Source organism: Pseudomonas sp. IT-196MI5 (assembly GCF_949767415.1).
Lineage (GTDB): Bacteria > Pseudomonadota > Gammaproteobacteria > Pseudomonadales > Pseudomonadaceae > Aquipseudomonas.
On the sequence record NZ_CATKPZ010000012.1, the window covers coordinates 1 to 57,671 of the forward strand.

Here is a 57,671-nt window from a genome sequence, read left to right on the forward strand (position 1 = left end):
AATGGGGGTGGCAGGGACAGCCGATCAGCACGATTGCGCCAAATCGGAACGATCAATCATTCGAACACTGGCAAAAGTCGATTCGTTTCGAGCCTGGTCGAGCGCTGTCAGCGGTCTGGTCGATGACTGCTGTGCAGTTGCAAGCGTTGCCGGTTTGCGACTCATTTCAGAGCCGGAACGCTCGTCGCTCGGTGGAACACCAAAGTACTCGCGATAGCATTTGGAAAAGTGGGGTGTGGACACGAAACCGCATACATACGCCAACTCAATGATCGACAATGATGTTTGCTTGAGCAGTTGTCGCGCTCGAACAAGACGTAACCTCATGTAGTAGCGTGACGGCGTACAGTGCAGGTATTTCTGAAATAGCCGCTCTAGCTGTCGACGTGACAAATCAACGTATTGTGCAAGGTTATCCAGGTCGAGCGGTTCCTCGAGGTTGGCCTCCATCAACGCAACGATCTCCTGCAGCTTGGGCTGGTGAGTTCCCAGCACGTGCTTGAGCGGAACGCGCTGATGGTCCTGTTGGTTGCGTATGCGCTCGTAGACAAACATCTCAGAGATGGCAGCCGATAATTCACGACCATGATCGCGACCGATCAGATGCAACATCATGTCCATAGGGGCCGTTCCGCCGGAGCTAGTGAAGCGGTTTCGGTCAAGGGTGAACAGACTCGAACTGACGCTGACTCGTGGAAAAGCTTCCTGCATGGCGGCCAGAAACTCCCAGTGCACACTGCACTCATAACCGTCGAGCAGCCCGGCCTTGGCCAGTGCCCAACTGCCCGTGCACACGCCTCCCAGCCGTCTGGATTGACGCGCCAGGGCTTGCAGCCAGGTAATGTGCTCGCGGGTAATCACGCTCTGGATTCCAACGCCGCCGCACACGATTACAGTGTCCACCACCAATGGATTGCTCCACGAAGCATCTGGGGTGATCGGCACGCCATCACTGGCCCAGACGGGCTCTCCACCGGGGCTGAACGTATGCCAGCGATACAGCTGTTGTCCCGACAACTGATTGGCCATGCGCAGTGGCTCTACGGCTGACGCCAGGGAAATCAACGTGAATTTGTCCAGCAGCAGAAAACCAACTGATTTTGTAGGGGTACCGTCGGACACGGTGGAGTTCGATGACATCGGGGGTCATGTCCTCACGAAGAGCGATTACGGCCTGAGACACAGGCGCTTGTAATACCCCCAGCCATGGCGCGCGGGGGTATCAGGTTCGGCGCAAATACCTCCCTGGGGTTATCCCACCGACGTCGCCCTTGCATCCCGTGCAGGCTGACGCGATGTCACCAGACCGATAAAGGAAATCGCCAGCGCCAGCCCAATGGTCGAGCTCACTTCGCTACGGTGTTCCGGGGTGATCATCATGACCGCCAACGCTGCGCAAATGAACGCGATCACCAGCCAGGTGAGCCACGGGAACAGCCACATGCGAAAGGCCAGTTCGACATTCTGCCGACGCAGCATCCGGCGCATGCGCAGCTGCGACACCGCAATGGCCAGGTACACCAGCAAGGCAATCGCACCGGAGCTGGCCAGCAGGAAGTCAAACAGCCCGGCGGGCATGAAGTAGCTCCACACGGTGATCGCTGCGCCCAGCACGGTGCTGGCGATGACGGCTGCCCGCGGCACGCCTTCGGAGGAGGTCGCCTTCAGCGCCTTCGGCGCATCGCCACGACGGCCCAGCGAGTACAGCATGCGCGAGGCAATGTAGATCGAGGAGTTCATGCAACTGGCCACGGCGATCAGTACTACGACGTCCACCATGAACTTGGCATGGGGAATGTTCATGATTTCCAGGGCCCGCTGATAAGAACCTACCGAGGCCAACAGCGGATCGTTCCAGGGCACCACGGAGATGACCACGAAAATCGACAACAGGTAGAACACGCCGATGCGCCAAATCACCGAACGCGTGGCTTTGGCAATGTTCTGCGACGGGTTGTCGGATTCGGCGGCGGCGATGGTGACTGCCTCGGTGCCGATGAAGCTGAACATGATGGTGATGAAGGCGCCGACTACCGCCGACAGGCCGTTGGGGGCGAACCCGCCGTGTTCGGCCATCAGTCCGCTCAATCCGCTGACTTCCCGATCGGGCACCCAGCCCATCAGCACGGCAAAACCCACGCCGATGAAACCGATGATCGCCACCACCTTGGCCATGGCGAACCAGAATTCGAATTCACCGTACTTGGAGACACTGAACAGATTGGTGATCACCAACGCAATGATCGACACCAGGGCGAACAGCCAGGCATCGATCTGGGGAAACCACTGGTTCAACACATGGCCGGCGGCCAGTGCTTCGATAGGGATCACCAGCACCCAGAACCACCAGTACAGCCAACCGATGGTAAAGCCCGCCCAACGTCCGATGGCCTGATCGGCATAGGTGGAGAACGAACCGGTGTCCGGGTTGGCCACCGCCATTTCACCGAGCATGCGCATGACCAGAACGACGAGCAAGCCTGAGAACAGATAGGCCAGGAGGACCGCTGGGCCAGCCGCTGCAATGGCATGTCCTGAGCCAACGAACAAACCGGCGCCGATGATACCGGCGATTGACAGCATGGTGACGTGACGAGGCTTGAAGCCCTGCGCCAATTGGCCACTCGAATCCTTGGAGTTCGGGCTAATCATTGTTTTTTTTTTCTCTACTGATCGACATTTAAGCGAATTGATAGGGCAACAGATCATCATCATCATCATTGTTGCCTGCCGGGCTTCCTGAAGGAGGCACCCTTCAAACGCTGCAGTTCTTATCAAACCCATCATCGCGATGTGGTTATCTCGATAAAAAGATGCGCCACCTTACCCGGCTTGTCCGATGATTCAATTACCTGATCACGCCACCTCCGTGTCTGATATCGACACACGAATACATTGTGTTCACGCTTAAAACCAGTCAGTCACTAAGTGGCCAAAGGCAATCATCTCCGGTTCGTTGAGAGTTCCTTTAATAAAGTAGCGTCGATCCTGGTGTTGGCGCCGATGCCGAATACACCCAGTTGCCGAGATGTCACCAACCCAGTCTGATTCCTCACAAACCGTTGCCTGTGCTGGAATTGAGCTGATTTAGAGGTGGGTCGGTCTTGCGTCGGCACGTGGTTCAATTCGGCATCGGCGTCAACAAGGGCGCTTATTTCCACCAATACTCGATCTGAACCCCTACGTTGGAGCCTTGCAAGTCTGTACCAAACGCACCGGTATCAGACAGAGCCGATCCCGGAGATTGCAAGCTGGCGGCGCGTTGCGCAGCCTTGTTCCAGGTAGCGTAGGTGTAATACAGACGAAATTCCGGCCTGTCCCAGAATCCCGGGCCGTTCGGTGACCAAGTCGGCGCGATAGTGTACTTAGTCAGTTTTCGGGTACCGTCTGCGGCTTCAACCTGGTCGCGCCCAACCTCGGTGATCAGCTTGAACTGATCCGTGAACGCATAAATTGGCCGAACACCAATGGATAACCAGTTCTGATCATCACCTCCAGGGCGAGTGTCTTTTTGATAGACCAGTTCAACTTGACCACTGAAAGCATGAGTCAATTGCCAATCGAAAAACTCCACGAGCCGCCAGCTCTTGTTGCTCTCATCCAGCGTGGTATCACCGGTATAGCCCAATGCGGTGCCCGGCCCTCGGCCGTATTGAACAGCGAACTTGTTGACCCCGCCCAGAAACGCGACCTGCTTGTGCTGGGCAACCACCGACCAGCCCTGATGAGCATCCTCACGGCTCGGCTTGTCCAGATAACTGACGCCCAGCTGAACCTCGCCACCGGGATTTGTGTTGAATCCGCTGACGGTCACATCATGCCGGGTAACGAAATCCTTTTGGAAGACGTTGTCCTTGCGTGAGAGCACGTAGCTGTATTTCAGATCTCCCAATGCGACCTGGTCGAACCCAAAGCCCGTTGAGCTTTGGTTCCAGTAGAAGTAGTCGGAAATATTGATGTCGTTTCGGTTGTAGTAACGACGGCCCGCCCAGAAAGAACCGCCATTCAATGCCGGCATCTTGCTCCACTCTGCGTAGAGCTGACTCATCCGCGTATAGCCGTGCTCTCCGTCAAATTTGGGGCTATGGCCATACTCGTTGTTAAACTGTGCCATGCCTTCAACGCTAAGCATTGAGCCGTCGTCCAGTGAAAGCAGATCCTGGCGCAAATCCAGCTCCATATACTGCTCACATTCGTTGCCAAGGCGATATTTGGACTGCGCGCCCGGTAGCTGAAAACACGACTGTGTCCCTCCTTGAGTCGAATCTCCTACTCCGGTTCTGTAGTAACCGCTGAACTCTGTTGAATACGCATTAACGGGCAGAAAACCGGCAGCAAGAGACGCACCCAGAACTGCGCTGAGAGTTTTAACGTTCATTCATGACACCTTTTGTTTTTTATATTTATTGGACAAGGTCAATAATGCGAGCTAGCACGCTAGCTCCACACACAAGTTCCCGAACGGGAAATAAGTTAAATCGAATAGAGAACGCACCGTATCGCCTGAGCCAAAGCATGAGAAAAATCCATGCAGTGCCAGGCGGAGTGACGAGGGTAAGCAAGCGATTACTTAATCAATGAGTTAGTTAGCCCTCCTTAAGTTTTAGCTTTTGGAATGTATTTTCAGGCCATGCACTTGGAAGCCCAAACTACCTTAACCACGATGACGTCCTCGGAAGAAATCTATAAGGCCCTGCGTCGAGGAATCATCTGCCGGTTCCGCGTCATAGCGAGTCAGAAGGTTGTAGACGCTGTTGCCTAGCTCCTTGCCCAGCTCCACGCCCCATTGATCAAACGAATTGACTCCCCAAATGACACCCTGGACAAAGACCTTGTGTTCATAAAGGGCGATCAGCGCCCCAAGGCTATGTGGATTGATGATCTCAAGAGCAACTGTATTGCTTGGCCGGTTGCCGGGGATCACCTTATGCGGCGCCAGTCGTTCAATCTCACTGGATGAAAGACCTTTGGCTTTTAGCTCTGCCTCAGCTTCAGCGCGGTTTTTGCCTCGCATCAGCGCTTGGCTTTGAGACAAGCAATTGGCGTACAGCCATTCCTGATGATCAGCCACTGGGTTGTGGCTGACCACAGGCACAATAAAGTCAGCTGGAATTAGAGGCGTCCCTTGATGCAACAACTGGTGGTAAGCGTGCTGTCCGTTACATCCCACGCCACCCCAGATTACCGGGCCAGTGGTGTAGGAGACTGGCGTGCCGTCATGACGAACACTTTTGCCATTAGACTCCATGTCCATCTGCTGCAGGTGTTTCACGAAGTTGCGCAGATTATGGTCGTAGGGCAAGAACGCATAGCTTTGCGCACCCCAAAAGTTGTGATACCAAACGCCGAGTACCGCTAAAAGAACGGGAAGGTTCTGTTCCAATGGTTCATTCAGGAAATGTTGATCCATAGCGTACGCGCCGGACAGCAGTTCCTTAAAGTTAGCGATGCCAATGGCCAGAGCAATCGGCAGGCCGATTGCCGACCAGAGTGAGTAACGGCCACCGACCCAGTCCCACATAGGAAAAATGTTTGCTTCACGGATGCCGAAATCCAGCGCAGCTTGACGATTACTCGTCACCGCAATGAAGTGGCGATATAGCTTCTCTTCCGTCCCGCCCTTGGCCAGGTACCAGCTTCTACAAGCTTGCGCGTTCTTCAACGTTTCAAGGGTACCGAAGGTTTTGCTGGAGATGATGAACAGCGTTGTTTCTACGTTCAGATCGGCTGTAACCTCGCGGAATTCATTGCCGTCGATGTTAGCCAGGTAATGGCACCGCACCCCATGCCGAGCGAAGGGCGCGAGTGCTTCAGAGACAAGCTCAGGGCCCAGAAATGAGCCACCAATACCAATGTTTACGACATCAGTGATGACCTTATCGTTGTAACCACGCCAAAGATGACTATGGATACGACTCACAACGTCAGTCATCTGCGCCAGGGCACCATGCACATCGCGCATCAAGTTGCGGCCATCGACCATCAAGGGTTCACCCACTGGTCGTCGCAGCGCGGTATGCAGCACAGGACGCCCCTCGGAACAGTTGATTTTTTCTCCACTGAACATGGCATGCGCGGCCTGTTCCACGCCAGCCTCGCGAGCAAGGTTTACAAGCAGTGAGCGCGTCTTGTGAGTGATCAGGTTTTTGGAGTAATCCAGAAACAGCCCGCAGCCCGCCAGGGAGAAGTCTTGAAAGCGTTTACTGTCATCTTGAAAGGCATCGCGCATACTGAAGTTGTCCATGCTCTCACGGTGTTCGAGCAACTTGCGCCATGCCGGCAACGCCGTCACATCACTCGTTTTGTTGTAGTTATTCATGCCCAGTCCCTCTTTGCCAATACGGCCTGCGCCGTCTGAACCAACGATTCTAATGTGGAGGTTTTTTGCTTTCGCGAACGCACAAGTGCCCGGCAGCGATACGCGCTACAGTTTTAGTGACTACCCTTTATCGGACTGCGCCCACCAGATCGGCGCGCTCATGCAAACATGCACGACAAATAAAAACGAGCTACTGATCGTTCAGTTTAAAAGTTACTCAGGCGGCTGGACTTGGAAAAACAATTGCAATAATTCACGTCCGCAACCGCCAGATCATCAGGATAAATGCCTGAGTACTATTATTTGGGAAAGCCGCAAGAGTCTCGCTGAATTAAAGAGGGTTTCAATCGCAGCGTCTGGCGTCGTCCTTCCGGTTGCTTGATACGCTTCAATAGAAGCTTCACAGCCTGTGCTCCAAGTTCCTCGAGAGGTTGCGCCATAACGGTCAGTCGGGGGCTAAAAGCATCCGCCCAATCGAAATCGTCAAAGCCGACCAGCGCGATGTCCTTCGGCACTTCAAGCCCTGTTGCACGCAGGGCCTGCATAGCACCAATGGTCATCAGGTTGTTGGCAGTCATGATGGCGGTCGGCGGCTGCTCCAGCGCCAATAAACGGCGAGTCGCTTCCATGGCCGGCGCAATCGCCGATTCACCACAGCAAACCAATTGCTCATCGTAGGCAATGCCTGCGTCAGCCAAGGCCGCACGGTAACCGTCAATTCGTTCAAGAGAAGAAGACTGGGTCAATCGTCCGGAGACCATCCCGATACGCCGATGTCCAAGTTTAATCAGGTGTGCAATCAACTCTTGAGAGGATTGCTTATTCTCTACCCCCACCTGATCGAAAGACGTCGACAGAAGTCGGTCGATGAGAACCGTGGGTATTTTGTTGGCCTTTAAGTAATTAAATACTCTATTTTCTGGATCATATTCCGAGGCCAGTACAATGCCGTCAACCCGTCTTTCATGCAGCGCTTTGATCGCTTTAAGCTCTTGTTCAGGATCTTTTTGCGTATTGACCAGAATCATCATCAAGCCGCTTTTCGCACAGGCCGCTTCGATGGCACGTACTGTTTCACTGAAGTAATAGTTCGACAGAGTAGCAATCGCTACCCCTATAGCACCTGAAGAGGAGCGTGCCAGAGACCGAGCGAGCGAGTTTCGAATATAGCCCACGGACTCTACAGCCTGATTCACGCTACGAACGGTGTCCGGATGTACTTTGCGAGTACCGTTGAGTACATGGGATACCGTAGACATTGATACGTTTGCGGCCCGCGCGACATCACTCATCTTTGCGCCCACTGTGTACCACTCCTTTCTCACGTGAATTCATGGATAGCGCCGGGACCATGCCCGGCAGTAAGCCATTGTAAAGCTCACGACGAGAAAATGTGTCGCAAGCTCCAGGAATCGGTGCAAGGACAGGCGCGCAATATCGAGGAAGACCCAGCGAGGTGCGCTGCGCACCGATAGCGGGTGAGGCGAGACGATGGAATCCGCTATGCAGCATAGCCGGGCACTCCTTTTTTATTATTTTTACGACCACGTAGCGGACCGTTAACGGGACGCAGGGACGCTGTCGAAAAAAGCATAGCCGAGACGAAAGCGCTTGCGCAAGCGCTTTCCTAAGTCTTTCAATTTCCCTCCAGAGCAAAGGAAAGCGCTTGCGCAAGCGATTTCCTTTGCACTATGTTTGTCGAACAAGAACACCGATGAGAGGTTTCACTGCTTCTCAAATCGGCAGATAAGGAGTCAACCGCTATGCTCAGTACTGGATCTGAAAGTCCTCCTCCTGCTCTATTGGAAATGCGTTCCATCTCCAAGTCATTCAATGGCGTACGCGTGTTGCATGACATCGACCTTAGTATTTTTCCCGGACAAATCCACGCGCTAATGGGCGAAAACGGCGCCGGAAAATCCACTCTGATGAAAATCCTGTCGGGAGCCTATATAGCCGACAGTGGCACTATCCGAATCGATGGATGTGATATTCGAAACTATGGCCTGAACGATGCGAAGTGCCATGGCATTTCAGTTATCTATCAAGAGCTCAGCTTGTGCGCGAATATGAGCGTGGTCGAGAACATCTACCTGGGTAGAGAAATTCGTCGATGTGGGGTTGTAAACCACAAGGCAATGACCGAAGGCGCGCAGGTTGTACTAAAGCGACTTGGCGTCACATTTGATCCACACGCGCTGGTCGGTACATTGTCGATCGCCGACCAACAACTTGTTGAAATCGCCCGCGCCATTCATGCCGATACGCGAATCCTGGTGATGGATGAGCCTACAACGCCGCTGTCTTCAAAAGAGACTGAAAGTCTATTTGCGTTGATTCGCCAGTTACGTGATGACGGTGTCGCAATCATCTATATCAGCCATCGAATGGCTGAAATATACGCTCTGTCCGATTTCGTTTCGGTGCTCCGGGACGGCCGTTACGTGGGTTCGCTGGACCGTGGCACGCTATCGGCTGAAACCCTGGTCCGGATGATGGTGGGTCGCGATGTTTCCGGTTTCTATGCCCATGAGCGTGCTACGTGTTCTTACGAGCAACCGGTACTACGTGTCCGCCACCTTACTGATGGTTTAAAAATTCGAGATTGCAGTTTCGACCTGTATGCCGGCGAAATTCTCGGGATTGCAGGGCTGGTGGGCTCAGGGAGAACAGAACTTGCCCGATTAATTGCAGGTGTCGATGCATACTCGGGTGGACACATTGAACTGGACGGCGAAGTTGTAGCCATACGCTCCCCTCGCGATGCAGGCAATGCAGGTATCGCCTATCTGACAGAAGACCGTAAAGCCTTGGGCCTCTTTCTCGATATGAGTGTCCACGACAATATCAATGTTTGTGTATTGGGAAATGATGCTTCATTGACGGGTTTTGTGGACCGGACGGCTGGAACCGGACGTACCGAACAAGCCATTCAGGCACTCAATATAAAAGCATCTCCAGACATCATTGTCGGCGCGCTGTCTGGAGGCAACCAACAAAAGGTTTTGCTGGCTCGTCTGCTTGAGATGAAGCCCAAAGTGCTGTTCTTGGACGAACCCACCTCGGGTGTCGATATTGGAGCCAAAACAGAAATATATAAAATAATCAATGCATTGGCCGCCTCCGGCGTTTGTGTCGTGATGATTTCAAGTGAACTGCCAGAGATTGTTGGAATCGCTGACCGTGTATTGGTCATGTGTGAAGGGAAACTTGTCGCCGAACTCGGTGGCCGCAGCGGTGTTGATATCACACCCGAAACCATTATCGCGTTTGCCACAGGCAGCGACAGCTTGACTCTAGCCAACGGAGACTTAGTTCAATGACTTCCCCACTGCAACGCAAAGCAGCAAGTGACTTCATCACACCCAATGCGCGGAGCATTGCCGGACCTGGCGCACAGGAGAAAATGCGTCAACTGATGAGGGTAGCGGGCATGCTTCCCGTATTGTTGCTCCTGTGTGTGGGCTTCAGCCTGATGAGCGACAACTTCTTCTCGGCGCAGAACTTCTCGATCATCAGCCAACAAGCCTCTATCAATGTGGTATTGGCATCCGGCCTGACTTTCGTGATTTTGACCGGGGGCATCGACCTTTCAGTGGGTTCGATCCTGGCTGTTTCCGCGGTAGTGGCGCTGTTGATATCGCAAGTTCCCGGATTGTCCTCTCTGGCCATCCCTGCGGGGCTTGGAATCGGCCTGTTGCTCGGGCTCGTCAATGGCGTATTGGTCGCTTTTGGCAAGCTGCCTGCGTTTATAGTCACACTGGGCGGATTGACGGCGATGCGTGGGATCGCACGCCTCATCGGCGAAGACAAAACGGTGTTCAACCCCGACTTGTCATTTGCCTTCATTGGAAACGATACGTTGTTCGGGGTGCCATGGCTGGTTGTCATCGCGCTGGTAGTGGTGACTCTTTCGTGGCTCATTCTTCGTCGGACGGTTTTAGGCGTACAGATTTACGCAGTGGGTGGCAATCCTGAGGCCGCGCGGTTATCGGGAATCAAGGTCTGGAAAGTCCTGCTCTTCGTTTACGCCATATCCGGTTTGCTGGCAGGTGTGGGGGCCATCATGACTTCCGCTCGTTTGATGGCGGCCAACGGTCTGCAAATGGGCCAGTCCTATGAACTCGACGCTATCGCCGCCGTCATCCTGGGTGGCACACGTTTCACCGGCGGCGTCGGCACCATCGTCGGTACGCTGATTGGCGCCCTGATCATCGCGACACTTTCCAACGGTCTGATATTGCTGGGCGTTTCGGATATCTGGCAATACATCATCAAGGGTGTCGTCATCATCGGGGCGGTAGCACTCGATCGTTTTCGGCAGACCGGCGCACGAACCTGAACGCTATAAAACTCCTCTAATACTCCAACAATAAGAGACTGTGCTCATGAAAAAAACAATATTGGCCGCTGCTTGTGCACTCCTGGCATTTAATACCGCTCAGGCGCAAGAATTGAAATCCGTCGGGATAACCGTTGGCTCGCTGGGAAATCCGTATTTCGTAGCGATGGTAAATGGCGCCAAAGCGCAGGCATTGCAGATCAACCCCGCCGCAAAATTCACCTCAGTCTCGGCCGACTACGATTTAAACAAGCAGTTCACCCAGATCGATAACTTCATTTCGTCGGGCGTAAACCTGATTCTTGTCAATGCCGTCGACCCTGTAGCGATTGCACCTGCGATTGCCAAAGCCAGAAAGGCCGGCATAGTAGTTGTGGGGGTTGATGTCATGGTGCAGGGTGCCAACGCCACGGTACAGACAGATAACGTTGAAGCCGGCAAGATGGTCTGTCAGTACATTGCCGAGCAGCTGGGTGGCAAGGGTAACGTTATTATCCAGAATGGTACGCAGACTTCAGCAGTCCTGGATCGCGTCAATGGGTGCAAGAGTGTTTTCGCACAGGCACCCGATATCAAGGTACTGTCCGATAATCAGGATGCCAAAGGCTCTCGCGAAGGTGGCTACAGCGTGATGCAAGGCGACCTGACTCGCTTTGCAAAAATCGACGCGGTGTTCGCTATCAATGATCCCCAAGCCATAGGTGCAGACCTGGCAGCAAAACAACTCAAGCGTAAAGGCATCATTATCGCATCGGTGGATGGGGCTCCCGATATAGAGACCGCACTCAAAAGCGATACACAGATCCAGGCTTCTGCCTCTCAGTCCCCTTGGGGCCAAGCACAACAGGCCGTAACGATGGGTAACGACCTGCTGAATGGAAAATCCCTGGAGAGCACAACGGTACTGCTTCAACCCTCACTCGTAACCCGAGCTAATGTTATGGAGTACAAAGGTTGGCAAGCTGACCAATGACTAATATGCGGTTTAGTCAGGTGGCATAGGCGTATCCAGCCACATCTGGAATGCGGGTAATGGCTGCTGCGAGGTGCTCGCAGTAGCCGAACAACCTGAATTTAATGATCTTCCGGTGGCTCTGGTTAAGTATCAGGCCCATGGATGTGCTTCAGTTATGGGCCTCTTAGAGGTTTGCTCGCTAAGGACTCTGTTGATCCTGTTGTCATTATGAATTCATAAGTGTTGTTCAAGCTCCATGCATCTCGGTATGGGAGCTTGAGCGACGCCTGCTGACGAGAAACCTGGCATGTTTTCCAACGCAAACACAATAGTAAGCATAGAGCTACTTGACTACGTCAAGGCCCTGTCTGGTAATCGAATTGTCGTTGCGCTAGCGGGGCCACCTGGTGCCGGTAAGTCCACCGTCTCGGAGGCCTTGGTAGAGGCCCTTAATAGTATCAAGCCGGGGAGTGCAGCGGTCATTCCCGGGGATGGCTTTCATTACGATGACGCGGTTCTTGGATCCTTGAACCTTTTAGACCGTAAGGGCTCCCCCGATACATTCGATGTGGGTGGCTTCAGGAGTCTGCTGCTGCGGCTTCGTGCGAACAACGAACCAACGGTTGCCGTTCCAGTATTCGATCGTAACCTGGAGATATCCCGTGCCGCAGGTCGATTGGTTTCCTCTGACGTGAAATATCTCATCGTAGAAGGAAACTACCTTCTATTGAATCTTGCCCCATGGTCGTCCTTAAGGGACTGTTTTGACACCACCATTATGCTGCAGGTTGACCGTAAAACCCTGGAGACGCGACTGCTTGATCGATGGCGATCATTCGGGTTCGATGAGTCTACTGCCTATGAAAAAGTTCATTGCAACGACCTTCCGAATGCCGAATTTGTGATTTCGGCCAGCAGTAGAGCTGACTTCACGATCACAGATGAAGAACCTGCTTCTTCTCCTTGAGCGAGAGTGTCGCAGCCGGCGTGGCTGCCTATCAACAGGCCTATTAACGCTATCGACAACGTAGCGAACCATTAAAGAGCAAACGACTATGTATCTGGTATGTGGCGAAGCGCTGTTCGATTTTTTTAGTGAAAACGACCCCGGAGCTCAAGCTTCAAAAATAAACTACAAGGCCATTACCGGCGGTTCACCATTCAACGTCGCCGTCGGGCTGCGGCGCCTGGGTATCGACGTGGCGCTGTTTGCCGGGTTGTCCACCGACTATCTGGGCCGGCGTTTACAGCAAGTATTGCAGGACGAAGGCGTGCGTTTGGATTACCTTCAGGACTTCGACGCACCGACCACCCTTGCCATGGTCGCCGTTGGTGCCGATGGCTCGCCGCATTACAGCTTTCGCGGCGAAGGCTGCGCTGATCGTCAGCTGTTGCCGGGGCATTTGCCTGAGTTGGGCGCTGAGGTGCGAGGGTTGCATATCGGCTCGTTCTCGTTGGTGGTGCAGCCGATTGCCGATACCCTGTTGGCTCTGGTCTGCCGGGAAAGTGGCAAACGCCTGATCAGCCTCGACCCCAACGTGCGACTCAACCCAGAGCCGAATATCGAATTGTGGCGCGAACGTATCGGCGCTCTGGTCGAACATGCCGATCTGGTCAAGGTCAGTGACGAAGACCTGAACCTACTCTACCCCGAGCGTGATCCGCAGAGCGTGATCGAGAGCTGGCTGGAGCACCGCTGCCAACTGGTATTCCTCACCCGTGGCGGTCAGGGCGCGACAGTTTTCAGCCGCCGTCATGGCACTTGGTCGGTGCCTGCCCGTGCCGTGGCGATGGTCGATACCGTAGGCGCCGGCGACACCTTCCAGGCGGCATTGATTGCTTGGCTGACTGAGCAGCAACTGGATTCGGTGGAGGGCTTGCACTGCTTGAGCCGTGAACAGATCGACGCAATGCTCGACTTTGCCGTCAGCGCCGCGGCCCTGACCTGCGGTAAAAACGGGCCGGACTTACCTTTTCGGCATCAGTTGCATTGATATCTGGTCAGGATTGTTTCGTCGGCACTGCACTCTATCCTGATCGCGCCGCCTCCGTGCCGGATATCAACCTGGGAAAACTTTGCACCCGCAGTTGATGCCGGGTTTTGGCAGTCGCGCGCGATCAAGGAAAAACTCACGTCATCGGTGTATCGAATTTCGATGGCGCTCAACTCAAGCAGGCGGTGAACGAGATCGTTTCGCTCCAGCTGCCGTGCTCCGCCTTGTGGTGAAAGGTTGCAATCGACCTGGCTCCACGCAATCACAGCCATTAAAAAAAGCGGCCCTTTGGCACCGATAACATCGTTTCTCGGCGGCGCTGCTTTTCACTATATTGGCCGCCAGATCCGGTGAGTGACTCAACATTCGCCACCCTCAGTGCGAGTAGTCTTTATGAATAAAAAACCAGACAACGCAGGGTTTGTTAATGCCGGTGCGGGAACCCGTGCCGTGTGGGGCGGGGAGCAGGTCAGGCATCCCTACAACGCCACTCAAACGCCCATCGTGGTCAGTGCCGCCTATGGTTATGACGACATCGATGTCTGGTACGACGTTGCGTTGGGCAAGGCGCCCGGCTTTATTTACAGCCGCATGAGCAACCCGACAGTCGAGACCCTCGAGGCAAAGATTTGCGAGTTGGAACTGGCCGAGTCAGCCGTGGCTTTCAGCAGCGGGATGGCAGCGATCAGCAGCGTGCTCTACACCTTCCTGGCCCATGGCGATCGGGTGGTCTCGACCAGGGACAGCTATGGCGGCACCAACAAGATTTTCGAAGAGTTCCTGCCGCGCACCGGTGTGAACGTGACGTTGTGCGAGACGTTCGATCACGAAGAAATCGAACGCGAAATCGCCAAAGGTTGCCAATTGGTGTATCTGGAAACACCAACCAACCCGACGCTGAAAATACTCGATATCGAGCGTCTGGTGGCTGCGGCCAAGCGTGTCGGTGCCATTGTGGTGGCGGATAACACCTTCGCCACGCCATTGAATCAGAACCCGCTGGCGCTGGGTGTGGACGTGGTCATTCACAGTGCCACCAAGTTTCTCAGCGGCCACGGCGACGTGCTTGGCGGCCTGGTGTGCGGTAGTGAATCACTGATGGCCAAGGTGCGTCATTACCGGGAAATCAACGGAGCGACGCTCGACCCGTTCTCCGCCTACATGATCATTCGCGGCATGAAAACCCTGGTGCTGCGCATGCGTCAGCAGCAACGCAGTGCCCGTGCACTGGCCGAGTACCTCTGCGTCGAACCTTTGGTGGAGTCGGTCAATTATCCCGGTTTGCCCGGCCATCCGAATCATGCGGTGGCGTGCGCGCAAATGTCCGGCTTCGGTGCCATCGTCAGCTTTGTCGTGGCGGGCGGCATGGACACGGTCAAGGTGCTCTTGCCACGCCTGCGATTCGCCCACTGCGCGGGCAATCTCGGAGCGGTGGAAACCATCTACGGTCCGGCCCGCACCACCAGCCATGTCGAGAACACGCTGGAGGAACGCCTGGCCCTGGGTATTTCAGAGGGGCTGGTGCGGATCTCTGTCGGCATCGAAGACACCGACGATCTGCTCGACGACCTGAAACAGGCGTTCGCATTTGTCAGGGGCGCGGGCAATGAATCCGTGCAATCAAACACGCAGCTTTCAATCGATGAAAGTTGCACCGAAGTTGCAAACTGAAGCGTTAGCGTTAAACCTCACTGCAAGGATGTGAGTGGGGCGTTCATGAAGTGGAATAATAATAAAACTTAGTGGCGATCTGTTTTTTCTCTGCCCAGTCAGTCATCGCAGACGTTAATTCGCGCCCTAATAACTTTCATGAGAACAATCATGTCCATAAAAGAAGAACAACTTCATTCGCGTTCCGGTTTTAAACAGGAAATGCAGACACGGCATATTGTCATGTTGGCATTAGGCGGCGTCATCGGTACCGGACTGTTTCTCACGTCCGGGTACACGGTCAACCAGGCCGGTCCCTTGGGGGCGGTGATCGCTTACATCATCGGCGCGCTCATGGTTTACATGGTGATGATGTGCCTGGGCGAACTGGCGGTACAGATGCCGGAAACCGGTTCATTCAGTACATATGCCACCCGCTTTCTGGGGCCTGGTACCGGCTATACCGTGGCTTGGCTGTATTGGCTGACCTGGACGGTGGCCATCGGTTCTGAATTCACCGCCGCCGGTATCTTGATGGCGCGTTGGTTCCCGGATACACCGGTATGGATCTGGAGTGCGCTATTTGCCGGCTTGGTGTTTGTGACCAATGTGATTTCGGTGCGCTTGTTCGCTGAGACCGAGTTCTGGTTGTCTCTGGTTAAAGTGGTGACCGTCATCGTGTTTTTGATGATTGGCGGTGGCGCGATTCTTGGTCTGCTGCACATCGATCAGAGCCACAGTATCGGGTTGAGCAACTTCACTCGCGAAGGACTTTTTCCTACCGGCGTCATGCCGATAGCCATGACGTTACTGGCGGTGTCTTTTGCGTTCTCCGGTACTGAGTTGATCGGTATTGCCGCAGGGGAAACCAAGGACCCGCAGCGCAACGTGCCGCGTGCCATTCGCACGACGGTGCTGCGCCTGGCGATCTTTTTCGTGGGGACCATTTTCGTCCTGGCGACGCTGTTACCCCGTGAGCAGGCCGGTCTGGTAGAGAGTCCATTCGTGACGGTGTTCACCTACATCGGGATTCCCTATTCGGCAGACATCATGAACTTCGTGATCATCAGTGCCTTGCTGTCGGCCGCCAACTCCGGTTTGTATGCCGCGTCACGGATGATCTGGACGCTGAGTGACCAGGGTCATCTGCCCAAGCGATTCTCGGCACTGACGCGCATGGGCACGCCGCTCAACGCGATTATCATCAGCATGGCGGGTGGGGCTGCCTCGTTGCTCAGCAGCGTGTTTGCCGCCGACACCATCTATCTGGCGCTGGTGTCGATCTCCGGATTGGCGGTCGTGGTGGTCTGGATGAGCATCGCTGCGAGCCAGATTGCTTTCCGCCGTCACTATGTGGCCAACGGCGGTGACATCCGCGACTTGAAATTCCGTGTCCGGGGTTATCCGTGGGTGCCGTTGGGAGCGCTGGTCTGCTGCAGTCTGGCGTGCGTCGGGATTGCGTTCGATCCGGAGCAGCGAGTGGCGTTGTACTTCGGATTGCCCTTCATCGCCTGGTGCTATTTCGTGTATTACATTACCCGCAAAAGCCGCGAGCGACGCTTGTCGGTTGCCCCCTTGGCACAACCGTCCGACGCGTTCTAGTCAGCGTCGACCGGGATGGGCAAGCGTGCTCGGTGGAGGGGGCGTCCTAGAGGTTCAAGCCATGAAGCAAAAGACGCTACCCCCATTGAACTGGCTGCGGGCATTCGAGGTGTCTGCCCGCTGTTTGAACTTCACCCATGCTGCCGAAGAGCTGTTTTTGACCCAGGGGGCAGTCAGCCAGCAGATCCGCCAACTGGAAAGCCATCTTGGAGTGGCACTGTTCAAGCGCTTGCCCCGTGGCTTGGGGCTGACCGAGGAAGGCCAGGCTTATCTGCCGGTGGTGCAGGATGCGATCACGCGACTGGCAGTGGGAACCAACGAGATTTTTGGCCAGCACAAACGTCGGCCGATCAAGGTGCGTGGCAGCCTGGCGTTCTTCGTGCATTGGCTGGCGCCCAAGCTGGCGGGGTTTAGCCAGGCGCATCCGCATGTCGATATCCGCTACATCAGCAATATCTGGGTCAAGGAACTGGACGGGGAGGATGACATGGAGATTCGCTGGGGCCACGGTCAATGGCCCGGCCTGGTGTCGCAGCGCCTGACCTGGGACACGTTGTTCCCGGTCTGCTCGCCGGACCTGATGGCGAAGTCGCCGCTGACGGTCCCGGCGGACGTGTCGCACCATCCGCTGTTGCATGTTCTGGGTTACGAAGAGGGTTGGGGTTACTGGTTGAACATGGTCGGTGCGGACAGCGTTGACTCCTCGACCGGCATGCAGTTCGACACATTGATCTCCACGTTGCGCATGGCCGAGTTAGGGCAGGGGATCGCCCTGGCGCGGTCCTCGATGGTGGAGGAGATGCTTCAGGACGGACGGTTGGTCGAACCCTTTACCCAGCGTATCGAAGCCAGCGAGTCTTTTTACCTTGTGCGCGGTTCCGGGGCCGAGCAACACCCCGACGCGGTGATGTTTTCCACCTGGCTGGTCGAGCAGGCACATCGTTTCAAATGAATGGCCGGAGCCAACCATGCGTTATGTGAGTACCCGAAATTCGGCCGTGCAGGTCGACTTCGAACAGGTCGTATTGTCTGGCATTGCCGAGGACGGTGGGCTGTTCGTACCGCTTGAACTGCCACTGTTTGAAGCGCAGGACATCGCCAACTGGTCGACCTTGCCCTATGACGAACTGGCCTACAGGGTGATCAGTCCGTTCGTGGGGGAGGCGATCCCCGAGACAGACCTCAAGCGCCTGCTCAAAGAGGCGGGCAGTCAATTCCGCCATCGTTCCCTGGCGCCCTTGCATCAGGTCGATCGTAACGAGTGGGTGCTGGAACTGTTCCACGGGCCGACTCGCTCCTCGAAGGATTTTGCCGCGCAGTTGCAGGCGCGGCTGGTGCCGTATTTTCTGCGCAAGCGCGGGCGTCGCGGGGTGGTGATCGGTGCCACCAACGGCGATACGGGGCTGGCGGCCATCGAGGCGTTCAAGCACTGCGAGGACACCTGCGTGGTGGTGTTTTACCCAGAGAAGGGCGTACCGCTGGACCAACTCCAGCATCTGCAAGCAGCGGCGCACCCAAGGGTTCATCAGTTTGCAGTGAATGGCAGCTTCGACGAGTGCCAGACCATCGTCACCCGGCTGCTCCGACAATGGCCGAATACGCAGCACGAGGCGATCAGTTTCAACTCGAGTAACTGGGTCAGTGTGTTGGCGCAACTGGTGTTTTACTTCCACGCGGTGTTGCAACTGGGGGGTGGCCAACGTCCGATCGGTTTCAGTGTGCCGGCGGCGAGTTTTGCCCAGGTGTATGCCGGCTACATCGCGCAAAAAATGGGTCTGCCGATCACCCAGATGATTGTTGCGACCAACCGGAACGACGCGTTGCATCAGCTGTTTCAGAAGAACCACTACAGCAGGTCACGGGCCAACAAGACGCTTTCGCCTGCCATGGACCTGTCGATCTTTTCCAATCTGGAACGCTTCCTTTGGGAGCTCTACGGGCATGACGACCAGGCGGTGTGTGCGCTGATGGAGGTGTTCGAGTCCAGCGGCGAGATGGTCATCGCCAACGAGTTCTGGCTGCAGGCGCGGATGATCATCGACTCCTACGCGGTCAGTGATGAGCAGACGTTGACGGAAATCACCTCGCTGTATCGCGACACGGGATACGTCATCGACCCGCATACGGCCACCGGCGTGCTGGCCGCCCGGTTGTATCGGCGAAGCCTGGTGGCGCCAATGGTGACTCTGGGGGAAATCTCACCGGTCAAGTCGGCGGCACTGCTTGGCGAGTTGGGCATCAGTGTGGCGGGACCACGACCTGAGGTCGCGACGCAGGGACAGGCGCAGGTTTACCGGATTCAACCGGACGACCTCGATACCATCCATGAGCTGCTCGACGCGCTGTGAGGGCGCGGCAACAGGAGGCCAAGTGAAGCGAATTCTGGACCCCCTCGATGAACACATCATCGCGGAACTACAGCTCAATGCCAGGGCCGCACATGCCGAGCTGGCAGCCAAGGTCAATCTGTCACGCAATGCGGTGCGCCAACGTATAGAAAGACTTGAACGCGACGGGGTCATACAGGGGTATACGGTACGCACGGGGGAGGGACGACAAGCCACTTCGAACATCAACGCGGTGATTTTCGTCTACCGCTACGACCGGATGCGGGGGGCGGAAGTGCTGCAAGCGCTGCGGGCCATTCCGGAAGTCATCCAGTGCGATGTCATGAGCGGTGAATTCGACTTGATGCTGCGAGTGGGCGCTGCGAGTCCGCAGCGGGTGCACAAGGTCTGGACTGAAATTGCCGCGTTGCCCGGAGTGGAAAATACCGTGACCTCCTTTGTGCTGTCGTCTGTCGTGTAGCCCATTTTTCGTACCGCTAAAAGCCAACCGGTGTTGGCTTTTATGCGTGCGTCAGGCATGGCACTCTCACCCGTTTCATCCCAATGTTGCCAGGGCAAAAGCAACCATATCCCCACCGCTTTCGCGAGCAGGCTCGCTCCTACAGTTTTGATCTTCAGTGACCGCCAATCCCACAGGGGTATGTGGTATTGCGGGTTTATGCGACCGGTTCGATTTGATCGAGCACGCGGTTCGCGGTGATTTCGGCGAGCATCACGCTGTTGGAAATGCCCAGCAGGGCATTGCGGTCACCACCCTCCAGATGATCCACCAGTTGATGCACCATCACATCGACCGAGGCCAGGGTCTCGACCAGATAGACCATCAGGGTTTCAGTCGTGACTTCAGGGGCGACGGTAAACAGCGTGCTGATTGTTCTAGGGGTGGCTTTGATGTCGGCGGTCGAGGGGAAGTGGTAAGCGAGGGCACGCTCGGCGGCCCCGTTGAGTTTTTTTGAATCGGGGCTTTCGTAGGGCGAGGCGGGATCGGCGTCTGGCGGGTTTGGTGTGACCTTGAACATATTTCAGTCTCCAACAATTTGGAGCCGTCACCGAATCGCTGCTAAACGAAGGGTGGCAGCTGTGCGCAGGTTAGCAGACCGGGGAGACCTGAAACCGGCGCGCCCGAAGGCGCCCTGCACACAGCTACCATGAAGTGCAGGCATGAAATGACCTGACTGTCTGGAATGCAAATGCGTTTCAAATCACCACGGGCTGCTAAACCCGATCACTGGGAATCAGTGACGCGAATCAAGTTACCGAGGGGCCCCAAGGCGCACAAGCCGGCGGATTCTGGCGTACCTGTAGGCAACGACGCAAGGCGTTGTAGCTTTCATCGAGTAACACTGACAGGCGTTAAACAGGCACTGTTCAAAGGCCAAATCGGTGGCGCGAGCTCGCGCAATAACCTGTAGGAGCGAGCCTGCTCGCGATGGTCGCCAACGATAACGCTGAAAGCCTGACACCCCGCGGCGTTCTCCGGTTTATCGCGAGCAGGCTCGCTCCCACAAGGGGGATGTGGTGGTCAAGATTGGTGCGGATCGAGTAGGCGGATGTAAGTCCGCCTCCTACCCGATTCCGAAGCTCTGCCCTGACACTGGTCAAAACGCCCATAAAATAGAGCAAATTGGCCTATTTCACTGCCCTGTGCCCAGCCCTAACCTAGTGCCCAACAACCCATCACCCGGATCAAGGGCATAACAAAATGACTGAATACAAATTGGCGCTGGTTGGCTTTGGTGGTGTTAACCGGGCATTGGCTCAGCTGATTGCCGAACGTAACGAACAGTGGAAAACCGAACTGGGTTTCACCTTGAAAATCGTCGGTGTGACGGACTTGTTTCTCGGTTCGGTGATTGGCCGCGAAGGGCTGGACGCCAATGCGCTCGCCCAATTGCCGGCAGTCAAAGGTGCATTGGCGCAACTGCCGGGTGGCGACGTCACAGCCCTCAATGAAGCGGTGATCAAGGACTCCGGCGCGGACATTATTGTTGAAGCCACGTTTACCAACCCGGTGGACGGTGAACCGGCGACTTCGTTCTGCCGTTGCGCGCTGGAGGGCGGCCGGCATGTCGTCACCACCAACAAGGGCCCCATCGCCTTGCACGGCGCCGAGCTCAAGGCACTGGCTCGACGCAAGCATGTCGCCTTTGAATACGAAGGCTCGGTCATGAGCGGCACGCCGGTTATTCGCCTGGCCCGGCAGGCGCTGGCAGGCAGCTCCATTGTCGGTTTTGAAGGGATTCTCAACGGCACGTCCAACTTCGTGCTCACCAGCATGGAAAGCGGCCTGGGGTTTGCCGAGGCAGTCAGCAAGGCTCAGGCGCTGGGTTACGCCGAAGCCGATCCGACAGCGGATGTCGAGGGGCATGACGTACGCCTCAAGGTGGTGATCCTGGCGAATGAACTGCTGGACGCAAAGCTGACGGTCAGCGACGTCACGTGCAGCGGCATTTCATCCCTCAGCCTTGGCGACATCGAAAAAGCCCGACAGGACGGCGCTCGCTGGAAGCTGATCGGGTCGGCGATGCGCCATGCCGACGGCTCGATCAGTGCCAGTGTCGAACCGCGGCTGTTGAACAACGACCATCCGCTGGCCAGTGTCGGTGGCGCGACCAACGCGGTGTCGTTTACTTCCGAACTGCTCGGTGCGGTGACGGTTTCGGGGCCGGGAGCCGGGCGTACGGAAACAGCGTTTGCGCTGCTCTCGGACATCATCAGCATCCATCAATCCACTGCCCGCAACCCGGAGTAAACCCTGTGAAATTATCGCGCCTGGTTCTGGATATCGTAGAGCCGCCCATTGAAGTCTTTAACGCCTATGACGGCTCCGTCATCGGTAGCGTAACGAATGTCTGTGCGTCGCAAGTTCCGCAGTTGTTGGAGACGGGACGCAGTGGTGCACGAGCGTGCGCGGCGTTAGCGCGTCATCGTCGGGCTCGCATTCTTGAGCAAGCCGCAATCAACATCGAACGTGATGCCGGCGTGTTTGCCAGGCTGATCGTCGACGAGGCGGGGAAGACCCTCAAACAGGCGGAAAAGGAGGTCAAACGCTGCGTCAACACCCTCAAGCTGTCGGCCGAGGAGGCCAGGCGCAATGCCGGGGAGGTGGTGCCTTTCGACGCGTATGAAGGTTCCGAATCGCGTCAGGGCTGGTTTTCCCGTGAGCCTCTGGGGCTGATCGTTGCGATCACGCCGTACAACGATCCGTTGAACCTGGTGGCGCACAAACTCGGTCCGGCCATTGCGGGCGGTAACGCGGTGATTCTCAAACCCTCCGAGCTCGCGCCCTTGTCGGCCATTAAACTGGTGTCTTATCTGGTCGCGGCAGGCTTGCCTGAATCCGTGGTCACGGTCGCCACCGGCGGCGCGGAACTGGGCAAGGCGTTGGTCGCCGCCCGTGAGGTGCGGATGATTTCCTTCACCGGCGGTTTCGTCACCGCAGAGCAGATCGCCCGCACGGCCGGGTTGAAGAAACTCGCCATGGACCTGGGCGGCAATGCGCCGGTCATCGTCATGGGCGACTGCAACCTTGAGGCCGCTGTCGAGAGTTGCGTGTCCGGAGCCTTTTGGGCGGCGGGGCAGAACTGCGTAGGCACCCAGCGTTTGCTGATTCAGGCGTCGATATATGAAGCGTTCCGAGAGCGATTCGTCAGCCAGGCCCGTGCGCTTGTGGTCGGCGATCCATTGCTGGCCGACACCGATATCGGCCCCATGATTACTGCGCAAGCCGCGCAGAATGCCGAGCAAGTGGTGAACGAGGCCTTGCAAGAGGGCGCCACGTTGCTCTGCGGCCATCGGCGTGCAGGATCGTGCTACGCCGCCACCGTGTTGGAAAACGTCGATCACGCCAGTCGACTCTGGCGCAATGAGGTCTTCGCTCCGGTGGTGGTATTGCAGCTTTTCGAAACCTTCGATGAAGCCATCGCGTTGGCCAATGAACCCGAATACAGCCTGCATGCCGGGATCTTCACCAATGATCTGGCAACCGCGATGAGCGCCGCACGGAGGATCGAAGCCGGGGGCGTGATGATCAACGACTCCTCCGACTACCGCTTCGATGCGATGCCGTTTGGCGGCTCCAAGTACGGTAGCCTGGGCCGGGAAGGGGTGCGTTTTGCCTACGAGGAAATGACCCAACCCAAGGTGGTGTGCCTTAACACGTTGGGTTAGTCGATTCGCGGCCACGAGCGAAATCAGGTTACTAGCTTCAAACAATGGCGATTCAGTGATCAAACACTTCACGAATCGTGACGTATTGGAATTTCTTCGGCCCCAGAACGCCTTTGGTAAATGAAAACTGGAGGCAGCCAAATGGATCTAGTCGCCCAGCTTGGCCCAGAATTCTTCGGCAGAGGGGCTGATTGGGGCCGTGGGACGCGTGAGATGAATCTCCAAGGGAATATCCCAGCTTTCGTCGAGCGCCCTGACAAGCCGACCGTCAGCCATTTCTTGTTCTGTCAGGCTTTTGGGTAACCACGCAACTCCCTTGCTTTCCAAGGCCATGGACATCAGCACTGCTGCAAGGTGGCTACTAAAAAGAGGCTTGAGGTTAAGGTAGTCTTCCTTGCCGTGGAGTCGGTGAGCGACGATGCGGCCTAGACCCGATTCGTGGGTGTATGCCAAGTAGGGCAGTGTTTCTGGTGAGGTACCAAAATTGGCAGAGGCACTCGCCAATGGCACGAGTACATCCTCTCCAACTTTCTTCCCAATGAACTGATCAGGGGCTAGCAAGGGGGGGACGTCAGGATGGCGATGGCAAAGCAGGAACTGAACCTGGCCGTGAATCAGCATCTGCTCACAAACAGCCATGCTATCTGAGTGCAGTCGTACAGCATCTATCGGGGCGCCATTTTCCGTATTTCTCAGCCATCTCGGGAAGAAGGTGAATGACAGGGAGTGGGTGGCTGCGAATTGCAGCGTTTTGGCGGCCATCCCAGCCACCTCCTGTGCCTCTGTGCGCATCCTGTACAAGCGTCGTGCAGCCTCCTGAGCACTGGGCAAAATCTGCCTTCCAGCCTCGGTCAGAGTTGCTCCCTGAGGCGTTCGCACAAACAACTCCACGCCCATCCAATTCTCCAGTGAACGGACTCTGCGGCTGAAGGCCGGCTGAGTGACGTGGCGCGCTTCAGCGGCACGAACAAAGCTGCCGTATTCCGCAAGCGCTGAAAAATCTTCAAGCCAGACGAGTTCCAAGGGCAATGCCTCCTGTGCATAGGGCGCGGCATTAATAGCATTGGGCGGGTGTCATCGCAAAGCATAACGTGGGGGCCACCAACAACAAGAGGAACCCGTCATGCGTATCGTAGACATCCGTGAAAAAACCGTCTCTATCGCTTCTCCAATCGCCAATGCCTACATCGATTTTTCGAAAATGACCTGCTCGGTTGTCGCTGTCGTCACGGATGTAATTCGCGACGGTAAACCTGTCATCGGTTACGGTTTCAACTCCAATGGTCGCTATGGCCAAGGCGCTCTGATGCGTGATCGCTTCCTGGCGCGTATCACGGAAGCTGATCCAGATACACTCGTTGATCATGAGAACAACAACCTGGATCCGTTCGCCATCTGGAAAACCCTGATGACCAACGAAAAACCAGGTGGCCACGGCGAGCGGTCAGTCGCGGTTGGCACCATCGACATGGCTGTGTGGGATGCCGTTGCCAAGATTGAAGGCAAGCCCCTGTATCGCCTGCTGGCCGACCGTTACCGTGGCGGCGTGGCAGATGACAAGGTTTGGGTCTACGCCGCGGGGGGCTATTACTACCCTGGCAAAGACCAGACCAAGCTCAAAGCAGAAATGCAGAGCTATCTGGATCGTGGCTACGACGTCGTCAAGATGAAGATCGGTGCGGTTCCTCTGGACGAAGATATCCGTCGCATCGAAGCGGTACTTGAAGTGGTCGGTGATGGTCGTCGACTGGCTGTCGATGCCAATGGCCGCTTCGATCTGAAGACAGGTATTGCGTACGCTGAGGCCATCAAAAAGTACAACCTCTTCTGGTACGAAGAAGTTGGCGATCCGCTGGACTATGAACTGCAGGCTGAGCTTGCAAACCACTATGAACTGCCCATGGCTACTGGTGAAAACCTGTTCTCCCATCAGGATGCTCGTAACCTGCTACGCCACGGTGGTATGCGCCCTGATCGCGATTACCTTCAGTTCGACTGCGCCCTGTCATACGGACTCGTCGAGTACATGCGTACCCTGAAGGTGATGGAAGAAATGGGTTGGTCTTCCCGCCGCGTAGTTCCGCATGGTGGCCACCAGATGTCCCTGAATATCGCAGCGGGCCTGCACCTGGGCGGTAACGAATCGTACCCGGACGTGTTCCAGCCTTTCGGCGGTTTCGCTGACGGGATTCGTGTGGAAAACGGCTATGTCGGTCTGCCGGATATTCCAGGTGTCGGCTTCGAAGCCAAGTCAGCCTTGTACGCAGTGATGCGTGAGCTGGGCGAAGGCTGATAGCCCTCGAACTGCGGTCTTTTTCAAGAGGCCGCAGTTATCAGGCGTCACCCACTGACGTTACGCCACATGCCCATCACAAAAATAAAATGAGGTGCTTCCGTGGAAATCTCCAAGACCCGCTGGTACAGCCAGCTGTATGTGCAGGTGCTGATCGGTATCGTAATCGGTGCAGCGATTGGTCACTTCGAACCGCAATTCGGAGCCAAGCTTCAACCTTTTGCAGACGGCTTTATCAGACTCATCAAAATGCTGTTGGCCCCTATTATTTTTGGCACCGTGGTTGTCGGTATCGCCAAGATGGGCAGCATCAAAGAGGTAGGGAGAATTGGCGTTAAATCGCTGCTCTACTTCGAGATTCTTTCAACCATCGCCCTGGTCATCGGCCTTGTTGTGGTTAACGTCGTAAAGCCAGGCGTTGGGATGAACATCAATGTTGACGCACTGGATGGCAGTGCCATCGCCAAGTACAGCCAAGCTGCCAGTGAGCAGGGTGGCACCGTCGATTTTTTCATGAACATCATCCCTCAAACTTTTGTCGGCGCGTTTTCGAATGGCGTCATGCTCCAGGTCATCCTGCTTTCGGTCTTGATGGGGGTTGCCCTGGTTCAAATGGGGGAAACCAGCAAACCGCTGATCAATACGATCGACCTGTTCCTGCAAGGGCTGTTCAAAATCGTGGCAATGGTCATGCGGCTGGCTCCACTTGGTGCCGGTGCCGGTATGGCATTCACTATCGGCAAGTACGGGATCGGTACGCTACTGTCGCTCGGCCAGTTGCTGATTGCGCTCTACGTCACCACCCTGATCTTCATTGTGGTGGTGCTTGGAACGGTTGCCCGATGGTCAGGAATGCCTTTATTACAGTTTCTCCGGTACTTCAAGGACGAGATTCTCATCACGCTCGGAACCTGCTCGACTGAGGCTGTGCTTCCGCGAATGATGGTGAAACTTGAAAAGCTGGGCTGCAAGAAGTCGGTGGTTGGCATGGTGCTGCCAACTGGATACACCTTCAATGCGGATGGCACCTGCATTTACCTCACCATGGCGGCGATTTTTATCGCACAGGCAACCAATACGCCGCTGACGTTTATGGATCAGATGATTCTGTTGGGTGTTTTCCTGCTGACGTCGAAAGGCTCGGCTGGTGTGGCGGGTGCCGGGTTCATAACCCTTGCGGCAACACTTACAACCATCCACTCCATTCCGTTGGTAGGCCTTGTCCTGCTCTTGGGCATCGACAGGTTCCTCAATGAAGCGCGAGCAGTTACCAACCTGATTGGCAACGGTATCGGCACCATCGCCATTGCCAAGTGGGACAACTCGTTCGATGTAGAAGCCTGTGAGCGTGAAATCGCCGCGATGAAAAACGCAAAGGCGGAGCGTAGAGCGTTAGCAATGCAAAAGTAATCAACATCGCTTACCCGGTCATTCCTCTTCGGATAGGGCGCAATGACCGGTAGCTATTCGATGCCTCGTTCACATAGAACCATTCAAGCGAAGTTCTCAGTTGAATTGCGATGGAGCCGAAAAAATGATTGAGCGATCCCATCACGAACTACGTAAGGCGTTCGGTGATTTGCTTCATGGAACAGTCTGTAAATTTGCCGCATCCGTGTTCGATCCGATCTCCGTTCGAATGGCTTCTGACCTTGGTTTTGAGGTCGCTATCCAGGGTGGATCCGTCGCCTCGCTTCAAGTGCTTGGTGCCCCTGACATCTCGCTGCTCACTCTCGATGAATATGCAGAGCAAGTTTCCAGGGTTGGTCGCGCCAGCCAAATCCCAATCATTGGGGACGCTGACCATGGATTCGGAAATGCGCTCAATGTGATGCGAACAGTCACCGAGCTGCAGAAGGCCGGTGTTGCCGCGCTTACGCTAGAAGACACCCACCTACCGGCCAAGTACGACGAGCAATCGAACGTGCTCATCAGTATGGAGGAGGCCGCGAGCAAGATTTACGCTGCACGATTTGCCCGGTCAGATGATGCACTTAGCATCATCGCCAGGACGAATGTGGCCGTTACCACTTTGGAAGATTCCGTTGCACGCACCAAGGCCTATCAAAAAGCTGGAGCCGACGCGATTTGCCTCGTCGGAGTAAAGGATTTCCAACACTTGGAGGCGCACACCTCGCATCTTTCAGTGCCAATCATGCTGATTAATTATGGAAACCCTGCACTGAGCGATGTTGAGAAGCTGAGCGCAGCCAATGTGCGGATCGTGGTCAATGGGCATGCCCCATTTTTGGCTGCGATCAAAGCAAGTTACGAGGCATTGCGCGAGCAGAGCGGATTCAAAGGCGCAGAGCTATCCCTTCCAGAGCTGCTTTCAAAGTACACACTCTCGGACAATTACCGAGAGTGGGCAAAGACCTACTTGAAGTCAGAACACGATTCGAATTGAGCTTGAAACTGGTGAAATAAAGCGTCATGAAAAAGACAGTCCTGGCCTTCAGCCGCGTCTCACCCAGCCTGCTTGTAGTGGTCAACTAATCCCGGACACGACGTTAAGTTTTTCTTCGGCCCGAGCCGGTACCGGTGCTCGTCATCGACAAAGGCCTGCCGACAGCGGGTCTGCTAGCCCACGTCTTGATGACCAGGTTCGCCGACCATCTGCCGTTGCATCGCCAAGACGGTTTACCCGGATGACGATGAAAGCAGTGCTGCATTTAACAGGCATCTCTGCCGACCCGTTGGCGCCTCTTACACACCGCTGTACCGAAACACGGTCGCACTCCAATACTGGTTGCCAGTACCTTTTTGGCGAGCCCATCCTTCGGCTACCAGTTGATTGGCGATCATTCGATTCATGAAGCCGTGACCGAGCAGCAGAACCGGTCCATCGCTGGCAAGGACGTGCAATCGTTTGGCTGCCACACTGGCGCGCATCCTCGCAGTGCCGGCGGATTCGACGTTGCGTGAGTAACCGCACAGCCATAAGACTCGAAGGATAAATGCCCAGGTAAACGGCGATAGCCGCGGCCGTTTCCAATGACCACAAGGCAGTTGTGCTTCGCAGAAAAGTGCGTCTACCAGCGCAGGTTTCAGGCCGAGCGCCTGGACGGAGGTCAGCGCACGAGGCGCGCTGCTTGAAACAACCACCGTGGCGGTTGCGGCGAGTTGCATGCTGGCAGGCGGGACCGGGTGGTGGGTAATTTCGGATCGGTCGTATTGCTCGATCCAGTCTTTCATCTCGAGCGCTGAGACTCTGTCGGTTGTGGCCAGTTTTGGCTGGCCGTGACGCATCAGGATTATTTCCCGGCTCACAAATTGACGTCCTTGTTCTGGTGTGTGGTAAATGACCAGCAAATGCGGTTTCGGGAACTCAGGGTACGCCTCCCGTACCCGCACAAAACCGCACAATGAGGCTCGAGATTATCGGTTTTTGGACCAGGCGGTAATCCCGTTGGCGAAAGTCAGTTGTCGACCGTGACCGATGAGCTTTTTTTCTTCGAGGCGCGCGCACTGTGCTTTGCAAACCAGCCGTGATCACGGTACCACGCCACGGTGTCAGTGATAGTCAGCTCCAGTGGCCGGAAACTCAGGCCAAGCTCCTGCTCGCTCTTGCGGTGGTTGAAGCAGGTGCGGTCCTCCTCTCGTATCAACAGGCGCAACGTGGCCATGCTCAACAGGATGGGCTTGCCGGTCAGGCGCGCATAGATCTCCTGCACAGCCGCCAAAGTGTATAGAAAGGGCAGCGGTAATTGTCGAACGGGGGTCTTTACGCCAGCGATACGTCCTAGAACAGGGACCAGCTGACGCATCGTCATATGCCGGCCCGCCGCGAGATAGCGCTCACCTCGTCGGCCCTGTTTGGCGGCAGCAATCAGCGCCCATGCCACATCACGGGCATCGACAACGGAGAAGGTGCCAGGGATCAGCCCGGGCAACTTGCCGTTCACGACATCGTTGACCAATTGTCCAGAGGAGGTCGGGCCAATGTCGGCAGGACCCCACATCCAACCGGGCAGGACCATGCAGGCATGCATCTCGGGATGTGCTTCCAGGAACGACAAGACGACACGGTCGGCGAGGATCTTGCTGCGGTAGTAGTCATCCGCGTCGGCATCGGCCCGCAGACATGTCTCATCGATGGACGAGCCAGGTGCGCCGTCGAGCACGGCAATGGAAGACGCATGGACGAACCGTCGTATACCGGCGCGGTAGGCCTGGTTAAGCAGGCGTCGCGTACCGGACACATTGATCTTTTCGAGTTCTGTCCAGTGGCTGCCGCCCTTGTAGTTGTCGCGAAAGAACGCCGCGGTGTGAAACACCGTATCGCAACCTTGCAGCGATGCTGCGAATGCGTCGACATCGGCCATGTCACCCACGACCAGCTCCACACCCGGCAGATTGTTGAACTGCTGTTCACCTTTGGCTCTTGAGCGGACCAGGCCTTTGACCGTGTAGCCACGAGCGACCAATTCACGCACCAGGTTGTTGCCCAGCAAACCGGTTGCTCCAGTAACGAATGCGCTGCGCATGACTCAACCCTCACCCTGTTCGGCTGACGGCATCAACACCGCACTGTCGAAGAAGACCTCTTCACGGATGGCCAGCCCGTTTCTGAAGGTGAAGTGTGCGGCGTAGTGCACGGTTATATGGCGTCCATGGGGTGCAATCACCCGGCCTGGCAGCACCAAGGGTGCGGCGAAGGTGCCGGTCAGTAAGGCAGTCAGCGCCAAAAGATCGTCAGCGACCATGAATGGGGTGAAGGTCACTTGGGCATCAGGGAACGCTTCGAACAGCGCAGTCTCTCGTTTGCGCATGGCGTCGCGACCGGTTTGAATCCCCATGCCGTCGAGGTAGATGAAGTCTTCGCAAACCAACGCAAGCATTGCCTCCACATCACGGCAATTGAAGGCTCTTGAGGCGCGTTGCGCATAGTCGTTGGGGCCAGTCGTCATTACAGTCCATTCCATTCGTGTCGAGGGTCTGTAGATATACCTTTGAGGCCTCCCCCGAAAAACAGCGACTACTGCATAATGGATTTGCACATATGCAGACCAGGGAGGACAGGACGCATGGCGTTGCAAGCAAATTGGGACGATCTTCGTCTGCTGTTGGCAGTCTCGCGGCGCGGCAGCTTCCTTCAAGCTGGCCAGTTGCTGGGTATCGCGGCGTCTACCGTGTCCCGCCGCCTGACCCAACTTGAGGTCGCACTGGGCGAGCCACTCGTCGAGCGGGGCGTTGAAGGATGCTGGTTGACCTCGCGGGGCCAATCCCTCGTGGAAGTTGCCCTGGCGGCCGAAGCGGGCTTGAGGCGTCAAACCGCTGCCGGCCTATCCGAGCTACACACAGAGCTGACTGGCAGTGTCCTGGTCAGTGCAGGCGAGGGGTTCTCGTCTTGCGTGTTGGAGGCCGCGAATCGCTTCACTTCTCTGCACCCGCGTTGCTCGGTGGAGCTGATGGTCACAGCCGACTTTCACAAGATCGTCCGCGGCGTGGCAGACATTGCTGTACGTACAGCTCATCTGGGTGAGCCGTCGCTGATTTATCGACCCATAGGCCGGCTCGCCTACGGTGTTTTCGCTGATGCAGGTTATCTGAAGCGGTTTCCAGGGGTGACCCCGGCCACTGCGGTCAATGTTGCCTTGCTTCCCCCGCTGGACATGTTGCCGCAAATGCGTGCGGCAAAGGCCGGTGGTCTGGACCGCGCGCAGATCAGCGTGAATTCGTTCGCCGTGCAGCTCGAATCGGTGAGGCGAGGTATGGGGGTGGCCGTACTGCCCCGTATACTGGCGAAGGATCTGATCGGGTTGTTCCCCGATCTCCACCTTCCAGATATGGAGGTCTATCTGGTGACCCGGCCTCAGGCATTGAAGCAGGCCCACATCAAATGTTTTTTTGCCATCCTGGAGCAGGTGTTGCTCGAAGCCCTGTCCATGGAAAATGTCGGAGGTTACCTCTTGGGGGGTGGCCCGTGAGTATCGGAGCAATAACGATCTCTACCGCGTACGGGTCACCGTGCAATAGACTGGGTTTGCGGTGAGCGTGGAGCGCTTGTCAAATTCCCACTCAAAGGATGAGCACATGAGCCGTACCGACCATATCTGCCTGATGGCGACCTATAACAAATGGATGAACGAAAAGATCTATGGAGCGGCCAGGTGCTTGTCCGATGATGAGCTCTCAGCTGATAGAAAAGCGTTCTTCAGGTCGATTCTCGGGACGCTGAACCACGTGGCAGTCGGTGACACTGTTTGGTTAAAGCGATTCGCCAAACATCCAGCGAACCACTCGGCATTGGAGCCGGTGAGGCGATTTTCTGATCCGAAAAACCTTGACCAGGCGTTGTTCTCTACTATTCGAGAACTCTCAGTGTATCGAGAGAGGCTTGATCAGATAATCGTCGAATGGGCCAGCTCTATTACAGAGTCCGATCTGGACCACACCCTCCATTACGCCAGCATGAAGGGTGCCGTGTCCGACAAGGACTTTTACGGCCTGGTGATGCATTTCTTCAACCATCAGACCCATCACCGTGGCCAGGTTACTACGCTGCTTTCGCAGGCGGGTGTCGACATAGGTGATACAGATTTAGTCGGCCTCATCCCATCCCGATCCGGCGGGGGCTTTCGCTGACCCGTGCGGATCTTTTTCCAGCGCGACCGATGCGCCAACCGCAAACAGCCCGGTTTAGCGTCCAATGCGGTTCAGCGTCACCCTTCGACGGTCATGCGCATGGCCAGGCCCGCGAGGACCGTCCCCATCAGCCAGCGCTGCACGGTCTGCCACACGGGCTTGCGTGCGAGGAATGTCGCAATGGAGCCCGCCATGACGGCAATCAGGGCGTTGACGCTTACGCTGATGACGATCTGCGTAGAGCCAAGCACGATGGATTGCGCCAGCACGCTGCCGTGGCCGGCGGGGTCGATGAACTGGGGCAGCAGCGACAAATACATGACCGCGACTTTGGGATTCAGCAGGTTGGTGACAAACCCCATCATAAACAGCTTGCGCGGGTTGTCCTTGGGCAGGTCGCGCACCTGGAACGGAGAACGGCCGCCGGGCTTGACCGCTTGCCAGGCCAGGTAGAGCAGATAGAGCGCGCCGCCGAGTCGCAGGGCGTCATACGCATAGGGAACGGCCATGACCAGGGCTGTGATGCCCAATGCGGCGCAAAACATATAAACGACGAAACCCAACGCCACACCACCCAGGGAAATCAGTCCGGCCATTCGCCCCTGGCAGATCGATCGCGAGATGAGATAGATCATGTTCGGGCCGGGAGTCAGCACCATGCCGAGTGAAATCAGGCCGTAGGCAAGCAGGTTGGACAGTTCGGGCATGGCGTAACTCCTGAAGGAAGAGATAACGAATTGAAGCTGCGCTAAATCCGTATAAAACGGCTTTCGCGATCTCTGAGGTATGCACCTGGATGGCATGGACGATAGTAGGGCGGCCAAAGGGAGAACGTTAGATACAGATTGACTGACAAAACGTCATACAGCGGTCGCGGCACTTGATGTCGATGGCGAGCTCACCGGCAGGGTGCCAGCGGCTGTCTGGCGACCGACCTTGAACCATGCAGCGTACAGCGCCGGGACGAAGAAAATCGTCAGCAGCGTCGCCACGGTAAGGCCGCCCATGATCGCAATTGCCATCGGCCCCCAGAACACACTGCGTGTTAGCGGGATCATGGCGAGCACGGTGGCCAGCGCCGTCAGCATCACCGGACGGGCCCGGTGAATGGCGGCATCCAGCACCGCATTCCACGGGTCGCGCCCTTCGGCGATCTCGATCTGAACCTGATCGATCAGGATCACCGCGTTGCGCATGATCATGCCGCCCAGTGCGATGATGCCCAGGATCGCGACGAAGCCCAGTGGCGACTGGAACACCAATAGAGCCGGCACCACACCGATCAGGCCCAGCGGTGCGGTCAGCATCACCATCCACATGCGGGAGAAGTTCTGCAGTTGCAGCATGAGTAACAGCAGGATGGTGATCAGCATCAACGGGGCCACTGCGAGTAGCGCCTTGTTCGCCTTGTCACTTTCCTCCACCGCGCCGCCCACATCGATGCGGTAACCGGTCGGCAGCCTGGCTTCGATATCCTTGAGCAACGGCTGGATCTCCTGTGTCACCGATACACCCTGTTCTCCATCCTTCACGTCGGCACGCACCGTGATCGCCATGTCGCGGTTACGGCGCCACAGCACTGGCTCTTCCAGTTCAGAGCGCACCTGTGCGACCTGCGACAGTGGCACCACGGTGCCTTGGCGCGTGTAGAGGTTGATGTCTTTCAGTGTGTCGAGGTTCAAGCGTTCCTCTGGTACGGCACGGGCCACGATGTCGATCAGGTCCTCGCGCTCACGCAGCTGCGACAGGGTTGCGCCGTTCATCACGGTCTGGGTCGCCAAGGACACATCGGCCGGTGTAAGGCCGAGCGCGCTCGCCTTGTCCTGATCGAGCTCCACTTTCAGCGTACGCACCGGGTCGTTCCAGTCGAGCTGCAAATCACGCACCTTTTGGTTGGACGCAACCACCTTCTCCACGTCGCGGGCGATCCTGCGCACCACTTGGGTATCGGGGCCTACGACGCGGAACTGCACCGGGTAACCGACAGGTGGCCCCAATTCGAGCCGGGTCACGCGTACCCACGCCTGTGGGAATTGTTGGTCAGCCGAGGCCACCAGCCGCGCACGTACTCGCTCGCGTGCATCCAGATCCTTGGTCATCACGACGAACTGGGCAAAGCCCGGATTCGGCAGCTCGGGGTTGAGCGAGAGATAGAAGCGCGGTGCGCCGGCGCCGGTGTAGGCGGTATAGAAACGCACGTCTTCGTCCTTCGCCAGGATCTCCTCCATGTGCTTGACTTGCTCGGTCGTCGCGGCGAACGAGGCGCCTTCCTTGACGCGCAGGTCAATGACCAGTTCAGGACGCGAACTGTTGGGGAAGAATTGCTGTGGCACCAGCTTGATACAGGCCAGAGCAAGTACCAGGGCGCCAACCGTCGCACCGATGACCACCCAGCGGCGCTCGATGGCGGCGTCGATCAGGCGGCGCAGGCTGCGGTAGAACTTCGTATCGTGCAGATCACCGTGCTGGTGTTTGCCCAAGTCGTTGGGCAGCATCTTGACCGCCAGGTACGGCGTGAAGAGGCCGGAGCAGATCCACGAGAACAGCACTGCGGCACCGACGATCCAGAAGATGCCGCCCGCGTACTCGCCGGTGGTGGACTTCGAGAGGCCGATCGGCAGGAAGCCCACGACGGTGATGAGTGCACCGGTCAGGCGCGGCATGGCGGTGGACTGATAGGAGAAGGCGGCTGCCTTCAGGCGATCCATGCCGGTCTCCATCTTCGCCACCATCATCTCGATGGCGATGATGGCGTCATCCACCAGCAGTCCAAGCGCGATAATCAGTGAGCCGAGCGAGATGCGCTCGAGGTTCCAGCCCATTGCCAACATCACCAGCGCCACGCCGCCCAGCACCAGCGGCACTGTGGCCGCGACCACGAGGCCGGCGCGCCAGCCCAGGCTGGCCAGGCTCACCGCAATCACGATGATCAGCGCCTCGATCAGCGCGTGTGCGAAGTCGTGGATAGCATCCTTTACCGTGGTGGGTTGGTCGGCCACGAACTCCAGCTCCACGCCGTGCGCAAGTTCCGACTGGATCCTGGCGACGGCCGTGTCCATCGCCTTGCCAAGGTCCACGATGTTGCCGTCGCTGGTCATTGTGATGCCGAGCATCAGCACGGGTTGGCCGTTGTGGCGGACCGTGTAGGTGGGCGGATCCTCAAAGCCACGGGTAACGGTCGCGATATCGCCGAGCTTGATCAGCCGGCCCCCCGCGGCGATGGGCACATTGCGGATGGCCTCTTCGCTGGCGAATTGGCCACTCACGCGCACCATGACGCGGTCGCCGCGGGTGTCGATCTGGCCTGCGGGCAACATCGCGTTCTGGCTCTTGAGGCTTTCGGCAATGGCCAGCGGTGTAATGCCCAGCGCTGCCAGGCGCTCGTGCGAGAACTCGACGTAGACACGCTTGGCCTGCTTGCCGATGAGATCGATTTTCTTGACCATCGGCACCTTCAGCATCTGGCGCTTGATGTCCTCGGCCGCGTCCGACAGGTCGGCGTGGCCGACGCCGTCGCCCTTGACCGCGTACATCAGGCCATACACGTCGCCGTACTCGTCGTTCAGGATCGGGCCGATCACGCCGTCGGGCATCTCCAGGCTCAGGTCGTTGAGTTTCTTGCGCGCCTGGTACCAGGCTTCTCGCTGGTCAGCCTTGGAGGTGCCGCCGCGCACGGTAAGCGTCATGCCCGCGTAGCCCTGCCGCGCGTAGGTGACCACCTTTTCGAAGTTGTCGATTTGCTCGAATTTCTTCTCCATACGATTGAGGACCTGGTCCTGCAGTTGCTGGGCGGTGGCGCCCGGCCAGATGACCATGGCGGTCATGGAAGGCACGGAAAAGTTCGGATCTTCGAGCTGACCGAGCCTGGTGAAACTGAAGGCGCCGGCCGCCGCGACAATGAGGAGCATGAACAGGACGATGGCGCGATGGCGCAGCGCCCAGTCGGTGAGATTGAAATTGTTCATCGGGTGGCCTGCTGCGTGGTATTCGCGTCAACATTCGCCGCGCCGGGAAGCGCGACCTTCAGTCCGGACGTCATCTTCTGGATCCCGGCGGTAACGACTAATGCACCAGCCTGCGGCCCGGAGACGAGCACTTCGTCGTTGCGGTAGGCCCAGACTGCCACACGCTCCAGTTCGACGATGCCTACCGGATCCTTGCCCACCGGTGTGACGACCCAAAGTGCCGGCTGGCCGCCGTTTTGGGTCAGTGCCGTCGCCGGCACCGCCGCCACCGAGACACTTGCCATCGTGCGTCTGGCCATTACCGTAGCGGTGGCGCCCAGCGGCAGCGCCTGCATTGGCTTGAGCCGCGCACGATAGGTGCGCGTCTGCGCCGCTGCCTGCGGCGACAGCTCGCGCAGCGTGACATCGAAGGTCTCGTTTGGCGCACTGGCCAGCGAAGCCTTGAACTGCGCGTCCTTGAAGACGGACAACTGATTCTCGGGCACGTCGATGACAATCTCGGATTCATCCGGATTCGCAACCGAGACCACCGGTTGGCCTTCCGCCACGAGCTGGCCTGCCTCGAAGCGCACAGCCGTGACAACTCCGCTATGGGAGGCACGCAGCACGGTGTACTTGAGCCGGTTGCGCGCGAGCTCGAGTTTTCGCGCCTCGGCCTCGGCGGTCGCATGAGCGGTCTGGGCATTGGTATCTGCACGCTCGTCGTCGGCCGCACTGACCGAGCCGTCCGCCTTTAGCGCGGTAAGGCGTTGGTGGTCCGAATCGGCCTGACGAGTCTGCTCGACGGCAACTGCCCACTGCTGTTGCGACGCTTGCTCAGCGAGGCGGTAGTCGCTGTCGTCCAGCACAGCCAGTACGTCGCCTTCGCGCACAAACTGACCTACATCGACCTTGCGCTGGGCTACCTTGCCGCCCACGCGGAAGGCCTGATCGACTTCATGCCGTGACTGTACGGTGCCCACATAGCGACTGCTTTCGCGGGCATTGTCGTAGCTGATTTCAACGGTGCGTACCGGTCGTGGGGCCTGCACGGACGGCTGATCCGGGCTGCACGCGCAAAGCATGGCGGCGACGGCCAAAACGCCGGCCGTAGTAAGGGAATGTTTCAAGACGGTTCCTCTTTGGAAAACGACAGATTCTCAGGAAAGTGGTGGCCGGTCGGCTTTGGCGGATGCGGTTGGGTTGGAGGGTTGTTCGAACACCTGCCAGCCCCCGCCCAATGCCTTGTAGAGCTGCACGCTGTCGAGCAGCAGTCGGGTGTTGCTTTCGTTGGAGTTCAAGCGTGCCGCCAGGCGCGCTCGCTGCGAATCCAGCAGTGGCAACAGGTCGATCTGCCCGCGGTTATAGAGCGACTGGGCGCGGTTCTGCGCAGACTCTGCGGACGCGGCGGCCAATTGCAGCGACCCGGACCTGCGGCGTTCCTGCGCAAGCGTGACGAGGGCGTTTTCCACATCCTCGAGCGCCCGTACGATGCCGTCTTCGGCGCGCAGCAGCGCCTCTTGTTGAGCACTTTCAGCCGCATCGTTGATGGCTTGTGTGCGCCCGGCGTTGAAGAGCGGCATCGCCAGCAGGCCCGCGACGTTGGTGAAGCGCGCAGCGCCGAGATCGGCACCGTTCAGGTTGAGACCCTGGCGGCCGAAGGAAGCGCCGAGAAAGAGCTGCGGGAACCACTCAGCTTTCGCTTGCTGGCGACGAGCATTGGCGGCGTCGAGTTGTGCCATCAGCGCCAGTACGTCAGGTCGGCGTTGCAGCAACTCGGCGGGCTGGCCGGGCTTGGCCTCGGGCACGTCGATCAAATCACCGCTTGAAGGCTGGATGTTTGTGGTGTTGAAAGACTGGTCTGCGGTCAGCACTGCGATACGGTGACGTGCCACCGCCACTTGGGTTTCCAGCGGCGGAATCTGCGCCCGCGCCGACAAGGCGTCGGTCTGCGCGCGTTCGACGTCGAAAGCGGATGCGAGCCCGACCTGTTGACGTGCGGTGACCAGACGCAGCGTCTCGTCCTGCATCGCCGAGATTGCGCGAAGCGTCGCGACCTGGCGCTGCGCACCGACCAGGGTGAAGTAGTTGCTGACCACGTCGCTCATCACCAGCAGGCGCACGCCACGCATGCTGTGCTCCGCGGCCAGCGCATCGGCGTCAGCCGCCGCTGCGCCGGCGCGCAGACGGCCGCTCAGGTCGAGTTCCCACGAGACGTCCAGACCCACACTGGTGGTCTTGGTATCCGGATAGCCCTGTTTCGTGGCCAAGTTGTAGCCGCTGCGGCGGTCACTGCCGGAGACGGATGCGCCGACACTCGGGAGCAGCCAGGACTGGCTGACCGTTTCTCCGGCACGCGCGGCACGCAGGCGCTCGGCGGCAATCTTGACGTCGCGGTTCTCACGCGCAGCCCGGTGCACCAGAGCCGTCAGCACCGGGTCGTGGTAGACCTCCCACCACGCCGCCTCGGGTTCCATTTCGGAGGCCGTGCTCGCAGCGAAGTTGCTCGGCAGGTCGACCGACGGCTTGACGACCGGCGTGGAGCAACCGGCCAGGGCGAGGGCGATCGAAGTGGCAAGGGCGGCCGCAACGGCGAGCCCGGCCAGGCGCTCGGCCCGTTTCAAGGTTGTCCGAGCGGTGAGGAGGGGCAGTGGAAAGGAAACTGGAAGTCGCGGCATCGCATTGGACTCGTGTGGATTCGAGATGGCATCAGCGTAAGGCCCGGTGTGCACGAAGTCGTCAGCGAAGCGTCGCCGTTCGGTCGCCATATCGAGCGCACATTCAGGTGGGAGACGTCACTCGCCGTCGGCATCTGCGGCGTGCTCGCCGGCCGCCGACCTGAGGTCCGAGTCGATCGACGCCAGCAACTCTTCGGCGCACGAAAACTCGCGCTGACGTCCGGTGACCAGGTTTTCGAGGCGGCCCACCAGGGCCCCCGAAGCGGCATCGCTACGCAGCTTGATGACGTATGTGCGGCGGCTCGGGTACTTGGTTTCAGAGTTAAGGATCATCACAGTCCAAGGGGGCAAGAAAGTTCGACGACAGCGTAAGCTGCCCCCTGGGTCGAGTCGTAAGCGAAAGGTCAGGCTTCGGTCGGGACAGCACCGCTTCCACAGAAATTAATGTCGGTAAGTTAAGGATTTGAACAACGCGAACCTGTGGGAGCGAGCAGGCTCGCTCCCACAGGTCTGTGTCCTTGACTTTTCAATCAGACTTTGCCGCCTGAATCAGCGAGCGTGCACGTTTCACCAGCTCGGTTCCGTCAGTTTCAGGCAACTGGTCAACGAGCGTCGCCAATGCCTGGTGGTCCTCGGCCACGGCGTCGTGGTGCTCGCACAGCTCGACCAGCGCGAGTAGCTCCAGCCATGGTGCTTCCTGGGCGCGAGCCTCCTCAACCGCGCGCCGCACCGCAGCGTTGCCGGCGTCGGGCCGACCCTGCGCTCGCGCGATCGCTGCCTCTAGCAGCAATAACTGCGGCAGGTACACGCGCTCGCCCAGTTCCTCGCCCACCCGGAGTGCTTCCTGTAGTTCGACTTGCGCTGCATCGTAATCACCTGCCAGCAGGAGTGCCTCGGCGGCGTAGCCGAGTACTTCGCTGGCACCGGAGCGCATACCGAGCCCGGTGTGTTCCTCGTAGGCTTCGCGGATGCGACGGTATCCGTCGCTCGGGGAGCCGCTGCGCGCGTCGGCCCAGCCGCGCCACCAGCGGCAAGCCGTACGCCCCAGTGCGAGCGAATGCTCATCCACCAGCGTCTGCATGTCGTCAGCCAGCGCTGCCACACGCACGTGGTTTCCCATCCGCACCTCGATCAATACCTCCTGCCAGGCGGCGACCAGCCAGGTCATGGGCTGGCGCAACGCCTGCGCACGTATCCGTGCCTGCTGCAGGTGGGCTCGGGCTTGCTCAACCAGACCAGAGCGCAAGAGTTCTATAGCCAGCATGCCGTGCAGCATGACTTGGGGATCAGCCGCAAAGATATTGTTTGCCCCGATGTCCAGCGGCTCAGCGATCGCGAGGGCGAGCTCTAGCCAACGGCGGGTCGTCTGCGTGCGCCCCTGGAGGTGATGCACCTCGGCATGCACGATGCACGCCGCCAGCATGAGCGCTGGATCGTTTGTGTCGCAGGAGAGGGCTTCGGCACGTTCCGCCACCTCCAGCGCCAACGCATAATCGCCGCGCAGACCGAGCAGATAGCCGAATCCATGCAGCAGGCGACCACGCATTGGATGCACGGGTACATCTGCCAGCAGCATGTACGCGCGTTCGAACGCATTTTTGGCTTCGCTGCCGACACCGAACGTGTGGAAAGCCGATACGCCCTGCAGCGTGGCCAAGGTAATTTCGAGCGCATCGCGCTCCATCCCTTCTGGTGCCTGCATGAGTAGGACCAAGGCGCGCTCAGTGAGGCCGTAGCACAAGTCCGGGCTGAAGTGCAGCAGCGCAGCCTCCGCGGCCTCGGCGTAGTAACGCAGCGCAATCATCGGCTGCCGAGCCCGGTCAAAGTGCATCGCCAGCTCCGAGGCAGCAACCGGTACGCCGACCGTGCGCTCGCGTTCGAGGGCCGTGCCAACCTGGCGATGGAGGTGGGTGCGCAATGAGCGCGGCGTGCGGTCGTACAGAACCTGGCGGAAGAGAGCATGCCGGAACGAGTAGGGCTGCTCTGCCGTCTCCTCAACTTCGGTGGTCCGCGACCGTATGAGCCATACCTGCTCGCGTATCAGCTCCTCACAGGTGTGGGCCACCGAAGCGAGGTCGCACTCGAGGGCCAGTGAAACCGTCTCGATTCGGAATTCGGCCCCGCACACCGCTGCGACCGAGAGCAACGCACGCTGCTCCGGCCCAAGCTTGGCAATGTAGTGATCAATGATGGCTGCGAGGTTTTCGGGAACCGCCAGATCCGCAAGCCGAGCCTCGATGGTGGCATCGTCGTCCGTTGGGTCCATCACTTCACTGATGACTGACGATACGAACAACGGCACACCGTCAGTGCGCTCATGCAGGGCACGCACGAAGGCTTCATCACGCGCCAGCGAGGCCGAACTCAGCGCAACATAGTCAGCGACCTCGGTTTCCGAGAACGGATCGAGCACCAATTCCTCGCACAGACGTTGCAGGCGCAGCTCATGGCGCAACGAGCTGAGCGGATGATCGAGCGCAACCACCTCGGCGAGGCGGAAGCTCGACAGCCACATCAGCCGCGTGTTGCCACGTCGCCGCGCCACATAATTGATGAGCTGGACCGTCGCCCGATCGCTCCAGTGCAGGTCTTCGGTCACCAGCAACAGCGGTCGCTGCTCCGTGTAGCGGTCCAGCAGTTCGCCCATTTCCCGGAGCATGCGGTCCGGACCGACGCCGGCAAGCTCGCGCCGCAACGCGTCTCGCTCCGCTGTGCTGCTCAGCCACGGCAGTTGCAGCAGCCAGGTCGGCGCCACGTCGCGCAACAACGCCGGCAGGGCGGGGTCACTGCGGCACAGATCGGCCAACGCCTCCAGCACCGGCAGGTACGGTTCGCCGGTGCCGTAGTGCTCCACGCAATGGCCGCGTGCGCAGGTGATGCCGCCAAGGCTGGCGAGGAAATTTTCGATTAACGTGGTCTTGCCAATCCCCGGTTCTCCAGCGAGCCAGACCACGGCTCGCTGACCGCCATCGGCCCGCTCCCATGCCCGTTGCAGTCTTGAAATTTCGTCGGCGCGACCGATGAATGGCGGTGACGGATGCGCGCCGGCCACCGGCACCGTCGCGGATGCAGGCGGTATCGAAGGTGCAGGGGAGGGCGCGGCGATGAAGCGATAGCCGCGCCTCGACACAGTCTCGATATAGCGGGGCTGCCTGGGGTCGTCGCCCAGCACCTTGCGCAGATCGCTGATGGCCGTCTTCAGCACTGAATCGCTGACGAACCGATGCCCCCACACGGCATCAAGCAAGGCATCCTTGGTCACCAGCGATCCCGGCTGGCGTGCAAGGACGCACAGCAGTGTGAAGGGAGTTGGCGCCAACGCCACAGCTTCTCCATTGCGTGACAGGCAGGCGTTGGCTTCGTCGAGTTCGAACTCGACGAAGCGGAGCTGGACTGGGTTCGGTTGGGGCTGCGGACGTGCCACGTTGGATTCCTGAAGACTAAAACATGGGTGTGCCCTCGTGAGGCGTGGCACGTGGTCACTCCAATAACAACGCTGATCGACTCAGAAGCCAAGCCTCACCGGTCGGAAACTGGCCCTGCGCATAACTCACATGTCCTCATCACGGTACGGTAATGATCTCAAAAAATTAATGACAAAAACATCAATATTGAAATATCTCTCAATATTGAATACCTTGAGTCTGCCTGACGATGAGGCCTGTACGCCTCACGACTTCAATCACAACAAGGGCTCGAGATGAACAACAACAAGAAAGTTCCCGAATTGACTCCCTCCGCCGTCGATGTGCTGGTCGTCGGTTACGGTCCGGTAGGTGCAACAATCGCGGCGCTGCTCGGCCGCTACGGAGTAACGACCCTGGTGCTGGACAAGCTCCATGACATCGTACTGATGCCCCGTGCCATTGCTCTGGACAACGAGGCCCTGCGCATCCTGCAACTCGCCGGGTTGTCGGAAGACGCTTTCGAGAAGATCGCTATCCCTGAAGTGAGGATGCACTCCCCGGTCCTCGGGCAATTCGGTCGAGCCAATACTGAGGGCTGTATCGACGGCCATCCCAAGCTTGTGACTTTCTATCAACCCGACCTCGAACGAGCGATGCGCGGCCAGGTTTCCCGGCTGAAGTCAGTGACCAGTCTGGGCGGTTTCGAGCTGGAGAATCTGGTCGAGGAGTCGGATTGCGTGGTTGCCACCGTCCGGGATCAAAATGGACACTCTCACTCCGTTTGCGCCCAGTATGTGATCGGTGCGGATGGCGCAAGCTCCAGGGTCAGGGCACTGATTGGCCAGGAATTCGAAGGGCAAACCTATGCAGAGGATTGGCTGATTGTCGATGCCAGGAACCGGCATAAGTCAGCCATTGATCACATCGAGTTTATCTGTGATCCAAGGCGTCCAACGCCGCACATGCCCGCACCCGGCGGAAGGGAGCGTTGGGAGTTCATGCTGCAACCAGGTGAATCCCGGGAAGAGCTGGAAAGCCCGGAAAGCATAGCCCGGCTGATCGCGCCTTGGATCAACCCGCAGGAGCTGGAAATCGAGCGCAAGGCGGTGTATCGATTCCACGCGCGCTGCTGCAACAAATTCAGCAAGGGACGCATCTTCCTCGCCGGCGACGCAGCGCACATCACGCCACCTTTTGTCGGGCAAGGCCTCGTAGCGGGCCTTCGAGATGGCGCCAACCTTGCCTGGAAACTGGCCTGGGTCCTTCGCGGCTATGCCGCGCCATCAGTACTCCAAACCTATGACGTCGAGCGCCGCCCCCATGCCCAGGCGATGATCAATCTTGCGAAACTCATGGGCCGTTTGGTGATGCCCAAAAACAAGTTCGCAGCTTTTTTCATCCACGGCCTGATGCGCATGCTGGCGTTGACTCCCGCTACCAGAAGGTACTTTGAGCAGCTGGACATCAAGCCGAAGAATATCTTCAAACACGGTCTGTTCATGCAGCATCGTCGTGGCGACAAGCTGGTTCGTGGCAGTCTGTTTCCCCAAGCCTGGGTTCGCGACATGCAAAAGCAGATCAAACTGAGCGACGATGCGCTTGGAGACAACCTGACCCTGGTTGGATTCGGTGTTGACCCGTTGTCACTGCTAACCACCGATCAGATCGTTTCCTGGGAAAAAATGGGAGGCCACTTCCTGGAGATCAGAACACGCGGGCAATGCTCCGGCGGCAGTTGTGACTTCATCGAAGACATGAACCATGACATCCTGCCGCTGGCTGCCAAAGGCACGCTGGTTGCTGTTCGCCCCGACCGTATCATCATGCACCACGCCCCTGGCTTCGATGCCGGAAGTCTTCTTCGGGACTGCAGGGGCCTGCTGGTTAGCGAAGACGCCACTCCTGAAAGCATTTCCATTACCATCAACGAGCCCCCTCGATTAAGAGCCTGAAGATGCCTTCCCCCACTTTTCCTTCAGAAACAACTGCGCAAGAGCCTCTCACTCGAGGCCACAAGAAGCGTGAACGCACTCGCCGCGGCCTGGTGGACGCGGCCTTGCGTCTTGTCGCACGTAAGGAGGTGGGGGAGATTGCACTGCTCGATGTCGCCTCGGAGGCCGCGGTATCCAACGGCACCATCTACAACTACTTTCGAACGCGCGACGAAGTGCTCGAGGCGGTTGGCATCGCCATGGCGAGTGAGTTCTCCGATGCCATTTCCGCCCTGAGTTCGGACGTACACTGCGGTGCACAGCGGCTTTCGATTGGTGTGCGCATGTTCGTATGCCGGGCCGCGTACGACCATCAATGGGCCAATGCACTGCTGCGCATCATCCATTCCGATCAGGCCATGCGTTCGCGCTTGGCTGCTCATGTGCTGGGCGACCTGCGTGAGGGGCTGCGCGCGGGGACTTTCGCTTATGAGGACGAAGGCATCGCCCTGGACATGGTCGTATCGTGCACAACCGGCGCCATGCGCTCGGTTGTCGAAGGGCGTGTGGTGGAGGAGCACGATCAGCGGGTCGCCGAAATGATTCTCAAGGCTCTGGGCGTAACACCTGCCAGAGCCAAGAGAATCGCCGGTAAGCCGCTACCCTAGACCTGATGTCATCATCGGCCGGCTAAACCCGGCCAATCCATTGCCGATAGCTCTTCGCCTGGCGACGAGACTTCAGCTGATTGCCGATCAATGCCATGAGTGGCGACGTCCCGGGTTTTGTCCGTTTTCCTTGACTCAGCAAGCCGAGCTGCTTCTTGATCACCGACGCCACTGCAAGCGATGCCAGCGCCTTGTTCTTCCAGCGGACGACGATCGGTTCCACTTCGGTGTCCTTACCTTCCATCCACTGGCTTGGCAGGGTCGGCTCGATTGCCAACGCGGTGGCAAGCCCCACCATCGACACCGAGCCGCTCACCACTCGCTCCGCCACCTCCTTTCTACGCACGCCGCCGGTGACCATCAGCGGCATGCGCGCTATTTCTCCTATTTTTTCCGCACACTCGAGAAAATAGGCTTCTCGAGCCAAGCGGCTGCCGTCGCGGGTCTGCCCCTGCATTGCCGGGCTTTCGTAGCTGCCGCCGGACAACTCGACCAGGTCGACCGCCTTGGCGTTGAGCATTTCCACCACGCGAGCCGCGTCCTCGGCATCGAAACCGCCGCGCTGAAAGTCCGCGGAATTGAGCTTCACAGCAACGCAAAAGATAGGTGCCACTCGCTGACGTATTGCATCGATGGTTCGCAGGAGAATTTGCGCACGATTTTCCAGGCTACCACCCCAGCGGTCGCTACGCCGGTTGGTCAAGGGTGAAAGGAATTGGCTGAACAGGTAGCCATGCGCTGCATGTATCTCCACGCCGGTGAATCCGGCACGCTCGGCCAGCACCGCCGCTTGGGTATAGCGCTCGATCAGCTCTTCGATCTCCTGCTCCTCCAAAGCCCTGGGCGGCACAAAAGCTTTTGATAGTCCGGGAATGTCAACGGCAACCGCAGAGGGCCCCCGTGCCGATTGTCCCATTGAAGCCAATAGCTGCCGTCCGGGATGATTGATTTGCATCCAGGCCTGGGCTCCACGACTGCGGCAGGCATCGGCCCATAGCCTGAATTCGCCCAGGTTCCGATCGTCCTCAAGCACTACGCCAGCGGGTCCGGTCAAGGCGTGGCGGTCAACCATGACGTTGCCAGTGATGATCAAGCCGGCACCACCCTGCGCCCAACGGCGATAGAGTTTAACCAGAGCTTCTCCTGGAGCGTGATCCTCATTGGCAAGGCTCTCCTCCATGGCGGCCTTGGCGATCCGGTTTGGAATCACCGTGCCGTTAGGCAAACGAAGCGGTTTGAAGAGCTTTGAGCCGGTCATGTTCTGTCCTTCAGCTAATAAAAAGTCGGCCGGCCAGCGCTGGGCTTGATGTGCCGAGAAGGCAAGCCTGAAACACAACGCAATTGAACATGCGTGTTCAATTGTGTCAATAACGTATGACTCTAATTGACCTGGCTGTAGGCCGATTTTCAGACAGAACAAGCTACACGTTTAAAAATAGGGTTGACGTAAAATGAACACGAGTGTTCAATCAGTCCATAAGGTAATCCTGGAGAGAGAACCGTGGAATCCCTGAATCCAACACAGCGCCGCATTCATCAAGCCGCCTTCCGCCTGTTCGCTGAAAGAGGCACCTCACAAGTGAACATTCTCGATCTCGCCCAAGCGGCCGGCGTGGCGCGCGGAACGGTCTATAGCAACATCGACAGCATGGAAAGCCTGTTCGAAGCGGTCGCCAGCCATCTCGCGAAGGAGATGCATGAGCGCGTCAACAAGAGCTTCAATTCCCTCTCTGATCCGGCTCAACGCCTTGCCAATGGCATTCGATTGTTCATTCGTCGAGCGCACGAGGACTCACAGTGGGGGGCGTTCATCCATAAGTTCGCCATGAGCAATTCTTCGCTACGCGAAATGTTCAGCAGCCAGGCGACTACGGATCTTCTGAACGGGCTTTCCAATGGGCGCTACCAGTTTCAGCAGGAGCAATTGCTCTCAGTGCTGACGCTGATTTCGAGCAGCGTCCTGGGTTCGATTTTTCTGGTGCTGGAAGGGCACAGAACGTGGCGCGAATCGGGATCTGACACAGCGGAACTCGTGCTGCGGGCATTGGGTGTGCCTCTGGAGGAGGCTAGAGCGCTGGCGACCGTAGAGTTGCCGGCACTTCCTCCTATCGACTAAGCGCGGTAACTGAAACAACGAAAAACCCCTGGCGTTTTCAGGGGTTCAGGGATCGCTTTGCCCTAAAAACTGGAAAACAAGAACAATGAACAACAAAAATCAACTGCCCCAGTTGGCAACACAACAGCCTGTCCGGTATCCGCAACCGACGGTTAAAGCCCAAGGTCTGACTCACCTGATCTTTCAAAGGCCAGACTTGAATGAGGCGGCGCATTTCCTGACAGACTTCGGCCTGGCCGTCAGTCATCAGAACGCCGAAACGCTCTATCTGCGCGGCACTGAGCCGGCTCCCTATTGTTACCGTGTCCACCGTGCAGAAAATGCATGCTTTGTCGGGTTCGGGCTGGCAGTCCAATCGCTCGAGGATCTGGAAAAGCTGACGCAAATTCCAGGTGCTTCATCGATCGAGACATCGACACATCCTGGCGGCGGGCACTACCTCAGGCTGACCGATCCTTCAGGGTTTATCGTCGAAGCAGTGTGTGGCCAGACGCCAGGTAAAACCCTGGTACACAGAGCCCCACTTCCCTGGAATCTGGCGCAAGAGCAATCGCGAATCAACGCCACGCAGCGCCCGCCGATTGCACCGCCTGAAGTAATCAAACTGGGTCACATCGTCATTGAAGTGGCCGACTATCAGGCGACCTGTGCCTGGTACACCCGGCATTTCGGGTTTATTCCCAGCGATGTGCAGGTACTCCCTGACGGCACCCCGATCGTCGCATTCATGCGCCTTGATCTCGGTGACAGGCCTGCGGATCACCATACGCTCGCGATTGCCCAGGGGTTCATGGCGACCTATAGCCACAGTGCCTATGAGGTCGTCGATGCCGACGCGGTGGGCATGGGGCAACGGGTTCTGCGAGAGCGGGGCTGGGAGCACTCGTGGGGCATCGGCCGGCACATCCTGGGCAGTCAGATCTTCGATTACTGGCAAGACCCTTGGGGTGATAAACACGAGCACTACTGCGACGGGGATATCTTTACCGCCATACAACCTGTGGGCATCCATCCCGTGAGTCCCGAGGCAATGGCGCAGTGGGGGCAGCGCATGCCCAAGAGTTTTACCAAACCCAGGATGAGCTTGAGCAATGTACGAGCCCTGATCCGCAACCTGCGGCGCAGCCCGGACTTGACGATTCGCAAGTTGATCACGCTGATGCGGATGTTCGGGTAGCGCGGCCGTCATGTCGGGTAACGCGACACGATATGGCCGGCGAGACGTGCTCAAAGCCGGTGCCCTGATCGCCGGCGGCTCGTTGATCTACAGCGTCGCCAGCCCACCCTCAGAACAACACCACAGTTCTCGCGCCATCGAGCGCGGGATAAACGCTGCCCCAGGAGTACCTTCAATGTCTGCTGTACATGTAGTCCGCTTTGAGTTTGAGAACGGTATCCACTGGGGCGTGTTACGCCAAGACCGTATCACGATTGTCCCAGGTACTTTTGAGACCACGGGTGACTTCATCAGCCAGAACAGTATTGATGATCTCGCTCAACTCAATGGTACTCAGTTGGAGGCGCACCAAGTGAAACTGCTGTCGCCGGTGACCCGCAATCAACAGTTCGTCTGCCAGGGAGCCAACTATCGACAGCACATGATCGAGTCGGGCATGGACCCGGATGCGAAGAAATACAACATGATCTTCACCAAGGCGACCAGTTGCCTGGTGGCCGCAGACAGCGTCCTGATCAAGCCGCGCACCGTCCGTTTCCTTGACTATGAGATCGAGCTTGGGTTGGTGATGAAACGCGAAATCAGCGGCGCAGTGACCGTCAACGACGCCAACCTGCATGAATTCGTTGCCGGCGTGGTCATTGTCAATGACTACTCTGCACGCGACATTCAGATCCCCCAGATGCAGTTCTACAAGGGCAAGAGCTTTCGTACGTTTGGCCCGGTCGGCCCCTACCTCTGCCTGCTGGGTGCCCAGGACATGCATTACCTGAAAGCATTGCAGTTGCGCCTGACGGTCAACGGCGAAGTGCGGCAAAGCGACAGTACGGCCAACCTGGTGTATGGCCCGGCTGAAACCCTGACCGAACTCTCCACCGTTCAAGATCTTGCCCCCGGCGATCTGATCGCCACCGGTACTCCGGCGGGATGCGCGCTGAGCATACCGTCGCCGGCCAAACAGCGCATCGCGGCCCTGATGCCAGAAGCCACCAAGTGGAAGCTGTTCCTCAAGGCGCAGGAAGGGCGGACGCAGTATCTCAAGGCAGGAGATGTCGTCGAAGCGCGCATTCGCAGTGCCGATGGCGTGATTGACCTGGGTATGCAACGCAACCGAGTCGTAGAGGAAGCCTGAAAATGATGGTGCAATCTCTGAACGACATTGAACGTATCGAGCAGGTTCCGTTGGCCGTGCGTGGCCTGGCTTCCAGCACCTATGAAGCACTGGCGCGTACAGCCGAACTTTCTCCCGATGCGCCCGCACTGAGTTTCTTCGCCGACGCTACCTGCTTCAGGAACACCCATCACTGGAGCTATGCCGAACTCGTCGCAGATATCACTCGAGCGGCGAATGCTTTCCACGATCTGGGCATTACCCCGGGTGAAGTGCTGGCCTTCATCCTGCCCAACCTGCCGGAAACTCACTTCACTATCTGGGGTGGTGAAGCAGCCGGTATCGTCATGGCGATCAACCCGCTGCAAGAAGCCAAACAGATGGCTGCCTTGCTGCGGGCCGCCAAGGCCAGCGTGGTGGTAACGCTCGCACCGACGCCGGGCAGTGACCTGTGGCCTAAGTTGGCCTCCCAGCTGGATCAACTTCCCGAGATCAAGCACGTCGTTTGGGTTGGCATGGGACCCTATGTCGATGCAGCTCAGCGTGAATCGCTTGAATCCCTGGCAGAGAAAGAACGTGAGTTGCACAGGGGGGGCACGATTCACGAGTTACGGACGTTGATGGATGCTCAGCCAGGCACGCACCTGAAGAGCGGCCGGCAATTGCGCCCTGAGGAGCGTTCCTCTTACTTCTGCACCGGCGGCACCACCGGGCTGCCCAAGATTGCGATGCGTACGCATGGGGCGGAGGTCTTCAATGCGTGGGCCGTGACCGCACACTTGCAGCCACGCAGTGGTGGCCAGGTTATTTTTTGTGGGTTGCCGCTGTTCCATGTAAATGCACAGCTGGTGACAGGCTTGATGCCCTGGACCCAAGGTGATCATGTCATCCTCGGCACGCCGCAGGGCTATCGCGGTGAGGGTGTGATCCCACGCTTCTGGGAGATGGTTGAACACTTCGGCATCAACTTGTTTTCCGGCGTTCCCACTGTCTATTCCGCGCTTTTGCAAAATGAACCACAGGGCCGCGACCTGTCCAGCCTTCGTTATGCCATGTGTGGCGCCGCGCCGATGCCGGTTGAGCTTTTCCGGGAGTTCGAAAGTCGGATCGGAGTGAAGATCCTCGAAGGCTACGGACTCACGGAAGGCGCCTGCGTCTCCTCGATCAATCCGCCCCATGGCGAGCGCTTCGTCGGCTCCATCGGCATACGGATTGCCTATCAGGACATGCGTGCAGTCATGCTCGATGACGCTGGAGCGTATCTGCGCGACGCCGACACCGACGAAATCGGCCTGATCACCATCACCGGTCCGAACCTGTTCGAGGGTTACGTTGAAGAAAGCCATAACCGGGGCCTGTGGATCGACATCAATGGTCAGCGCTGGCTGAACACGGGCGATCTGGGTCGCCAGGATGAAAATGGCTACTTCTGGCTGACCGGGCGCAAAAAGGAGCTGATTATCCGCGGCGGCCACAATATCGATCCCAAGCAAATCGAGGAGGCTTTGCAGGCCCACCCAGCGGTGGCGTTGGCGGCTGCCATCGGCAGCCCGGACGCCTATTCGGGTGAAGTGCCGGTCGCCTACGTGCAACTGCGGCCAGGCCACGTTTGCGATGTCGAAGAACTTGAGCAGTTTGCTCAACACCACATCAGTGAGCGGGCGGCCATTCCCAAGCGGATCGAAATTCTCGAAGCACTGCCGTTGACGGCGGTGGGCAAGATCTTCAAGCCCGCGTTGCAGCGGCGCGAAGTTGCCAGGGTAGTCCGGCAGGATGTGGATCGCATGTGTCTGAAGGACATTGCGGTCGAAGTGATTGCGCATGAACAACGTGGATTGGTCGCCTGCATCCGGGCCGGGAGACATCAAGAGTCCCTGGCCCTCCTTCTAGGTCGCTATAGCTTTCAGGTGGAGTGGCTCGATTGATCCTGACTTTGTAATTTCGCCACTCCGGCCCTGGTGCTAATCAGCCAGGGCCTTTTTCAAAAAAAAGATGAACTCCAACCGGCACTGCCAAGTGCACCGGAAGGCGAAGCTTTGCCTGCGCACCAATCAATAACAACAATACGAGGTGGTAAATGAACCTGAGCAACCGTGCAATTCCGTGTCTCTCAGCTGTGCGAGAAGTGTCTTCCTGGATTAAATTCACAGGTGCCGCGGCAATACTTAGCGTTTCAACAAGCGCGGGGGCCAATGGCATTGCCTTGAACGAGCAAAGTGCAAGTAGTGCGGGTACTGCTTATGCGGGAAGATCGTCTTCCGCGCTGGACGCCAGCACCATCTTTGGCAACCCGGCGGGCTTGACCAAATTGAAGCGTACCGAGATTTCCGGCGGAGCAGCGGTCGTCTCGGTGAGCGATGACATCAGTGATGCGCAGGGCAGTGCCCCAGGAACGAATGAAGGGGACTCAGTCCCTTTGGGGGTTGTGCCCTTCGCCTATATGTCGACGCCGCTTGACGAGCGTTTTTCGATTGGTCTGGGCCTGTATGCTCCGAGTGGCCTGATCAATGATTACGAGAGCGGTTTTCAGGGCCGCTACCATGGTTCCTACAGCACGACCAAGGAAATAACCCAGCAGCCCACCATTGCCTATCGGATCAATGATTACGTGTCCATTGGAGGCGGACCGACCATAAACCGTTTCAATGCAAAACTTCAGAATGACCTGGCCACCGGCGCCCTGAACAACGGCCAGGACACGCGGGTTACCATCAAAGGCGATGACACCGCGCTTGGCTACAACGTCGGCGTCTTGTTTGATTTGAGTGATGCGACTCGTTGGGGAATTAACTATCACTCGAAGGTGAGCTATGAACTCAAAGGGCATACTGAGGTTTCCGGCTCCCCGAGCGTTATCCCGCTGGACGGAAACTATGACAACAAGATAGACATCACTATGCCCGAATCAGTGGACACGTCCATCACCCATCATTTCAACAGTCGCTGGACGGGATACCTGGGGACCACCTGGAAACGTTGGAGCCGGATCAAGAAGGTCGAGGCAGTCAACAGCGGTCTTTCCCCCTTGGGCCAGGCGGCTGGCCTGGGAAGTGTGACCGAAGAAATGAACTGGCGTGACACGTGGGCCACCGCAGTTGGCGCGTCCTGGCAATTGAACCAACAATGGCTGCTGCGCGCAGGTTACGCCTATGATCCGTCGCCCATTAGAAATGCCGATCGCAGCGTGCGCGTTCCGGTTGGGAATCGCCAGGCCGTGACCTTGGGTGGTGCTTATTCGCCGAATGCCGATCTGACGATAGACTTTGCTTATGGTTATCTCTGGGATTCCAAAGTCTCAGTAAAACAGTCGAACAACTCCGGTCTTCAGCCGCAATACAGTGCCAACTACGAAAATAGTGCGAATGGATTTTCAGTGCAGGCAACCTATCGGTACTGATCGACAGGACTCAATTTTTAATTGAGTCCATTTTTGCGAGCCTTCCTGAAAGTTTCCCTTTCATCGTTAATCAACGACTCCATCGGGACGTGACGCAGTCCTGCCTGTCAATCACCCATATTCGCGTAAAGGAAAACGGGGATGATCAACTGGATGGAAAACGCGAGATCATCCCCGCGGCCGATTGGCATTCCTTGGCCTCGCTACAGATGATGTGCTTGTTGGTTTAGCGCAGACACCGGGAACCCCTACAGCATCAGCTTCCGGCTGAATTTGGTTTCCATCACGATGTGGGAGGCGGTATGCGCCACCCCCTTGATCATGTTGATCCGGGTGAGCTCCGCGTTGAGCTCGCTCAGGGTCGAGGTGACGAGATGAATGATGAAGTCCGACTCGCCCGAGACCGCATACACGGCCTGCACCGCATCCATTTTGCGCAGAGATGTCATGACATCGGTGTAACTCTTGTTCGTGCAAGAGGTCATGGTGAAGCAGTTGATGGTCTGTTGGAGTCTGTCCTGGTCGATGCGCACGCTGTAGCCGGTGATGACGCCAGCCTTTTCCAGGCGGGTGATTCGCTCCTGCACCGAGGAGCGCGATACCCCGAGCTTGCGGGCCAATGAAGCTGTGGGTTCCCTGGCGTTGGCCTGCAGGAGTCCAAGCAGGTGCCTGTCCTTGTCGGTCAGGTTAAAAAGTGGACCGCAGCTCTGCACATCCATGGACACTTCCTTGACCTCGCTCGGTTTCAGTTCTTATGAGTCGCTCTTCGTTGCGAGCGCGCTTCCTGGAATATATCCATCATTTTCAGACCGGCGTAAACCGTTTGTGCGGCAGCCGGGCCGAGAGGGCCGCCATTCCATTCCAGGCCGTAGGCATCGAACAAACGGTAGCGATCGGTCTCGCCGCAAATGGCTTCTGCAATGACGCGTCCGCCAATCGGGGCGGTGTTCATACCATGGCCGCCAAACGATGTACATGCCCACAGCCCTCGCCCAAGCGGGCCGATATGAGGCATTTTGTGCCGCGCATACCCCATCAGCCCGGACCAGGCTTTGTCGATCCTGATGCCCCGCAATTGCGGATAGACATCGAGGATGTCGTCGGTCAGCAATTGCCCCAGGCGTTTTTCATCCTGCAGGTTTCGGGTGGTGATCCGACCGCCCCAGAGCAGGCGGTCACCATCGACGACTCGGTAATAGTCCGAAGCCCGGCGATTGTCACCCACGGCGTCGGTGGTGCACACCGCCTCTGGCAGGCGTTCGCCCAAGCGTTCGGTCAACACCGCGTAGGTCGCGATGGGCAGGAATGCGCGCCGTAACTTACCGAACTCGGGGCCACCGTAGCCACCGCAGCAGTACACGACATGGGCGCAATCGACCGTGCCTTGATCGGTGATCACCCGGTGTCGCCCGCGCTCGCTCTCAACCCGGACCATGGGCGAATGTTCATGGATCCTGCCGCCGCCGAGCTCGATGAGCCGGGCCAGTCCCAGGCAAAAATTCAAGGGGTGAAAGTGAAAGCCATGGACATCGCGAAGCGCCTGGAAATACCGGTCAGTCTTCAGTCTTTCGCGCACGGCCTGGCGATCCAGGTATTGGAGATGGAAATCGTAGTCAGCCGCCATTTTGTCCCGCATGCGCTGAAGGTTGTCACCATCCTCATAGCGCACGACGCTCAATTTTCCAGGCGTCGGCGCGCAACCTTGCAATTGATGACGGGCGATCCTGTCTCGAACAATATCGACGCCTTCAAGGGACAACTTGAACAGCGAAGCGGCTGTCGCCTTGCCACAGCGACGCTCGATGGAGGATAACCCTTCGGACCAGCCCTGCAGGACGAAACCGCCGTTGCGACCCGAGGCTCCCCACGCCACACGGCCTGCGTCGAGAAGCACCACGGATTGCCCTCGTGATACCAGTTCCCAGGCAGTGCTCAAGCCGGCCAGGCCGGCACCGACGATGCACACATCGGCCTGCGCATTACCTGACAGCGCCGCGCGCTGAGTCGCGTGGTGCATCGTGGCGGTGTAGTAATTGTTGTTATAGGTGTGCATGAAGTCCGTTGTCCTTTTTGCGGCTCAGGTATGCAGGGCGCCGCGTTGAAAGCGGGCACCCTGCGATACATGGGTTATTGCACTTGGGTAAGGTCGGTGCCGTACCACTTTTGCGAAAGTTGCTTCAGGGTGCCGTCGGTTTTCATGTCCGCGACGATTTTCCCCAGCGCCTTGCTGAACGCTTCATCACCCTTGTCGACGGCGATGGCCAAAGGTTCGTAGTAAGCGGGTTTGCCTTCCACTCGCACGATGGGATAACCATTCTTGATGGCGGCCACGATGGTTGGCAGCGCGGACAACGTGGCGTTCAGTCTCACGCCGTTACCCATGCGCAGGTCATCCAGAGGCCCCATGCTGTCGCCGTAGGTCTGGACCTCGCCAGGCGTGACGTCGTAGGTAAAGGGTGGCACGTCGGCCGCGTCGATCTTGAGCCGACGATTGATATAGTCCTCCGACGTTGTCCCTGCCTCGACGCCGATAATCTTGCCGTTCAGATCCGCCGATTTAGCCCCGGCGGCATCCTTGTGCACCGCGAATACATAGGGTGTGTAGTAATAAATCGCCGGGAAGTCGAGGACGCGAGCGCGCTCGGTGGTGGGTGTCATGGAGCCGACCGACAGATCCCAGCGATTCGACCAGCGTCCTGCGGTGATGATCCCGTACTCGGGCGTCACAAAGGTGATCTTGCTCCCAAGGCGTCGGCCGATTTCGGTGGCGACATCGATATCGAAACCTTGCAGCGTATTGTCCGGGCCCAGGAACGATTGGGGGGGCCAGTTTGCCGCGGTGGCCACCTTGATCATCTTCGTTTCATGAATGCGGTCCAGGGTCGAGCCGGCCCAGGCGGCGCCCGTAGTCATCGCGATGGCAGCGGCGACAGCGGTTGCAGCGAAGAAGCGGGTAAACGAGATCATGAGAAAGCCTCCGGATATCTTGGGTGCGTGTTTTGTTGTTGTTTTTGTCGATGACTCGGTAACGATGCTTCTCAGTGGCTGAGAATCTGCGATAGAAACTCCCGGGCGCGTTCGTGCCGGGGGTTATCAAAAAACTCATTGGGCCTGGCTTGTTCGATGATGCAGCCCTGGTCCATGAAAATGATTCGGTCGGCGACCCGCCGGGCAAATCCCATTTCGTGGGTAACGCACACCATGGTGATGCCGTCTTCGGCGAGTTCGCCCATCACATCCAGCACTTCCTTGACCATCTCCGGGTCCAGTGCCGAGGTGGGTTCGTCGAACAGCATGATGCGCGGTCGCATGCACAGCGCTCGGGCGATGGCAACGCGCTGCTGCTGGCCGCCCGAGAGCTGGCCGGGAAACTTGTCTGCCTGATTGCCGATCCGCACTCGCTCGAGGTATTCGCAGGCAAGTTCCCGGGCCTTGGCTTCGCTGAGCTTGCTCACCAGGCGAGGCCCCAGCATGAGGTTCTCCAGGACGGTCAAGTGGGGAAACAGGTTGAACTGCTGAAACACCATGCCGACCTGACGCCTGATGCCGGCCACGCAGGCGGCATCCCGGGTCAGCTCGGTGCCATCGATGAACACGCTGCCTTTCTGGAAGTCTTCCAGTAGATTCAGGCAGCGGATCAAGGTGGACTTGCCGGAACCCGACGGTCCGCACACGACCACGATTTCGCCGCTGGAAATGTGCAGGTCGATGCCTTTGAGCACATGAAAATCCCCATACCATTTATGCATGTCGTGAATCGATATGGCGGGGCACGGGGCAGGGGCTGCTGAAGTTGACGGCGGATTCATTCTGATGCTCCTGACTCAGCGATGGGCGCGATTGAAGTGCTTTTCCAGGCGTGCCTGGACGGTTTCCAGCACGATCGACAGCAGCCAATAGAGCACGGCGGCGGTGATGAGCATTTCCAGGTGGCGGAACTCGGCTCGCCCTTGTGTTCGCGCCAGGAACATCAGTTCCCAGACCCCGATCACGGACACCAGCGAACTGTCCTTGAGCATCGAGATGAACTGGTTGCCGGTCGGCGGAATGATCAGGCGCATGGACTGCGGGAGAATCACGCGAGTCATCGTTTGAAAGGGCGTCAGGCCAATAGCCCGGGATGCTTCCCACTGCCCCCGGGAGATACTGCTGATACCCGCGCGGAAGATCTCCGTCATATAAGCGCCATAGCACAGCGAGAGTGCGAGGATCCCCGCTGGTACGGCCCCGACCACATAACCGAGTTGAGGAATGCCCAGGTAGATGAGGTAGATCTGGATGAGCAGCGGAACACCGCGGAAGAACGAGGTGTAGAAGCTGGCGATGGCAATGGCGAAGCCGTTGGATGATAAGCGGGCCGTTGCGCCCAATAACGCCAGGACGAACGCGATGGCAATGGAAATAGCGGACACGTAGACAGTAGTGAAAACCCCTTGGGTAATCATGAAGCCTACTTTGGCCGCGATGAAACTGTAGGAAAGATTGAAGGTGTCGAAAAAGAGAAGGAACAGCGCCAGCAATTCGCACCAGACCGTAATGATCTGCGTGCGCAAGGGAAAACGGCCGAGGATGAACAGGTTCAGGACCACCGTGAGGGTGAAGGTGCCGCCAACGGCTATGTCTCGCGCCAGGGGGGCTTGCAGGTCAAGCACGATTGGCCCCATCAGCCGGGAAAGGCGGCCTTCGCCTACACCGCAGAAAAGCGTGACGATGAAGATCACGACAGCGATTGCGCCCATGAATGCTGCGCTATCGGTCTTGCGAGGCTTGACGATATGGTCTTTGTACATGGCTTACGTGCCTCAGGGGGAACCCTTATTGTTGTAAGTCCATTATGGGTGTGCGAAATGCCGGATGGGACCCTGCGAAATGCTGGTTTACTCGGTTATTCAGGGCAAATGATTGACTGGACCCCATACAAATGCGGGAAATAACCTGCAGTTACGGTTCCAGGGATTACTGGTTGGATGTCGCGAAAGAC

General features: G+C 57.8%; 47 protein-coding genes and 1 pseudogene. 25 read left to right on the plus strand and 23 right to left on the minus strand.

The genetic code is table 11. The features are described from left to right. Nucleotides 1-24 precede the first annotated feature (24 nt). From ACM6IK_RS10975 to ACM6IK_RS10995, 5 genes are all read right to left on the minus strand, one after another. A complete protein-coding gene (locus tag ACM6IK_RS10975; protein ID WP_414874321.1) occupies nt 25-1,140 on the minus strand; it encodes a GlxA family transcriptional regulator in 1,116 nt (371 codons plus the stop codon). 111 nt (nt 1,141-1,251) lie between these two features. Further along, complete coding sequence (gabP, locus tag ACM6IK_RS10980) at nt 1,252-2,652, minus strand: GABA permease (RefSeq protein ID WP_108219393.1); 1,401 nt, start codon at nt 2,650-2,652, stop codon at nt 1,252-1,254. A 499-nt stretch (nt 2,653-3,151) separates the two neighbouring features. Further along, complete coding sequence (locus tag ACM6IK_RS10985; protein WP_218433834.1) at nt 3,152-4,378, minus strand: maltoporin; 1,227 nt, start codon at nt 4,376-4,378, stop codon at nt 3,152-3,154. A gap of 276 nt (nt 4,379-4,654) precedes the next feature. After that, nucleotides 4,655-6,319: a glucose-6-phosphate isomerase gene (gene pgi / locus ACM6IK_RS10990; protein ID WP_414874322.1), complete on the minus strand. Its 1,665-nt coding sequence runs from the start codon at nt 6,317-6,319 to the stop codon at nt 4,655-4,657. 299 nt (nt 6,320-6,618) lie between these two features. Continuing rightward, a complete protein-coding gene (locus ACM6IK_RS10995; protein ID WP_414874323.1) occupies nt 6,619-7,623 on the minus strand; it encodes a LacI family DNA-binding transcriptional regulator in 1,005 nt (334 codons plus the stop codon). Between the two features lie 459 nt (nt 7,624-8,082). Between ACM6IK_RS10995 and ACM6IK_RS11000 the strand changes: the two genes are divergently transcribed. The 5 genes from ACM6IK_RS11000 to ACM6IK_RS11020 all read left to right on the plus strand — a co-directional run bounded on the left by ACM6IK_RS11000 (nt 8,083) and on the right by ACM6IK_RS11020 (nt 13,610). Further along, the gene (locus ACM6IK_RS11000; RefSeq protein ID WP_414874324.1) at nt 8,083-9,642 is read left to right on the plus strand and encodes a sugar ABC transporter ATP-binding protein; all 1,560 of its coding nucleotides are present in this window, start codon (nt 8,083-8,085) and stop codon (nt 9,640-9,642) included. After that, a complete protein-coding gene (locus ACM6IK_RS11005; protein ID WP_414874325.1) occupies nt 9,639-10,661 on the plus strand; it encodes an ABC transporter permease subunit in 1,023 nt (340 codons plus the stop codon). The genes ACM6IK_RS11000 and ACM6IK_RS11005 overlap by 4 nt, the downstream gene beginning before the upstream one ends. A gap of 46 nt (nt 10,662-10,707) precedes the next feature. Continuing rightward, nucleotides 10,708-11,634, plus strand: a complete 927-nt coding sequence (locus ACM6IK_RS11010) for an ABC transporter substrate-binding protein (RefSeq protein WP_414874326.1) — start codon at nt 10,708-10,710, stop codon at nt 11,632-11,634. A gap of 289 nt (nt 11,635-11,923) precedes the next feature. Next, on the plus strand, nt 11,924-12,583 hold the full coding sequence (locus ACM6IK_RS11015; RefSeq protein WP_414874327.1) for a nucleoside triphosphate hydrolase: 660 nt from the start codon (nt 11,924-11,926) through the stop codon (nt 12,581-12,583). A gap of 88 nt (nt 12,584-12,671) precedes the next feature. Further along, a complete protein-coding gene (locus ACM6IK_RS11020; protein ID WP_414874328.1) occupies nt 12,672-13,610 on the plus strand; it encodes a carbohydrate kinase family protein in 939 nt (312 codons plus the stop codon). Here the strand turns inward: ACM6IK_RS11020 and ACM6IK_RS11025 are convergent. After that, a complete protein-coding gene (locus ACM6IK_RS11025; protein WP_414874329.1) occupies nt 13,598-13,882 on the minus strand; it encodes a hypothetical protein in 285 nt (94 codons plus the stop codon). The two genes, ACM6IK_RS11020 and ACM6IK_RS11025, sit on opposite strands and share 13 nt — an antisense overlap. A gap of 121 nt (nt 13,883-14,003) precedes the next feature. Between ACM6IK_RS11025 and ACM6IK_RS11030 the strand changes: the two genes are divergently transcribed. The 5 genes from ACM6IK_RS11030 (at nt 14,004) to ACM6IK_RS11050 (ending at nt 19,670) form a co-directional block, all read left to right on the plus strand. Then, complete coding sequence (locus ACM6IK_RS11030; protein WP_414874330.1) at nt 14,004-15,281, plus strand: cystathionine gamma-synthase family protein; 1,278 nt, start codon at nt 14,004-14,006, stop codon at nt 15,279-15,281. Nucleotides 15,282-15,431: 150 nt separating this feature from the next. Then, a complete protein-coding gene (locus ACM6IK_RS11035) occupies nt 15,432-16,862 on the plus strand; it encodes an amino acid permease (protein WP_414874331.1) in 1,431 nt (476 codons plus the stop codon). A 61-nt stretch (nt 16,863-16,923) separates the two neighbouring features. After that, complete coding sequence (locus ACM6IK_RS11040) at nt 16,924-17,814, plus strand: LysR substrate-binding domain-containing protein (RefSeq protein WP_414874332.1); 891 nt, start codon at nt 16,924-16,926, stop codon at nt 17,812-17,814. A gap of 16 nt (nt 17,815-17,830) precedes the next feature. Continuing rightward, a complete protein-coding gene (gene thrC / locus ACM6IK_RS11045) occupies nt 17,831-19,210 on the plus strand; it encodes a threonine synthase (RefSeq protein ID WP_414874333.1) in 1,380 nt (459 codons plus the stop codon). Between the two features lie 22 nt (nt 19,211-19,232). Then, nucleotides 19,233-19,670: an Lrp/AsnC family transcriptional regulator gene (locus ACM6IK_RS11050; protein WP_008003746.1), complete on the plus strand. Its 438-nt coding sequence runs from the start codon at nt 19,233-19,235 to the stop codon at nt 19,668-19,670. A gap of 196 nt (nt 19,671-19,866) precedes the next feature. Here the strand turns inward: ACM6IK_RS11050 and ACM6IK_RS11055 are convergent, their stop codons facing one another. Then, entirely contained in the window at nt 19,867-20,229 is a 363-nt protein-coding gene (locus tag ACM6IK_RS11055) for a DUF6124 family protein (protein ID WP_414874334.1), read from the minus strand. A 683-nt stretch (nt 20,230-20,912) separates the two neighbouring features. Between ACM6IK_RS11055 and ACM6IK_RS11060 the strand changes: the two genes are divergently transcribed. Together ACM6IK_RS11060 and ACM6IK_RS11065 are read left to right on the plus strand one after the other, a co-directional pair. Then, the gene (locus ACM6IK_RS11060) at nt 20,913-21,962 is read left to right on the plus strand and encodes a homoserine dehydrogenase (protein ID WP_414874335.1); all 1,050 of its coding nucleotides are present in this window, start codon (nt 20,913-20,915) and stop codon (nt 21,960-21,962) included. A gap of 5 nt (nt 21,963-21,967) precedes the next feature. Further along, complete coding sequence (locus tag ACM6IK_RS11065; protein ID WP_414874336.1) at nt 21,968-23,380, plus strand: aldehyde dehydrogenase family protein; 1,413 nt, start codon at nt 21,968-21,970, stop codon at nt 23,378-23,380. 147 nt (nt 23,381-23,527) lie between these two features. Here the strand turns inward: ACM6IK_RS11065 and ACM6IK_RS11070 are convergent, their stop codons facing one another. Next, entirely contained in the window at nt 23,528-24,403 is an 876-nt protein-coding gene (locus ACM6IK_RS11070) for a LysR family transcriptional regulator (RefSeq protein ID WP_095945805.1), read from the minus strand. 100 nt (nt 24,404-24,503) lie between these two features. Between ACM6IK_RS11070 and ACM6IK_RS11075 the strand changes: the two genes are divergently transcribed. The 4 genes and pseudogenes from ACM6IK_RS11075 to ACM6IK_RS11090 all read left to right on the plus strand — a co-directional run. Next, the gene (locus ACM6IK_RS11075) at nt 24,504-25,673 is read left to right on the plus strand and encodes a mandelate racemase/muconate lactonizing enzyme family protein (protein WP_095945804.1); all 1,170 of its coding nucleotides are present in this window, start codon (nt 24,504-24,506) and stop codon (nt 25,671-25,673) included. A 102-nt stretch (nt 25,674-25,775) separates the two neighbouring features. Continuing rightward, a complete protein-coding gene (gene dctA, locus ACM6IK_RS11080; protein WP_095945803.1) occupies nt 25,776-27,083 on the plus strand; it encodes a C4-dicarboxylate transporter DctA in 1,308 nt (435 codons plus the stop codon). Nucleotides 27,084-27,207: 124 nt separating this feature from the next. Continuing rightward, on the plus strand, nt 27,208-28,080 hold the full coding sequence (locus ACM6IK_RS11085; RefSeq protein WP_095945802.1) for an isocitrate lyase/PEP mutase family protein: 873 nt from the start codon (nt 27,208-27,210) through the stop codon (nt 28,078-28,080). A gap of 125 nt (nt 28,081-28,205) precedes the next feature. Next, nucleotides 28,206-28,322: pseudogene (locus tag ACM6IK_RS11090) on the plus strand (IS66 family transposase); the annotation flags it as partial. 57 nt (nt 28,323-28,379) lie between these two features. On the opposite strand, the gene ACM6IK_RS11095 reads toward ACM6IK_RS11090, so the two are convergent. The 3 genes from ACM6IK_RS11095 to ACM6IK_RS11105 all read right to left on the minus strand — a co-directional run bounded on the left by ACM6IK_RS11095 (nt 28,380) and on the right by ACM6IK_RS11105 (nt 30,583). Continuing rightward, nucleotides 28,380-28,922: a histidine phosphatase family protein gene (locus tag ACM6IK_RS11095; protein WP_414874391.1), complete on the minus strand. Its 543-nt coding sequence runs from the start codon at nt 28,920-28,922 to the stop codon at nt 28,380-28,382. Nucleotides 28,923-29,092: 170 nt separating this feature from the next. Next, nucleotides 29,093-30,160, minus strand: a complete 1,068-nt coding sequence (locus ACM6IK_RS11100) for an SDR family oxidoreductase (RefSeq protein WP_414874337.1) — start codon at nt 30,158-30,160, stop codon at nt 29,093-29,095. Between the two features lie 3 nt (nt 30,161-30,163). After that, on the minus strand, nt 30,164-30,583 hold the full coding sequence (locus tag ACM6IK_RS11105; RefSeq protein ID WP_414874338.1) for a nuclear transport factor 2 family protein: 420 nt from the start codon (nt 30,581-30,583) through the stop codon (nt 30,164-30,166). 117 nt (nt 30,584-30,700) lie between these two features. Here ACM6IK_RS11105 and ACM6IK_RS11110 point away from each other — a divergent pair, with 117 nt between their 5' ends. Then, a complete protein-coding gene (locus ACM6IK_RS11110) occupies nt 30,701-31,603 on the plus strand; it encodes a LysR family transcriptional regulator (protein ID WP_414874339.1) in 903 nt (300 codons plus the stop codon). Nucleotides 31,604-31,709: 106 nt separating this feature from the next. Beyond that, nucleotides 31,710-32,261, plus strand: coding sequence for a DinB family protein (locus ACM6IK_RS11115; RefSeq protein WP_414874340.1), 552 nt, complete (start codon nt 31,710-31,712; stop codon nt 32,259-32,261). Nucleotides 32,262-32,338: 77 nt separating this feature from the next. Here the strand turns inward: ACM6IK_RS11115 and ACM6IK_RS11120 are convergent, their stop codons facing one another. The 6 genes from ACM6IK_RS11120 to ACM6IK_RS11145 form a co-directional block, all read right to left on the minus strand. Beyond that, on the minus strand, nt 32,339-32,968 hold the full coding sequence (locus ACM6IK_RS11120; protein WP_414874341.1) for a LysE family translocator: 630 nt from the start codon (nt 32,966-32,968) through the stop codon (nt 32,339-32,341). A 153-nt stretch (nt 32,969-33,121) separates the two neighbouring features. Next, complete coding sequence (locus ACM6IK_RS11125) at nt 33,122-36,226, minus strand: efflux RND transporter permease subunit (protein ID WP_414874342.1); 3,105 nt, start codon at nt 36,224-36,226, stop codon at nt 33,122-33,124. Beyond that, a complete protein-coding gene (locus ACM6IK_RS11130) occupies nt 36,223-37,335 on the minus strand; it encodes an efflux RND transporter periplasmic adaptor subunit (protein WP_414874343.1) in 1,113 nt (370 codons plus the stop codon). The genes ACM6IK_RS11125 and ACM6IK_RS11130 overlap by 4 nt, the downstream gene beginning before the upstream one ends. A 30-nt stretch (nt 37,336-37,365) precedes the next feature. Then, on the minus strand, nt 37,366-38,883 hold the full coding sequence (locus ACM6IK_RS11135; protein WP_414874392.1) for an efflux transporter outer membrane subunit: 1,518 nt from the start codon (nt 38,881-38,883) through the stop codon (nt 37,366-37,368). A 117-nt stretch (nt 38,884-39,000) separates the two neighbouring features. Further along, the gene (locus tag ACM6IK_RS11140; RefSeq protein ID WP_414874344.1) at nt 39,001-39,216 is read right to left on the minus strand and encodes a hypothetical protein; all 216 of its coding nucleotides are present in this window, start codon (nt 39,214-39,216) and stop codon (nt 39,001-39,003) included. A gap of 193 nt (nt 39,217-39,409) precedes the next feature. Then, the gene (locus tag ACM6IK_RS11145) at nt 39,410-42,307 is read right to left on the minus strand and encodes an ATP-binding protein (protein WP_414874345.1); all 2,898 of its coding nucleotides are present in this window, start codon (nt 42,305-42,307) and stop codon (nt 39,410-39,412) included. A 276-nt stretch (nt 42,308-42,583) separates the two neighbouring features. Between ACM6IK_RS11145 and ACM6IK_RS11150 the strand changes: the two genes are divergently transcribed. Together ACM6IK_RS11150 and ACM6IK_RS11155 are read left to right on the plus strand one after the other, a co-directional pair. Further along, nucleotides 42,584-44,242 (plus strand): bifunctional 3-(3-hydroxy-phenyl)propionate/3-hydroxycinnamic acid hydroxylase, encoded by a 1,659-nt coding sequence (locus tag ACM6IK_RS11150; RefSeq protein WP_414874346.1) that lies wholly within the window; start codon nt 42,584-42,586, stop codon nt 44,240-44,242. 2 nt (nt 44,243-44,244) lie between these two features. Beyond that, the gene (locus ACM6IK_RS11155) at nt 44,245-44,889 is read left to right on the plus strand and encodes a TetR/AcrR family transcriptional regulator (RefSeq protein WP_414874347.1); all 645 of its coding nucleotides are present in this window, start codon (nt 44,245-44,247) and stop codon (nt 44,887-44,889) included. Nucleotides 44,890-44,911: 22 nt separating this feature from the next. On the opposite strand, the gene ACM6IK_RS11160 is transcribed toward ACM6IK_RS11155, so the two are convergent. Continuing rightward, complete coding sequence (locus tag ACM6IK_RS11160) at nt 44,912-46,147, minus strand: NADH:flavin oxidoreductase/NADH oxidase family protein (RefSeq protein ID WP_414874393.1); 1,236 nt, start codon at nt 46,145-46,147, stop codon at nt 44,912-44,914. Nucleotides 46,148-46,390: 243 nt separating this feature from the next. Between ACM6IK_RS11160 and ACM6IK_RS11165 the strand changes: the two genes are divergently transcribed. From ACM6IK_RS11165 to ACM6IK_RS11185, 5 genes are all read left to right on the plus strand, one after another. Next, entirely contained in the window at nt 46,391-47,005 is a 615-nt protein-coding gene (locus ACM6IK_RS11165; RefSeq protein ID WP_414874348.1) for a TetR/AcrR family transcriptional regulator, read from the plus strand. 85 nt (nt 47,006-47,090) lie between these two features. Continuing rightward, entirely contained in the window at nt 47,091-48,182 is a 1,092-nt protein-coding gene (locus ACM6IK_RS11170) for a VOC family protein (RefSeq protein ID WP_414874349.1), read from the plus strand. Between the two features lie 175 nt (nt 48,183-48,357). After that, the gene (locus ACM6IK_RS11175) at nt 48,358-49,314 is read left to right on the plus strand and encodes a fumarylacetoacetate hydrolase family protein (RefSeq protein ID WP_414874350.1); all 957 of its coding nucleotides are present in this window, start codon (nt 48,358-48,360) and stop codon (nt 49,312-49,314) included. A 2-nt stretch (nt 49,315-49,316) separates the two neighbouring features. Beyond that, nucleotides 49,317-51,218 (plus strand): acyl-CoA synthetase, encoded by a 1,902-nt coding sequence (locus ACM6IK_RS11180; RefSeq protein WP_414874351.1) that lies wholly within the window; start codon nt 49,317-49,319, stop codon nt 51,216-51,218. A 152-nt stretch (nt 51,219-51,370) separates the two neighbouring features. Then, nucleotides 51,371-52,690, plus strand: a complete 1,320-nt coding sequence (locus tag ACM6IK_RS11185; RefSeq protein ID WP_414874352.1) for an outer membrane protein transport protein — start codon at nt 51,371-51,373, stop codon at nt 52,688-52,690. A 248-nt stretch (nt 52,691-52,938) separates the two neighbouring features. Here ACM6IK_RS11185 and ACM6IK_RS11190 read toward each other — a convergent pair whose 3' ends face one another. The 5 genes from ACM6IK_RS11190 to ACM6IK_RS11210 all read right to left on the minus strand — a co-directional run bounded on the left by ACM6IK_RS11190 (nt 52,939) and on the right by ACM6IK_RS11210 (nt 57,480). Then, the gene (locus ACM6IK_RS11190; protein WP_414874353.1) at nt 52,939-53,409 is read right to left on the minus strand and encodes an Lrp/AsnC family transcriptional regulator; all 471 of its coding nucleotides are present in this window, start codon (nt 53,407-53,409) and stop codon (nt 52,939-52,941) included. Between the two features lie 26 nt (nt 53,410-53,435). Continuing rightward, entirely contained in the window at nt 53,436-54,743 is a 1,308-nt protein-coding gene (locus ACM6IK_RS11195) for an NAD(P)/FAD-dependent oxidoreductase (RefSeq protein ID WP_414874354.1), read from the minus strand. A 74-nt stretch (nt 54,744-54,817) separates the two neighbouring features. Next, the gene (locus ACM6IK_RS11200; RefSeq protein WP_414874355.1) at nt 54,818-55,657 is read right to left on the minus strand and encodes a transporter substrate-binding domain-containing protein; all 840 of its coding nucleotides are present in this window, start codon (nt 55,655-55,657) and stop codon (nt 54,818-54,820) included. Between the two features lie 71 nt (nt 55,658-55,728). Further along, nucleotides 55,729-56,499 (minus strand): amino acid ABC transporter ATP-binding protein, encoded by a 771-nt coding sequence (locus tag ACM6IK_RS11205; protein ID WP_414874356.1) that lies wholly within the window; start codon nt 56,497-56,499, stop codon nt 55,729-55,731. Between the two features lie 15 nt (nt 56,500-56,514). Beyond that, on the minus strand, nt 56,515-57,480 hold the full coding sequence (locus tag ACM6IK_RS11210) for an amino acid ABC transporter permease (RefSeq protein ID WP_414874357.1): 966 nt from the start codon (nt 57,478-57,480) through the stop codon (nt 56,515-56,517). Nucleotides 57,481-57,671 lie beyond the last annotated feature (191 nt).

Bases quoted from the DNA above. Each gene is read 5' to 3' on its own strand.
- ACM6IK_RS10975 (WP_414874321.1), bottom strand. From the start codon at position 1,140: ATGTCATCGAACTCCACCGTGTCCGACGGTACCCCTACAAAATCAGTT.
- gabP (WP_108219393.1), bottom strand. From the start codon at position 2,652: ATGATTAGCCCGAACTCCAAGGATTCGAGTGGCCAATTGGCGCAGGGC.
- ACM6IK_RS10985 (WP_218433834.1), bottom strand. From the start codon at position 4,378: ATGAACGTTAAAACTCTCAGCGCAGTTCTGGGTGCGTCTCTTGCTGCC.
- pgi (WP_414874322.1), bottom strand. From the start codon at position 6,319: ATGAATAACTACAACAAAACGAGTGATGTGACGGCGTTGCCGGCATGG.
- ACM6IK_RS11000 (WP_414874324.1), top strand. From the start codon at position 8,083: ATGCTCAGTACTGGATCTGAAAGTCCTCCTCCTGCTCTATTGGAAATG.
- ACM6IK_RS11005 (WP_414874325.1), top strand. From the start codon at position 9,639: ATGACTTCCCCACTGCAACGCAAAGCAGCAAGTGACTTCATCACACCC.
- ACM6IK_RS11010 (WP_414874326.1), top strand. From the start codon at position 10,708: ATGAAAAAAACAATATTGGCCGCTGCTTGTGCACTCCTGGCATTTAAT.
- ACM6IK_RS11015 (WP_414874327.1), top strand. From the start codon at position 11,924: ATGTTTTCCAACGCAAACACAATAGTAAGCATAGAGCTACTTGACTAC.
- ACM6IK_RS11020 (WP_414874328.1), top strand. From the start codon at position 12,672: ATGTATCTGGTATGTGGCGAAGCGCTGTTCGATTTTTTTAGTGAAAAC.
- ACM6IK_RS11025 (WP_414874329.1), bottom strand. From the start codon at position 13,882: ATGGCTGTGATTGCGTGGAGCCAGGTCGATTGCAACCTTTCACCACAA.
- ACM6IK_RS11030 (WP_414874330.1), top strand. From the start codon at position 14,004: ATGAATAAAAAACCAGACAACGCAGGGTTTGTTAATGCCGGTGCGGGA.
- ACM6IK_RS11035 (WP_414874331.1), top strand. From the start codon at position 15,432: ATGTCCATAAAAGAAGAACAACTTCATTCGCGTTCCGGTTTTAAACAG.
- ACM6IK_RS11040 (WP_414874332.1), top strand. From the start codon at position 16,924: ATGAAGCAAAAGACGCTACCCCCATTGAACTGGCTGCGGGCATTCGAG.
- thrC (WP_414874333.1), top strand. From the start codon at position 17,831: ATGCGTTATGTGAGTACCCGAAATTCGGCCGTGCAGGTCGACTTCGAA.
- ACM6IK_RS11055 (WP_414874334.1), bottom strand. From the start codon at position 20,229: ATGTTCAAGGTCACACCAAACCCGCCAGACGCCGATCCCGCCTCGCCC.
- ACM6IK_RS11060 (WP_414874335.1), top strand. From the start codon at position 20,913: ATGACTGAATACAAATTGGCGCTGGTTGGCTTTGGTGGTGTTAACCGG.
- ACM6IK_RS11075 (WP_095945804.1), top strand. From the start codon at position 24,504: ATGCGTATCGTAGACATCCGTGAAAAAACCGTCTCTATCGCTTCTCCA.
- ACM6IK_RS11085 (WP_095945802.1), top strand. From the start codon at position 27,208: ATGATTGAGCGATCCCATCACGAACTACGTAAGGCGTTCGGTGATTTG.
- ACM6IK_RS11095 (WP_414874391.1), bottom strand. From the start codon at position 28,922: ATGCGTCACGGCCAGCCAAAACTGGCCACAACCGACAGAGTCTCAGCG.
- ACM6IK_RS11100 (WP_414874337.1), bottom strand. From the start codon at position 30,160: ATGCGCAGCGCATTCGTTACTGGAGCAACCGGTTTGCTGGGCAACAAC.
- ACM6IK_RS11105 (WP_414874338.1), bottom strand. From the start codon at position 30,583: ATGACGACTGGCCCCAACGACTATGCGCAACGCGCCTCAAGAGCCTTC.
- ACM6IK_RS11110 (WP_414874339.1), top strand. From the start codon at position 30,701: ATGGCGTTGCAAGCAAATTGGGACGATCTTCGTCTGCTGTTGGCAGTC.
- ACM6IK_RS11115 (WP_414874340.1), top strand. From the start codon at position 31,710: ATGAGCCGTACCGACCATATCTGCCTGATGGCGACCTATAACAAATGG.
- ACM6IK_RS11120 (WP_414874341.1), bottom strand. From the start codon at position 32,968: ATGCCCGAACTGTCCAACCTGCTTGCCTACGGCCTGATTTCACTCGGC.
- ACM6IK_RS11125 (WP_414874342.1), bottom strand. From the start codon at position 36,226: ATGAACAATTTCAATCTCACCGACTGGGCGCTGCGCCATCGCGCCATC.
- ACM6IK_RS11135 (WP_414874392.1), bottom strand. From the start codon at position 38,883: ATGCCGCGACTTCCAGTTTCCTTTCCACTGCCCCTCCTCACCGCTCGG.
- ACM6IK_RS11140 (WP_414874344.1), bottom strand. From the start codon at position 39,216: ATGATCCTTAACTCTGAAACCAAGTACCCGAGCCGCCGCACATACGTC.
- ACM6IK_RS11150 (WP_414874346.1), top strand. From the start codon at position 42,584: ATGAACAACAACAAGAAAGTTCCCGAATTGACTCCCTCCGCCGTCGAT.
- ACM6IK_RS11155 (WP_414874347.1), top strand. From the start codon at position 44,245: ATGCCTTCCCCCACTTTTCCTTCAGAAACAACTGCGCAAGAGCCTCTC.
- ACM6IK_RS11160 (WP_414874393.1), bottom strand. From the start codon at position 46,147: ATGACCGGCTCAAAGCTCTTCAAACCGCTTCGTTTGCCTAACGGCACG.
- ACM6IK_RS11170 (WP_414874349.1), top strand. From the start codon at position 47,091: ATGAACAACAAAAATCAACTGCCCCAGTTGGCAACACAACAGCCTGTC.
- ACM6IK_RS11175 (WP_414874350.1), top strand. From the start codon at position 48,358: ATGTCTGCTGTACATGTAGTCCGCTTTGAGTTTGAGAACGGTATCCAC.
- ACM6IK_RS11180 (WP_414874351.1), top strand. From the start codon at position 49,317: ATGATGGTGCAATCTCTGAACGACATTGAACGTATCGAGCAGGTTCCG.
- ACM6IK_RS11185 (WP_414874352.1), top strand. From the start codon at position 51,371: ATGAACCTGAGCAACCGTGCAATTCCGTGTCTCTCAGCTGTGCGAGAA.
- ACM6IK_RS11190 (WP_414874353.1), bottom strand. From the start codon at position 53,409: ATGGATGTGCAGAGCTGCGGTCCACTTTTTAACCTGACCGACAAGGAC.
- ACM6IK_RS11195 (WP_414874354.1), bottom strand. From the start codon at position 54,743: ATGCACACCTATAACAACAATTACTACACCGCCACGATGCACCACGCG.
- ACM6IK_RS11200 (WP_414874355.1), bottom strand. From the start codon at position 55,657: ATGATCTCGTTTACCCGCTTCTTCGCTGCAACCGCTGTCGCCGCTGCC.
- ACM6IK_RS11205 (WP_414874356.1), bottom strand. From the start codon at position 56,499: ATGAATCCGCCGTCAACTTCAGCAGCCCCTGCCCCGTGCCCCGCCATA.
- ACM6IK_RS11210 (WP_414874357.1), bottom strand. From the start codon at position 57,480: ATGTACAAAGACCATATCGTCAAGCCTCGCAAGACCGATAGCGCAGCA.